Origin of the sequence: Aphanizomenon flos-aquae FACHB-1287 (assembly GCF_014698755.1) — a bacterium.
Lineage (GTDB): Bacteria > Cyanobacteriota > Cyanobacteriia > Cyanobacteriales > Nostocaceae > Dolichospermum > Dolichospermum flosaquae.
In genome coordinates, this window is the sequence record NZ_JACJTO010000022.1 from 1 (window position 1) to 57671 (window position 57671).

51 protein-coding genes, 2 tRNA genes and 3 pseudogenes (1 of these 56 running past the window's edge) are annotated in these 57671 nt (G+C 38.7%); 35 read left to right on the top strand and 21 right to left on the bottom strand.

Going from position 1 to position 57671, the window contains the following annotated elements:
* Positions 1–412: 412 nt before the first annotated feature.
* Positions 413–907: pseudogene (locus H6G44_RS11770) on the bottom strand (Uma2 family endonuclease); the annotation flags it as partial.
* 86 nt (positions 908–993) lie between these two features.
* On the opposite strand from H6G44_RS11770, the pseudogene H6G44_RS11775 reads away from it, so the two are divergent.
* The 3 genes and pseudogenes from H6G44_RS11775 to nblB all read left to right on the top strand — a co-directional run.
* Positions 994–1344, top strand: a pseudogene (locus H6G44_RS11775) (transposase); the annotation flags it as partial.
* Positions 1345–1556: 212 nt separating this feature from the next.
* Positions 1557–2015 carry a CBS domain-containing protein gene (locus H6G44_RS11780; RefSeq protein WP_190386853.1) on the top strand — a complete coding sequence of 153 codons (459 nt, stop codon included), beginning with the start codon at positions 1557–1559 and terminating at the stop codon, positions 2013–2015.
* Between the two features lie 74 nt (positions 2016–2089).
* The gene (nblB, locus tag H6G44_RS11785; protein ID WP_190386852.1) at positions 2090–2752 is read left to right on the top strand and encodes a phycobilisome degradation protein NblB; all 663 of its coding nucleotides are present in this window, start codon (positions 2090–2092) and stop codon (positions 2750–2752) included.
* A 192-nt stretch (positions 2753–2944) separates the two neighbouring features.
* On the opposite strand, the gene H6G44_RS11790 is transcribed toward nblB, so the two are convergent.
* The 3 genes from H6G44_RS11790 to rpaB form a co-directional block, all read right to left on the bottom strand.
* Positions 2945–3466: a DUF456 domain-containing protein gene (locus H6G44_RS11790; RefSeq protein WP_190386851.1), complete on the bottom strand. Its 522-nt coding sequence runs from the start codon at positions 3464–3466 to the stop codon at positions 2945–2947.
* A gap of 116 nt (positions 3467–3582) precedes the next feature.
* The gene (locus tag H6G44_RS11795) at positions 3583–4230 is read right to left on the bottom strand and encodes a cofactor assembly of complex C subunit B (protein ID WP_190386850.1); all 648 of its coding nucleotides are present in this window, start codon (positions 4228–4230) and stop codon (positions 3583–3585) included.
* An 87-nt stretch (positions 4231–4317) separates the two neighbouring features.
* Entirely contained in the window at positions 4318–5046 is a 729-nt protein-coding gene (gene rpaB, locus H6G44_RS11800) for a response regulator transcription factor RpaB (RefSeq protein WP_190386849.1), read from the bottom strand.
* A 170-nt stretch (positions 5047–5216) separates the two neighbouring features.
* Here rpaB and radA point away from each other — a divergent pair, with 170 nt between their 5' ends.
* From radA to H6G44_RS11815, 3 genes are all read left to right on the top strand, one after another.
* A complete protein-coding gene (gene radA, locus H6G44_RS11805; protein WP_190386848.1) occupies positions 5217–6737 on the top strand; it encodes a DNA repair protein RadA in 1521 nt (506 codons plus the stop codon).
* Positions 6738–7287: 550 nt separating this feature from the next.
* Positions 7288–8649 carry a tRNA (N6-isopentenyl adenosine(37)-C2)-methylthiotransferase MiaB gene (gene miaB / locus H6G44_RS11810; protein WP_190386847.1) on the top strand — a complete coding sequence of 454 codons (1362 nt, stop codon included), beginning with the start codon at positions 7288–7290 and terminating at the stop codon, positions 8647–8649.
* A gap of 197 nt (positions 8650–8846) precedes the next feature.
* Entirely contained in the window at positions 8847–11372 is a 2526-nt protein-coding gene (locus H6G44_RS11815) for a mannose-1-phosphate guanyltransferase (RefSeq protein ID WP_190386846.1), read from the top strand.
* A 67-nt stretch (positions 11373–11439) separates the two neighbouring features.
* Here H6G44_RS11815 and H6G44_RS11820 read toward each other — a convergent pair whose 3' ends face one another.
* Positions 11440–14958 carry a P-loop NTPase fold protein gene (locus H6G44_RS11820; protein ID WP_190386845.1) on the bottom strand — a complete coding sequence of 1173 codons (3519 nt, stop codon included), beginning with the start codon at positions 14956–14958 and terminating at the stop codon, positions 11440–11442.
* Positions 14959–15130: 172 nt separating this feature from the next.
* Here H6G44_RS11820 and H6G44_RS11825 point away from each other — a divergent pair.
* From H6G44_RS11825 to H6G44_RS11845, 5 genes are all read left to right on the top strand, one after another.
* A tRNA-Asp gene (locus tag H6G44_RS11825) sits at positions 15131–15204 on the top strand.
* Positions 15205–15303: 99 nt separating this feature from the next.
* Positions 15304–16749, top strand: coding sequence for a glutamate--tRNA ligase (gltX, locus tag H6G44_RS11830; RefSeq protein ID WP_190386844.1), 1446 nt, complete (start codon positions 15304–15306; stop codon positions 16747–16749).
* Positions 16750–16879: 130 nt separating this feature from the next.
* A complete protein-coding gene (locus H6G44_RS11835) occupies positions 16880–17362 on the top strand; it encodes a hypothetical protein (RefSeq protein ID WP_190386843.1) in 483 nt (160 codons plus the stop codon).
* 399 nt (positions 17363–17761) lie between these two features.
* Positions 17762–17917: a hypothetical protein gene (locus H6G44_RS11840; RefSeq protein WP_190386842.1), complete on the top strand. Its 156-nt coding sequence runs from the start codon at positions 17762–17764 to the stop codon at positions 17915–17917.
* A 5-nt stretch (positions 17918–17922) separates the two neighbouring features.
* Positions 17923–20532 carry a chloride channel protein gene (locus H6G44_RS11845; RefSeq protein ID WP_190386841.1) on the top strand — a complete coding sequence of 870 codons (2610 nt, stop codon included), beginning with the start codon at positions 17923–17925 and terminating at the stop codon, positions 20530–20532.
* Positions 20533–20576: 44 nt separating this feature from the next.
* Here H6G44_RS11845 and typA read toward each other — a convergent pair whose 3' ends face one another.
* Positions 20577–22367 carry a translational GTPase TypA gene (gene typA / locus H6G44_RS11850; RefSeq protein ID WP_190386840.1) on the bottom strand — a complete coding sequence of 597 codons (1791 nt, stop codon included), beginning with the start codon at positions 22365–22367 and terminating at the stop codon, positions 20577–20579.
* A 313-nt stretch (positions 22368–22680) separates the two neighbouring features.
* Between typA and H6G44_RS11855 the strand changes: the two genes are divergently transcribed.
* Positions 22681–23268, top strand: a complete 588-nt coding sequence (locus tag H6G44_RS11855) for a Panacea domain-containing protein (protein WP_190386839.1) — start codon at positions 22681–22683, stop codon at positions 23266–23268.
* Complete coding sequence (locus H6G44_RS11860; RefSeq protein ID WP_190386838.1) at positions 23240–23617, top strand: hypothetical protein; 378 nt, start codon at positions 23240–23242, stop codon at positions 23615–23617. Before H6G44_RS11855 ends, H6G44_RS11860 begins: the two co-directional genes overlap by 29 nt.
* Here the strand turns inward: H6G44_RS11860 and H6G44_RS11865 are convergent.
* The gene (locus H6G44_RS11865) at positions 23595–23738 is read right to left on the bottom strand and encodes a hypothetical protein (RefSeq protein WP_190386837.1); all 144 of its coding nucleotides are present in this window, start codon (positions 23736–23738) and stop codon (positions 23595–23597) included. The genes H6G44_RS11860 and H6G44_RS11865 overlap by 23 nt on opposite strands.
* On the bottom strand, positions 23739–24002 hold the full coding sequence (locus H6G44_RS11870) for a hypothetical protein (RefSeq protein WP_190386836.1): 264 nt from the start codon (positions 24000–24002) through the stop codon (positions 23739–23741).
* Positions 24003–24392: 390 nt separating this feature from the next.
* Between H6G44_RS11870 and H6G44_RS11880 the strand changes: the two genes are divergently transcribed.
* A complete protein-coding gene (locus H6G44_RS11880) occupies positions 24393–24965 on the top strand; it encodes an HD domain-containing protein (RefSeq protein ID WP_190386835.1) in 573 nt (190 codons plus the stop codon).
* A gap of 51 nt (positions 24966–25016) precedes the next feature.
* Here H6G44_RS11880 and H6G44_RS11885 read toward each other — a convergent pair whose 3' ends face one another.
* Complete coding sequence (locus tag H6G44_RS11885; RefSeq protein ID WP_190386834.1) at positions 25017–26030, bottom strand: ribose-phosphate pyrophosphokinase; 1014 nt, start codon at positions 26028–26030, stop codon at positions 25017–25019.
* A 453-nt stretch (positions 26031–26483) separates the two neighbouring features.
* Between H6G44_RS11885 and H6G44_RS11890 the strand changes: the two genes are divergently transcribed.
* From H6G44_RS11890 to H6G44_RS11900, 3 genes are read left to right on the top strand one after another with little or no spacing between them, the layout of a single operon-like run.
* The gene (locus tag H6G44_RS11890) at positions 26484–28160 is read left to right on the top strand and encodes a serine/threonine-protein kinase (RefSeq protein WP_190386833.1); all 1677 of its coding nucleotides are present in this window, start codon (positions 26484–26486) and stop codon (positions 28158–28160) included.
* Between the two features lie 60 nt (positions 28161–28220).
* Entirely contained in the window at positions 28221–28901 is a 681-nt protein-coding gene (gene bioD, locus H6G44_RS11895) for a dethiobiotin synthase (protein ID WP_190386832.1), read from the top strand.
* A 55-nt stretch (positions 28902–28956) separates the two neighbouring features.
* The gene (locus H6G44_RS11900; RefSeq protein WP_190386831.1) at positions 28957–30174 is read left to right on the top strand and encodes a M20 family metallopeptidase; all 1218 of its coding nucleotides are present in this window, start codon (positions 28957–28959) and stop codon (positions 30172–30174) included.
* A gap of 96 nt (positions 30175–30270) precedes the next feature.
* Here H6G44_RS11900 and recN read toward each other — a convergent pair whose 3' ends face one another.
* On the bottom strand, positions 30271–32001 hold the full coding sequence (gene recN, locus H6G44_RS11905; protein WP_190386830.1) for a DNA repair protein RecN: 1731 nt from the start codon (positions 31999–32001) through the stop codon (positions 30271–30273).
* A gap of 310 nt (positions 32002–32311) precedes the next feature.
* Between recN and H6G44_RS11910 the strand changes: the two genes are divergently transcribed.
* The gene (locus tag H6G44_RS11910; protein WP_190386829.1) at positions 32312–33031 is read left to right on the top strand and encodes a helix-turn-helix domain-containing protein; all 720 of its coding nucleotides are present in this window, start codon (positions 32312–32314) and stop codon (positions 33029–33031) included.
* Positions 32931–34199 (top strand): annotated as a pseudogene (locus tag H6G44_RS11915) (cysteine peptidase family C39 domain-containing protein); the annotation flags it as partial. The gene H6G44_RS11910 and the pseudogene H6G44_RS11915, both read left to right, overlap by 101 nt.
* Before the next feature lie 240 nt (positions 34200–34439).
* Here the strand turns inward: H6G44_RS11915 and H6G44_RS11920 are convergent.
* From H6G44_RS11920 to H6G44_RS11935, 4 genes are all read right to left on the bottom strand, one after another.
* Complete coding sequence (locus H6G44_RS11920; protein WP_155963756.1) at positions 34440–34613, bottom strand: hypothetical protein; 174 nt, start codon at positions 34611–34613, stop codon at positions 34440–34442.
* A gap of 66 nt (positions 34614–34679) precedes the next feature.
* Positions 34680–34856, bottom strand: a complete 177-nt coding sequence (locus H6G44_RS11925; RefSeq protein ID WP_190386828.1) for a class IIb bacteriocin, lactobin A/cerein 7B family — start codon at positions 34854–34856, stop codon at positions 34680–34682.
* A 79-nt stretch (positions 34857–34935) separates the two neighbouring features.
* Entirely contained in the window at positions 34936–35370 is a 435-nt protein-coding gene (locus H6G44_RS11930; RefSeq protein ID WP_190386827.1) for a nitrogen fixation protein, read from the bottom strand.
* Positions 35371–35397: 27 nt separating this feature from the next.
* Positions 35398–35637, bottom strand: coding sequence for a hypothetical protein (locus tag H6G44_RS11935; RefSeq protein ID WP_242031734.1), 240 nt, complete (start codon positions 35635–35637; stop codon positions 35398–35400).
* Positions 35638–36366: 729 nt separating this feature from the next.
* Here H6G44_RS11935 and rpiA point away from each other — a divergent pair.
* The 5 genes from rpiA to H6G44_RS11960 all read left to right on the top strand — a co-directional run bounded on the left by rpiA (position 36367) and on the right by H6G44_RS11960 (position 39744).
* Positions 36367–37077 (top strand): ribose-5-phosphate isomerase RpiA, encoded by a 711-nt coding sequence (gene rpiA, locus H6G44_RS11940; protein ID WP_190386826.1) that lies wholly within the window; start codon positions 36367–36369, stop codon positions 37075–37077.
* A gap of 411 nt (positions 37078–37488) precedes the next feature.
* Positions 37489–37806, top strand: a complete 318-nt coding sequence (locus H6G44_RS11945) for a 2Fe-2S iron-sulfur cluster-binding protein (RefSeq protein WP_190386825.1) — start codon at positions 37489–37491, stop codon at positions 37804–37806.
* Positions 37807–37877: 71 nt separating this feature from the next.
* Positions 37878–38048: a hypothetical protein gene (locus tag H6G44_RS11950; RefSeq protein WP_190386824.1), complete on the top strand. Its 171-nt coding sequence runs from the start codon at positions 37878–37880 to the stop codon at positions 38046–38048.
* Between the two features lie 45 nt (positions 38049–38093).
* Complete coding sequence (locus H6G44_RS11955; protein ID WP_190386858.1) at positions 38094–39134, top strand: DUF3326 domain-containing protein; 1041 nt, start codon at positions 38094–38096, stop codon at positions 39132–39134.
* A gap of 22 nt (positions 39135–39156) precedes the next feature.
* Positions 39157–39744 carry a CPBP family intramembrane glutamic endopeptidase gene (locus tag H6G44_RS11960; RefSeq protein WP_190386823.1) on the top strand — a complete coding sequence of 196 codons (588 nt, stop codon included), beginning with the start codon at positions 39157–39159 and terminating at the stop codon, positions 39742–39744.
* Positions 39745–40028: 284 nt separating this feature from the next.
* On the opposite strand, the gene H6G44_RS11965 is transcribed toward H6G44_RS11960, so the two are convergent.
* The 3 genes from H6G44_RS11965 to H6G44_RS11975 form a co-directional block, all read right to left on the bottom strand.
* Positions 40029–40508 carry a plasmid segregation centromere-binding protein ParR gene (locus H6G44_RS11965; protein WP_190386822.1) on the bottom strand — a complete coding sequence of 160 codons (480 nt, stop codon included), beginning with the start codon at positions 40506–40508 and terminating at the stop codon, positions 40029–40031.
* A gap of 5 nt (positions 40509–40513) precedes the next feature.
* Positions 40514–41677, bottom strand: coding sequence for a ParM/StbA family protein (locus H6G44_RS11970; RefSeq protein WP_190386821.1), 1164 nt, complete (start codon positions 41675–41677; stop codon positions 40514–40516).
* Positions 41678–42038: 361 nt separating this feature from the next.
* Complete coding sequence (locus tag H6G44_RS11975; RefSeq protein ID WP_190386820.1) at positions 42039–43121, bottom strand: Gfo/Idh/MocA family protein; 1083 nt, start codon at positions 43119–43121, stop codon at positions 42039–42041.
* Between the two features lie 571 nt (positions 43122–43692).
* Between H6G44_RS11975 and queC the strand changes: the two genes are divergently transcribed.
* Positions 43693–44367, top strand: a complete 675-nt coding sequence (queC, locus tag H6G44_RS11980; protein WP_190386819.1) for a 7-cyano-7-deazaguanine synthase QueC — start codon at positions 43693–43695, stop codon at positions 44365–44367.
* Here queC and H6G44_RS11985 read toward each other — a convergent pair.
* Positions 44364–45680 (bottom strand): hemolysin family protein, encoded by a 1317-nt coding sequence (locus H6G44_RS11985; RefSeq protein WP_190386857.1) that lies wholly within the window; start codon positions 45678–45680, stop codon positions 44364–44366. The two genes, queC and H6G44_RS11985, sit on opposite strands and share 4 nt — an antisense overlap.
* A 139-nt stretch (positions 45681–45819) precedes the next feature.
* On the bottom strand, positions 45820–46527 hold the full coding sequence (locus H6G44_RS11990; protein WP_190386818.1) for a hypothetical protein: 708 nt from the start codon (positions 46525–46527) through the stop codon (positions 45820–45822).
* 317 nt (positions 46528–46844) lie between these two features.
* On the opposite strand from H6G44_RS11990, the gene H6G44_RS11995 reads away from it, so the two are divergent.
* The 3 genes from H6G44_RS11995 (at position 46845) to H6G44_RS12005 (ending at position 48376) form a co-directional block, all read left to right on the top strand.
* Positions 46845–46917 (top strand) — tRNA-Ile (locus H6G44_RS11995).
* Between the two features lie 68 nt (positions 46918–46985).
* Positions 46986–47774, top strand: coding sequence for a TrmH family RNA methyltransferase (locus tag H6G44_RS12000; protein ID WP_190386817.1), 789 nt, complete (start codon positions 46986–46988; stop codon positions 47772–47774).
* A gap of 44 nt (positions 47775–47818) precedes the next feature.
* Entirely contained in the window at positions 47819–48376 is a 558-nt protein-coding gene (locus tag H6G44_RS12005) for a thermonuclease family protein (RefSeq protein WP_190386856.1), read from the top strand.
* Between the two features lie 86 nt (positions 48377–48462).
* Here the strand turns inward: H6G44_RS12005 and ftsH are convergent, their stop codons facing one another.
* Entirely contained in the window at positions 48463–50379 is a 1917-nt protein-coding gene (gene ftsH / locus H6G44_RS12010) for an ATP-dependent zinc metalloprotease FtsH (protein WP_190386816.1), read from the bottom strand.
* Between the two features lie 214 nt (positions 50380–50593).
* Here ftsH and aroC point away from each other — a divergent pair, with 214 nt between their 5' ends.
* From aroC to lepB, 3 genes are all read left to right on the top strand, one after another.
* Entirely contained in the window at positions 50594–51682 is a 1089-nt protein-coding gene (gene aroC, locus H6G44_RS12015) for a chorismate synthase (protein WP_190386815.1), read from the top strand.
* Between the two features lie 93 nt (positions 51683–51775).
* Positions 51776–52264, top strand: coding sequence for a nucleotide exchange factor GrpE (locus tag H6G44_RS12020; protein WP_190484339.1), 489 nt, complete (start codon positions 51776–51778; stop codon positions 52262–52264).
* Between the two features lie 70 nt (positions 52265–52334).
* The gene (gene lepB / locus H6G44_RS12025) at positions 52335–52913 is read left to right on the top strand and encodes a signal peptidase I (protein WP_190386813.1); all 579 of its coding nucleotides are present in this window, start codon (positions 52335–52337) and stop codon (positions 52911–52913) included.
* Positions 52914–52935: 22 nt separating this feature from the next.
* Here lepB and H6G44_RS12030 read toward each other — a convergent pair whose 3' ends face one another.
* On the bottom strand, positions 52936–53469 hold the full coding sequence (locus H6G44_RS12030; RefSeq protein WP_190386812.1) for a helix-hairpin-helix domain-containing protein: 534 nt from the start codon (positions 53467–53469) through the stop codon (positions 52936–52938).
* Between the two features lie 118 nt (positions 53470–53587).
* Here H6G44_RS12030 and H6G44_RS12035 point away from each other — a divergent pair, with 118 nt between their 5' ends.
* The 4 genes from H6G44_RS12035 to H6G44_RS12050 form a co-directional block, all read left to right on the top strand.
* Complete coding sequence (locus H6G44_RS12035; protein ID WP_190386811.1) at positions 53588–54670, top strand: amino acid ABC transporter substrate-binding protein; 1083 nt, start codon at positions 53588–53590, stop codon at positions 54668–54670.
* Between the two features lie 15 nt (positions 54671–54685).
* Entirely contained in the window at positions 54686–55612 is a 927-nt protein-coding gene (locus tag H6G44_RS12040; protein WP_190386810.1) for an amino acid ABC transporter permease, read from the top strand.
* Between the two features lie 139 nt (positions 55613–55751).
* Positions 55752–56897 (top strand): amino acid ABC transporter permease, encoded by a 1146-nt coding sequence (locus H6G44_RS12045; RefSeq protein ID WP_190386855.1) that lies wholly within the window; start codon positions 55752–55754, stop codon positions 56895–56897.
* A gap of 83 nt (positions 56898–56980) precedes the next feature.
* On the top strand, positions 56981–57671 hold the 5' portion of the coding sequence (locus H6G44_RS12050) for an amino acid ABC transporter ATP-binding protein (RefSeq protein WP_199291810.1). 50 nt of this gene lie beyond the right edge of the window; the window shows 691 of its 741 coding nt (coding positions 1–691); its start codon is at positions 56981–56983; the stop codon falls past the right edge of the window.

The window sequence follows — 57671 nt, forward strand, 5'->3', positions numbered from 1 at the left end:
GGTTAATGCTATTACTGATGAAAATGCTCTCAATTGGTTTAATCATTGTGGATTGTTTTTTGACCCTATTTAGATAGCTATTCTTGTACTGGACTTGATATCAAACTGCTGTATTTCAACCTCGATTTGATTGGATTTAAAATCTTGCTGGAAAAAACACGACTCTCGACTGAATGCGATCTCAATTATCACCTGTTAAGATTTGCTATGAAATAAAATCTCAATAGTAGATTTAGAGCTAACGCTCATGTACGACAATACAATTGCCGTACTACCATGCCAACATACTTATACTTTGGTGAAAACGAATTCTTCCTTAACATTGCTCAAGCATGAGAATTTGTTGAACGCTTAATTAACTGTAACGAACCGGCTTTAAAAATTACTGTCTATATAAATCGTGAGTCGGCTTTTAGAAATTAATGCGGCGATAAACTTCACCAAGAGGGACTTCTACGTTTAAACTATGTACTAATATAGACTGATCAGGATGATCATAAACTTGCCATTGCCAGCGAACTGCTTGCAGCAGCGCTAGTTCCCTCCGGGACGCTCCGCGAACGCTATCGCTACTATCATCAAGTTTGTGATAATGCTCAATATAGGGTTCAGTTTGGCTAACTAGTAGATATTCGCAAAAGCCAGGAAGTGAGCGATATTTTCTAAATTTATCACCTCTATCATAACCTTCAGTAGAGGGTGATAAAACTTCCACAATCACCAGAGGATTGAGAATTTCGTCAGTGCGCTCACCGTTCAATTGTGGTTGTCCATCTACTACCATTAAATCAGTGTAAGTCCCACAGTTGTATTCGGGAATCCATACGCGCAAATCGCTATTATATAAGCGAAAATTGCAGAAATGTTGAATGTCGTTACAAAAGTTTACATATTTAAGTATAGTAGTATTATCAAGGGTAAAAATGTCAACATTTCATAATAACATATTTTGGGCTATTTTTATCAGGCTTTTCTTAATATTCAACACTTCTGGCAATATGTCCAATTGATTCAACAATTATTACATTGACAAGTAAGTTGCTATGGGTGCTAGGTCATCATCAAGTTAAACTGTTTAGTTCCCTTAATCTGTCAACAGGCAGTCCGGAAGATAATTTGATAAATTTTGGTCATGACCATGATTATAAATTCGGTTCATCAATGATGTCTAATTTACCACTAGATGCAGTTGGGGTAATGGATAGAGGATTTGCGGGTCTAAATTTTATGCAAGAGTTAGTGCAAAAAGACAAATATTTTGTAGTGCGAATTAAAAATAATTGGAAACTAGAATTTGGATCAGAGGATGGAAGATATTATGAAATGTTGACATTTTTACCCTTGATAATACTACTATACTTAAATATGTAAAGTTTTGTAACGACATTCAACATTTCTGGCTTTTATGGTACAATATGATTACTGAAAGTGCTTTTTTAACAACAGCAATGTTTATTTTTAAAATGAGAAGTGACAATCTATTAACACTATTTATTTGTTACCAATAATTTTCTATAATAGTTAAAAAGACTTTTATAAAAGGTGCAAGTAAAAAAATGTCTAAAACCGTTGCTGACGTAATGAGTCATAATCCTATCCTCGTTAGTCCTCAAACTCTCTTAAAAGAAGCGATCCAAATTCTCGCAGAAAAACGAATTAGCGGATTACCTGTAATTGATGACACAGGTAAATTAGTAGGGATTATATCAGAAACAGACTTGATGTGGCAAGAAACTGGTGTAACTCCACCCGCTTATATTATGATTTTGGATAGTGTGATTTATTTACAAAATCCCGGTACTTATGAACGAGATTTACATAAGGCTTTAGGACAAACAGTAGGGGAAGTTATGAGTGAAAATCCCGTAACTATTTCTCCTGATAAACCATTAAGAGAAGCAGCAAAATTAATACAAGACCACAAAGTTCAACGTCTTCCAGTCCTTGACAATGTAGGGAAGGTTATTGGTATTCTAACTCGTGGTGACATTATTCGTGCGATGGCTGCTGAGTAGATGTCGGGAAATAAAACATTCTTTTACAACTGACCACTAACCACTGACAACTGACCACTGACAAGGGATATTAAATGAGTGTATCTGCTGATAGTATAAAAGAATTACTGCATTCTGACAATTTAGGCGATCGCTTGCGGGCAGTTAATCAAATTCGGGAACTAGAACCGCAAATTGGTCTAGAATTGGTACAGATTGCCATTGGTGATAGTAGTGCGCGAGTGCGTTATTCTGCGGTAAGTCAAATGGATACCCTGGGAACACAAGATTTACCACTATCCTTGACTATCTTACGGGGTTTACTTCATGATCCAGAACCAGATGTTCAAGCAGCCGCAGCAGACTGTCTAGGGGCGCTAAAATTACATGATGCTTTTGAGGATTTACAAAAACTTTACCAGGAAACACCAGAATGGTTAGTCCAGTTTAGCATCATTGCTACATTAGGAGAATTAGGAGATCCACGAGCCTGGGAATTACTTACGCAAGCACTTGCTGCCGATAATGGCTTAATTCAAACTGCGGCCATTAGTTCTTTCGGTGAGTTGGGAGATCCAAAAGCAGTTCCCCTCCTCGTTCCATACTGCACTAATCCAGATTGGCAAGTGCGTTATAGAGTTGTACAAGCTTTGATTCGCTTAGGTAGTGATGAAGCTAAATCTATCTTAAAAACTTTGGTAAATGACGAAGTAGAGGCTATATCCAAAGAAGCAAAAGCTGGTTTACAGTTAGTTTAGCCTAGTGGTTGCGTTTACTACAGCGTTTTCCGCACTAATGAGCTACAAAATTGAATTATGAAACTCTTGTGGTGCGGGCATCTTGCTCGCTAGATACGTACCTCATAACACCGGGAAATGCTGTATATAAAGCACAACTGTTCACCTGATTTTCCTCAATAGCTTGATTTTTGATTGATATAAAAACTTTGATTATGAACCACCATATACCTGCGGCCAGGTCGTCAGTAAAAATACTATAACCGCGCTGATAGCTAGGACACCTTGAATTAAATTTCCCACCACTGTTCCCACCGTAATTCCGATACCAGCTTTTACCGCAGGCCATAATCGTCTTTGGTAAAGGAACTCACCAACAATTGCACCTAATAATGGTCCAAATAGAATTCCTAATAATGGTCCACCAAAAGGTAAAGCGGGTAATAATCCAAAGAATCCCATTAATAAACCTACAAAAGCACCAATTTGTCCCCATTTACTAGCGCCAGCTTGTTTTGCTCCTATGTAACCAGCGAGGAAATCAACCCCCGTACTCAGAAGTAAAACAATGATTGTCACAATCAGGGGAATTTTAATAGCAGCAAAGGAATGACTGACCATTCCCCAGATGATAATAGATATTAAAATCAAACTGCTTCCAGGTATGGCCGGAACTACAGCGCCAATAATTCCCACAAACATTACAGCCAATAATAGCCAATAAATAATCTGCATAAGTCATAACTTTTATCATCTTGTTTATCTCGTTACCAGTCTCCGACTGGTAATGTTTGTGACGCGGCTCTAGTAAAGGTAGATAGAGCATCAATACTAGTATTCTTAGCGAGAGTCTAGGAATAGGAATTAACAAGGGTAACAGCTAATTTATCCGCAATTCCCGTAATCCAGGTTTCATCTTGTTTAGTATAACTGCGCGGAGCATTTGCTGCTAAAATTAAAACCCCTTCTTTACCGATTGGTTGACAAATTACACCTTGTGTGTTTTCTGGTAAATAATCAAATTCGATTTTACCAGGATAGACATATAAAGCCACTAAATAAATTGGCTTTTGTGTTTCTAAGACCTTTTTTAAAATTATTCCTGGTACTACTTCCGATTTAGCAGCCAGAATACCTCGACGCAATAAAACTTTACCTTGATAATAAACTATGAGCGATCGCGTTACTGTATTAGTTAATAATAACCGCGAGGCCCAGGCCAATTCTATTTTCGCGGCTTCTGGTAAATCTGCTGCTAGAAAGAATCCCTCTTCCCCAATCAATTCTACCGTCTCAGGTGTGCGCGGCTGTACCTGTTGCCAAATTAAACCAGTTAAAATTAACACCGCACTCAGAATTACCCCCAGCACATCTCCTCGTGCTTGGGAATTTGTCAGTTCCGGTGTTAACAACCGATTCATTAACAAAAGCACAGCACCTAAACCCCCAACAACCAAGGGTAAACGCCGTAAAACTCGATTAGGATCTGATTTGGTCATTAGGAATAGGAGTCAGGAGGACGAAGAAGAAGAAGAAGAAGAAGAAATATAATATTCCCCAATTACCAATCACCAATTACCGATACTTTAATCTTCCCCCGGTTCTAGAATGCGTTGGAAAAGATAACCAGTACCTCTTGCGGTGAGAATTAGTTCAGGATTGCTAGGATCATCTTCTAACTTTGCCCGTAAACGAGAGATATGTACATCCACAACACGAGTATCTACATGGCGTTCAGGAGTATATCCCCATACTTCTTGTAAAATTTCTGACCGAGAAAAAGCTTCACCAGAACGACTAACTAACAATTCCAATAAACTGAACTCCATACCAGTTAAGCGAATCCGCTCATCACCTTTATAAACTTGACGCTTATTTGTATCAATTTTGATGGTGCTAACATGAATTACTCCAGAACTGGGAATACCATTTGCACCTATTTTGTCTACTCGTCGCAGCACTGAACGAATCCGCGCTTCTAGTTCCTTGGGGGAGAATGGTTTAACGACATAATCATCAGCACCTAATTCTAACCCAGTAATGCGATCTGCCACATCTCCCAAGGCTGTGAGCATAATAATAGGTACATCGGATTCCTTGCGTAATTCTTGACAAACGCCATAACCATCAAGTTTTGGCATCATTACATCTAAAACTACTAGGTCTGGTTCAGCTTTGCGAAATATTTCTAAGGCTTCTTCCCCATCTCCTGCTGTCACTACATCGTAGCCAATCATGGAAAGGCGTGTTTCCAAAATCCGACGAATACTGGCTTCGTCGTCTACTACCAGGATTTTTTCTTTATGACTTTCCAAGTTTTGTCATGCTCCTTAACTAAAATTTTCCATGATTAACTTTGAATATTATTATATTAAGATATCATTAGCTGAATTGATTTGGAAAAAGCTCTAACTATTACTATTATTAAATTTCCGTTTTTTCCAATAATTAACAAAAAATTAAGATTATTAAATAAAATTTCAGTATGGGTAAGGCAAAAACCATTTATATTTGTAGTAATTGTGCCGCAGAATTTTCCCAATGGTTCGGAAAATGTTCAAATTGCGACACTTACGACTCTTTAGTTGAGCAGAATATTACTGCTTTTATCGGGGATATACCTAGTCGGGGTGGGGTGGGAAATTGGCACGCTACTCAGGGTCATGGTAAATCTAATACTAAACCAGCTAAAGCTAGATCATCTCTGACTTTTGACCAAATTAGCGATCGCCAAATTGCCCGTTGGGAGTCCGGTTATGGTGAATTAGATCGAGTTTTAGGAGGTGGGGTTGTTCCTGGCTCAATGGTACTAATTGGCGGTGATCCTGGTATTGGTAAATCTACGTTATTATTGCAGGTATCTAATCAACTGGCGCAAAAATATCGGATTCTCTATGTAACTGGAGAGGAGTCAGGACAACAGGTAAAATTGCGTGCTTCTCGTTTGGGAATGTCACAACCACCTACAGTAGTTACAGAAGATGATAATAACAAAGATCCTGAAAAACCCGTAGATCCTGATAGTATAGGCGCGAATTTATACATTTTACCAGAAACGGATCTGGAGGAAATTCTCCGGGAAATAGACTCCCTCAAACCAAATGTAGTGGTAATAGATAGTATCCAAACAGTGTTTTTTCCAGCTTTGACATCAGCGCCGGGTTCAGTCGCTCAAGTCAGAGAATGTACCGCAGGTTTGATGAAAGTGGCAAAACATGAAGATATTACAATGTTAATTGTGGGTCATGTCACCAAAGAAGGAGCGATCGCAGGTCCCAAAGTATTAGAACATTTAGTTGATACTGTATTATATTTTGAAGGCGATCGCTTTGCTTCCCACAGATTATTAAGAACTGTAAAAAACCGTTTCGGAGCGACACACGAAATTGGTATATTTGAAATGGTTTCCCAAGGATTAAAGGAAGTTGATAATCCTTCCGAGTTATTTTTAGGCAACCGTGATGATCCTGCTCCTGGTACGGCCATTGTTGTAGCTTGTGAGGGAACTCGTCCCATTGTTGTGGAATTACAAGCTTTAGTCAGTCCTACCAGTTATCCATCTCCTCGTCGAGCCGGTACAGGCATAGATTATAATCGATTGGTACAGATTCTTGCTGTATTAGAAAAACGGGTAGGGATACCCATGTCTAAGTTAGATTCCTACGTTGCTTCTGCGGGGGGATTAAATGTAGAAGAACCAGCGGTAGACTTAGGAATTGCAGTGGCCATAGTTGCCAGTTTTCGAGATCGGATTGTTGATCCTGGTACAGTCTTAATTGGGGAAGTAGGATTAGGGGGACAAGTGCGATCGGTTTCCCAAATGGAACTAAGATTAAAAGAAGCAGCGAAATTAGGATTTAAAAGAGCCATAGTTCCTAAAGGCACAAAATTTCCTGACATGGGTATAGACATATTACCAGTAGGTAAAGTCATAGATGCAATTATTGCCGCTGTACCTCATCAAGAACTGACAGAAGAGGATTTAGAACCGGATGAGGATGAGTAACTAAACCGCATAAACATTAGATTAACATAAAAAATTGTGCAGTAGCCCTACCTTTATGCACTAGTTGTCCTTTGCATTGCGGTTTTTCCTATACATCTAAATAAAAATCCGTATACCACAGGACTAGTTAATGATATACTATACTAACTAACACTAGAGAAAGTAAATTTAGAGTTAGTTGTTAATTTTACCGCTTGTTGTGCCGACAGTGGATTTGATAGAGCTTCGAGTTTTGAGAATGAAGTTTTGACTTCTCAGAATGAGGTTGCGGGTTCTCAGCATGGAGTTTTGAGTTCTGAGGACGGGGTTACAAGTCCTGACTAGAGGATTTTGAGTTCTAAGGACGGAGTTGTGTGTTCTGAGCATAAAGTAAAGTTCTAACTTTTAAGCTTGATAATTCCTATTTCCAAGGCAATTTGATCATATCAATCTTTTGTTCCCTATACTGGTAAAGGGGAAAATTTTGAGATTTTAAATTTTCATGTCCTTCTACTCCAATATAGAATAGTAAACAGACTTGATATACATTACTGATTAAGCGTAATTCCCAATGACCACTAAACGATATTACCACATTATTACCTTTGGTTGCCAAATGAATAAGGCCGATTCTGAACGAATGGCTGGTATTTTAGAAGACATGGGACTTAGTTGGTCAGATGACCCAAATCAAGCTGATGTCATCCTTTACAATACTTGCACTATTCGGGATAATGCGGAACAAAAGGTATATTCTTATTTAGGTAGGCAAGCTAAACGTAAGCATGAACAACCTGATTTAACTTTGATTGTTGCTGGTTGTGTTGCTCAACAAGAAGGAGAAGCCCTAATGCGACGAGTACCCGAATTAGATTTAGTTATGGGACCGCAACACGCCAACCGGCTTAAAGACTTGCTAGAATCAGTTTTTGCAGGTAATCAAATTGTCGCTACCGAAGAAGTTCACATTTTTGAGGATATCACCCAACCCCGTCGGGATAGTCAGGTGACAGCTTGGGTAAATATCATTTATGGTTGTAACGAACGTTGTACTTATTGCGTAGTTCCCAATGTGCGCGGTGTAGAACAATCCCGGAAACCGGAGGCAATTAGGTACGAAATCGAACATTTAGCCCAACAAGGTTATAGGGAAATTACCCTCCTGGGTCAAAATATTGACGCTTATGGGCGAGATTTACCCGGCTCTACTCCCGAAGGTCGTAATCTGCATACATTGACGGATTTGCTTTATTATGTACATGATGTACCAGGAATAGAACGCATTAGATTCGCTACTAGTCATCCTCGTTATTTTACAGAAAGATTAATTAAAGCTTGTGCTGAATTACCAAAAGTCTGTGAACATTTTCATATTCCCTTTCAATCTGGAGACAATGAGCTTTTAAAAGCCATGTCACGTGGCTATACTCATGAAAAATATCGCCGCATTATTGATACTATTAGAAAGTATATGCCGGATGCGTCAATAAGTGCTGATGCGATTGTAGGTTTTCCTGGTGAGACAGAAACACAGTTTGAAAATACTTTGAAGTTAGTAGAAGATATCGGGTTTGATTTATTAAATACTGCTGCTTATTCACCCCGTCCAGGTACACCTGCAGCTTTGTGGGATCATCAACTAAGTGAAGAGACAAAAAGCGATAGGTTGCAAAGATTAAATCATTTAGTTAATATTAAAGCAGCAGAGCGATCGCAACGTTACTTTGGACGCATTGAAGAAGTATTAGTAGAAGCTGAAAACACCAAAGACAAAACTCAAGTTATGGGAAGAACGGGGGGGAATCGTCTTACCTTCTTTGCTGGTGATATTAATCAACTTAAAGGACAAATGGTCAAGGTGAAAATTACCGAAGTTCGTGCTTTTAGTTTAACAGGAGTGGCCGTAGAAATTCCTCAACTAGTAACAGTCTAACAAAATACAGGAGTATGATTTGAAAATTATTAGTCAAAAACAAGATCCCCAACTTCTTAGAAAGGTTAGGGATTTGACTCCTTTAATATTTATAAATCAAAATAGATATTTCTTGCGGAAGTTCCTTAAATCTCAATATTTGTATCAAACTAAAGGAAGAAAAATATCTTGATTTTTAGTCAAGTTTAGGAGGATTTATGCGTGCAGTGTTAATGGCAGGTGGTTCAGGAACGCGGTTGCGTCCTTTAACTTGCGATTTACCCAAACCAATGGTTCCCATCTTAAATCGTCCAATTGCTGAACATATCATCAATCTTTTGAAAAGACACGGGATTTATGAAGTAATTGCTACATTACATTATTTACCAGATGTTCTCCGTGATTACTTCCAAGATGGTAGTGATTTTGGTGTACAGATGACCTATGCTATCGAAGAAGATCAGCCCTTAGGAACAGCAGGATGTGTAAAAAATATTACTGAACTTTTAGATGAAACTTTTTTAGTTATTAGTGGTGATAGTATCACAGATTTTGATTTGACAGCGGCTATTGAATTTCATAGACAAAAACAATCAAAAGCGACTTTAATCTTAACCCGTGTTCCTAATCCTATCGAATTTGGCGTGGTAATTACGGATGCTGAAGGGCGTATAAACCGATTTTTAGAAAAACCTTCTACCAGTGAAATTTTTTCTGATACCGTCAACACTGGTACATATATTTTAGAACCAGAGGTTTTAGACTATTTACCAGAACATACTGAGTGCGACTTTTCTAAAGATTTATTTCCCCTGTTATTAGGGAAAAATGAGCCAATTTACGGTTATATTGCGGATGGTTACTGGTGTGATGTAGGTCACTTAGATGCCTATAGAGAAGCCCAGTATGACGGATTAGAAAGGAAAGTGAAGTTAAAAGTGTCCTATCCAGAAATTTCCCCTGGTTTATGGATAGGACAAAATACTTATATTGATCCTACAGCTAAAATTGAAACCCCAGCAGTAATTGGTAATAATTGCCGTATTGGCGCGAGAGTACAAATTGAGGATGGAACTGTAATTGGTGATAATGTGACAATTGGTGCTGATGCTAATTTAAAAAGACCAATTATTTGGAATGGAGCAATCATTGGTGATGAAGCTCATTTATCAGCTTGTGTAATTGCTCGTGGTACTCGTGTTGATAGACGCGCTCACATATTAGAAGCGGTTGTGGTAGGTTCTTTGTCAACAGTAGGAGAAGAAGCGCAAATTAGTCCTGGGGTAAGGGTGTGGCCGAGTAAGAAAATTGAGTCCGGCGCTATTCTCAATATTAATCTGATTTGGGGAAATACCGCCCAACGGAACTTATTTGGACAGCGGGGAGTACAAGGATTAGCCAATATTGATATTACTCCAGAGTTTGCGGTAAAATTAGGCGCTGCTTATGGTTCAACCTTAAAACCAGGTTCAATAGTCACCGTTTCCCGTGACCAACGCAATGTTTCCCGCATGGTGACACGCTCGTTAATTGCTGGTTTAATGTCCGTAGGTGTGGATGTGCAAAACCTAGATACTACAGCTATTCCCATCGCCCGGACTGTGATCCCTACAATGTCAGTAGCGGGAGGTATTCATGTGCGGGTACACCCGGAACGCCGTGATTATATCTTAATTGAATTTATGGATTTTAAGGGTATTAATATCTCTAAAGCCCAAGAAAAGAAAATTGAGGGGGCTTATTTTAAAGAAGATATGCGTCGTTCCCAAAGTCATGAAATTGGTGATGTGATATATTCTAGCCAATTGATGGATCGCTACTGTAAGGCCTTTGAGAAATTACTGAATGTGGACACTTTGCGTAACAGTCGAGCAAAAGTAGTCATTGACTATGTTTACGCCGTTTCTGGGGCAATTTTACCGCAAATGCTGGATAAATTTGGGGCTGATGCAGTGGTATTAAATGCTAGTTTGAATAAAACGGCTATTTCTAACGCTGATAGGGAATTACTTTTAACTCAATTAGGCCACGTTGTCGAGGCCGTCAACGCAAACTTTGGGGTGCAAGTATCAGCTAATGGGGAACAACTAATTTTAGTTGATGAATCGGGTTTTCCCATTCGCGGTGAAATGTTAACCGCTTTGATGGTTGATATGATGTTAACTGCTAACCCTAGAAGTTCTGTGGTAGTTCCTGTTCATGCTTCCAGCGCGGTCGAGTTAGTCGCCCATCGTCATGATGGCCATGTGATTCGCACTAAAGCTAATCCGACGGCTTTAATGGAAGCTTGTCAAAAAAATCCTCATGTGGTTCTAGGTGGTAGTGGGGAAACTGGGTTTATTTTTCCCCAATTACATCCAGGGTTTGATTCTATGTTCTGTATAGCCAAGCTTATTGAAATGTTAACCATTCAAGAGCGATCGCTGGCAACCGTACGTTCTGAATTACCCCGTGTGATTAATAGAAATTACACCCTTCGCTGTCCCTGGACTGCTAAAGGGGCGTTAATGCGTTATTTGGTCGAAACCCACCCCGCTCAAAATTTGGAATTAATTGACGGTGTGAAAATTCGTCAACCCTATGATGACAATTGGCTTTTAATTTTACCAGATGCTAGTGAGCCTTTGGTTCATCTCTATGTTAACAGCAGTGACCGGGATTGGGTTGATGAAACTCTCAGAGATTACCGGAGTCGTATCCAGCATTTTGTGGAACGTGAACAAGAACATATTTTAGATATGTAGTTGTTAGAGCGGGGTTTCCTCGCTCTTAATTGTGTTCTTTGTCGCACAGAGGAGTGAAAATTTTGGTTTAAATTCTCTTGAAACCATATTGTTTTTGAGGGTCTTCAAATTTATATTCACGATTGTAGGTATCATCTGGATCATATCCAAGATCACCGACAAAGCAGAAGGAAACAGCTAAGTTAAATGTCCTTTTGTCAAAAACAAACTCTTGGGGAGGCATTTTATTAAGGTCGTTTTTAAACTTTTTCCATTCTCTTTGGTTATGTGTATCCATTAATGGATCTAAATTTTGTAAGCGATTTAACCACTTGTATTTGATTATTTTAACTGTATTTATATTGGTTTCTTCAAATTCTAAATAAATCTCTTCTAATAATTTCCGCATTTCTTGAGGATATCTACCAGCTAAAGCCAGAAATGCTATTAATGTTCGTTTATATTTTTCTTCTGGTTCTTCTTTCCATATTCTATCATTGGGACCTGGAGTCCAGATGTTTTTCAGGATTTTGCAAATATTAATCAGTCTCTTTGTAGTTCTGGGATTCAAGTCTACGCACTTACAACATTCTGATATCCACTGAACTTCCTCAGAAGTGAATTTTTGGGAGGTGACTTTTTGAAAATCCACTAACGAGGTTTGATTTTCAGAACTTGGGGTTTTTTCACTATCATTTTCTTTGTTATAATTTTCTTCATTTATGGGTTCAGAAATTTTATCAGAATAAGTAGACAATTCCATATTTCCTTTTTCAGAATTATCCTCCCATATAGTTATTTTTTCTTTTTGAGGTTGATCTTCTTGCGGTTTATCTTCAATATCTATCAAAGATCTTAAAAATTTTTCTGTCATATCTTTGTTAATGGGTCGCATTCTGTAGGGAATTTGGATGATTTTCTCTAAATAATCAATACCAGAAGGAGTAGCACCACGTTTTAAAACTCCTTCATAAACTTGTTCTAAAGCACGACCAATATAACGATCATCTATTGCTAAAACAATGATAAAAATCTCGGTATTTAATAATAATTGTACAGCTTCTAAAACTTCAACAACTTTGTCAGGAGGACAACGATCTAAATCATCTATATATAAAACAATTCTTGCTGGTCCTCTAGGGAAATGTACTTTCAGAACTTCGAGTTTGTCAGGATTATTTATTTTTTCTGGTTTATAGGTTAAATGGTCAGATAAATCCGCTAAATCATCTTGAATTTGGTGCATTAATCCCAGTAATTTTTGATAGGAATTATCATCTAATCGAGTATTAACAAAATCTAATAATGATTTATATTTACCAGTCAAACCAATACGCTGTTTTTGTCTTTGAATCTGATCTTTTAGTTTTTCTATTTTTCTCTGTTGTTCAGAATTTTGACGGTCAATTTCAGATTGAATTTTCTTATCTTTATCCGCAGCTAGTTTCTGTTTTTCCTTTTCTATGCTTTCCTTTGCTACTTGAAATAATCTACTAACTCTACGTTGAAAATTTCTTGATTTTCTTAAAATTTCAATTCCAAAACCTATCGCAGGAATTGTGGAAACTGTAGTTAACCATGGTAATACGGTTGGTAAAACGTTCACGATTAGAAAATAAGACATAAACGGTAAAGATATAACTAATAAAAATATATATAAGGTGCTTTTATCTTTTTGAATAATTTCAATTAATCCAACTATTTCACTAGGTTGTTCTTCTACAAAATTCTTGATTTTCTCGGATTGTTTAATAATATTCTCTATTGTATTCTCTATTTCACTATCTGGATTTTTAATCAAATCTTGAATTTTTTCAACTAAATCAGATTCCTGTAATTTATCTAAATCTTTAAAAATTGGAAATCTATTTTCTAAATCTTGTTGATTTTTAAACCCGTAGTCATTCAGAAAATCTTTAAGAATAGAATCACCAAAATCAGCTTTTCTCAATTCTTTAAATTGAGTCAAAAAGATAATAATTCTTGATTTATTTTCAAATTCTTGATTTACTTTTTTTTCTATTTCTTCATTTTTACTTCGCACCTCTTTTTCTAAAATGTCCAATTCTGATTCTGATTTTTTCAATTTCTCTTGTTCTTCTTTTCTAACTTTACTGAGAATATCCCAAAGTGCATTATTACCATCTTCTAATTTAGCAAATACTTCTGGAGCTAATTCTGATTCTAATATTGCATTTCTATCACTATCACTCATTTGATTGAGTGCTTTCCAAACTTCACCTCCATCTAGTAAATTAGAAACTTCTCCTAACTGCTGCTCTAAAGTTAATTGTCGGTCAAGTTGCTCAAAAATAGTCTGCATTAAACTTGCCCACAAATTAGATTTAGCATAACTCCAGGCATTAAATTTGATTTGATAAACATGACCAACAAAAACAGAAAGATCCTTTTCTTTTCCCGTTTTACCCCATGTTTTTTCCCCATTTAGTTTTTGACAACGAATCGCAGTAATTCGTTTTTCTATCAGGTGCATACCAAAGGATTTTCCACTACCCCAACTGCCTAAAATTGCCATTGCTAAAGGAGGTTCTAGACTCCGTAACATTAACACATCAGCTAACGATTCTAGTTCTTTCTTTATACCTAGAGTGTCTTTACCATTGGCTTTGTCATTACTAAAAGCTTGGGCAACAGGATGAACATTTAAACGCCAAACTTTGATACCATCTGTACTAGCACTGATAATAATGTCCTCTTCTTGGGGGTCAAAAGCAACAGAATAAACTGGGTTTTCATGTTCTCCGATAATTATTTGCTGTTGGTGCCCAGGGTCGGAAATATCCCACAACCGCACCTTATTATCACTACTGCCACTCACAAACATACTACCGTCCAGACTAAACGCTACTGATCTCACATCATCTGTATGATAGAATGGTTCACCAATAGCTTGTCCAGTTGCGACATTCCATAATTTTACTGTCTTGTCCCGACTACCACTCATGACCATACTACCGTCGGGACTAAAAGCTACTGATCTGATAAAATCGTCATGAACCCATAAAGGTCTATTTATAGCTTGTCCAGTCTTAACATCCCATAACCTCACCATGTTATCACGACCACCACTAACAAGCATACTGCCGTCGTAATTAAATGCTACTGACTTAACAAAATCCTTATGAAATAAAGATTGGAATGGACGTATTTCTAGTCTAGTGGCATCCCACAGCCGCACTGTCTTGTCATCACTGCCACTCACTACCTGTGTGCTGTTGTGATTGAATGCTACTGACTTGACAAAATCCTCATGAATCCATAAAGGGCTACTTACAGAAATTATGGTTGTTTTTGTAACATCCCACAGCCGCACTGTCTGATCAGAACCGCCACTCACTAGCTCTGTACCGTTGTGATTAAAAGCTACTGACCAGATAGCACCTCTATGACCTTCAAGACCTTCAGAACTTAAAAACCTTGTCTTAGTTAGCAAATTCCAAATCTCAATAGTGCCATTTTCTAAACCTACAGCAACGCATTCCCGTCCCTGGGGTGATATAGCTACTGAAAATACCCGACTTTTGAACTCAGTCAAGTAGCTTGCCAGTATTGGGGTTACTGCTTCTAGGTTTTGGGGTGTTGCCATACCAGTATTATCAACAGTAGTGTGTTGGTCTTACTGATTTATACTATGTTCCTGTTTTTTTGTAAAGAGTTTTATTTTGGTCTTGCTCACAGTTCATTCAAAAAAAATTTTCCAAACTACTTGACAACTAGAAAAAGAATAGGCATAATGGTGAAAGTTAAGTCAAACGCAAGGGACTGTAGTTCAATTGGTTAGAGCACCGCCCTGTCACGGCGGAAGTTGCGGGTTCGAGCCCCGTCAGTCCCGTTCCCAAGCGCTAAACAAGAAATAATGAGTTTAAGATAAAAGCTCATATTTTTCTGTATAAGTAGATATAATTGTGATTTATAAAAGAGAGAATCAACTGTGACCGTCAGAGTCCGCATAGCTCCAAGTCCTACCGGAAACCTACATATTGGTACAGCGAGAACGGCTGTATTTAATTATTTGTTTGCTCGTCACCATGATGGTAAGTTTATTTTAAGAATAGAAGATACAGATTTAGAGCGATCGCGTCCAGAATATACGGATAATATTGTAGCTGGGTTGCGCTGGTTAGGGTTGAATTGGGATGAGGGTCCATTTTTTCAATCTCAACGTCTCCATCTTTACAAAGAAGCGGTTCAAAAATTACTAGATCAAGGATTGGCTTATCGCTGCTATACTACATCTGAAGAGTTAGATGCTTTGAGGGAAGCGCAAAAAGCCAGAGGGGAAGCACCTCGTTATGATAACCGTCACCGTCACCTCACCCCAGAACAAAGGGCTGAATTTGAAGCTCAAGGACGTTCTTCGGTAATTCGTTTTCAAATAGATGACAGCCGGGAAATTGTCTGGAATGACTTAGTACGGGGTAAAATGAGTTGGCGTGGTAGCGATTTAGGTGGTGATATGGTCATTGCCCGTGCTGCTACTGATGGTACAGGTCAACCATTATATAATTTTGTAGTGGTTGTAGATGATATTGATATGCAAATTACCCATGTGATTCGGGGTGAAGACCATATCGCTAATACAGCTAAACAGATTTTACTATATGAAGCTTTGGGGGCAAAAATTCCCGAATTTGCCCATACACCCTTGATTTTAAACCAAGAAGGGCGAAAACTCTCGAAACGAGATGGGGTAACTTCCATTTGTGACTTTCAGGAAATGGGTTTTACTGCGGAAGCCTTAGTCAATTATATGACTTTACTGGGTTGGTCGCCCGTGGATTCTACTGAGGAAATATTCAATTTAGAATCAGCGGCTAAGGATTTTAGCTTTGACCGGGTAAATAAGGCTGGTGCTAAATTTGACTGGGATAAATTGGATTGGTTAAGTAGCCAATATCTCCATCATAAGCCAGTTGGGGAACTTACAGATTTACTTATTCCCTTCTGGGAAAAAGCTGGGTATCAATTTAACGGTGGGAGAGAACGTTCTTGGTTAGAATCACTGACGGGGCTGATTGCTGCTAGTTTAACTCGATTGGTAGATGCTGTGGATATGACCAAAGTATTTTTTACTGATGAGGTAGAATTGACTGAGGAAGGCGGTCAACAGCTACAGCAAGATGGTGTTAAGACTGTATTGCAAGCAGTTATTACGGCTTTAGAGAGTCATTCAAATTTATCAGCAGATATTGCCCAAGGTATAATTAAGCAAGTTGTGAAAACAGAGAATGTAAAAAAGGGCTTAGTGATGCGATCGCTCAGAGCGGGTTTAACTGGGGATGTACATGGACCTGATTTAATTGAATCTTGGTTATTACTAAATCAAATTGGTTTAGATAAAGCCCGTTTATGTCAAGCAATTAGCAGTAAGCCCTAAGTCATAGGTAATGGGTAAGAGTTTTCTGAAATTTTGAATTTCCTTCTACGGTACTCAAGTTTTGTTTCTAAAGGAACTTGAGTCCCGATATTGGTGTCTTTAAAGTCTTTAGGAATTTTCTCTAATTACAATGTCAAAAGCAGCTTTTTCTACAGGGATGATAGCTGTAATCTTTATTACAGCAAGATTTAATCCAGTGGTTAATGCTCAAATACCTCCAGAGATTTTTGGAGACGTGACTATTCAACATCCATTTTCCCCAGATCCATTGATACTGAGGGGGATGAGTGGTGGTTCAGTAGAGGGAAGCAAAATAGCTGGAAAAATACAAACACCAATAACTGGGGTTTGTCAAGGATTTATGGAACAAAAACCAAGCCATAAACTGAAACTCGTCGGTGAATTTAAATACCTAAAATTATTAGTCCAAGGTCCTGCGGACACCACCATGATTATTAAAGGACCTGGTGGAACTTGGTGTAATGATGATTTTGACGGTAAAAACCCTGGTATTGTTGGGGAATGGATATCAGGTGATTATCAAATTTGGATTGGTTCTTACAAGCAACATGAATCCCTACCTTATAGTTTGACAATTACGGAAGGTAAGTAAATGATTAGACATCTTGTGAGAATTATGTGTGTGATTTAAAACCTTTGTAGAGACGTGACCTAGATATGGATTCTCGGCTCTACAATATTTTTCGGAGATGTCTAAGTAGGTTGGCGTTAAAAATTGGTAATTTCTGTACCAGGTTTTCACAAACACATTTGTTGAAAAAATTCTCAGAGAATTTGGAGAAAACTATGTAATTAATTTTGTCTGATTACTTAGCTATTTTTGTACTGGATTTGATCGCAAACTGCTGTAATATTTTTTGTCTTGTATCAGTCGAATATGCTTCTGCCATATATATCTAAATTATTTTCTTTCTTTTCCATGTTTAAAGTTTACCATCTTTGTACCGCGTTTGATCTCAAACTGCTGTAACAGGATATTTTCCCCGCAACTTTGCTAGAAAATGATCCTGTACCTATTCTCCAACGTAATAGCAATATCCCCAAAAAATTAGCCCAAGTGATAGATTTAGCTTTAATTGAAAAGCCACAAATCTATTTTGATAGGGCTGAAAAATTCAAGGAAGCGTTAATTAAAATTAAAACTTAAAAATTATGATTTCCCTGCCATTGCTAACCCAGTATTTTCGGAAATTTTGGCAACCTAGAAAGGGTTTAGCTATTGCAGAAGCATCTATAATTGGGGTAGTGGCTGCTTTATCTGCGGTATTACTCAAACAGGGTTCAGGGTGGTTAGGAACATGGCGAGTGCATACTACCCATATTTTTCCAGCTTGGATATCTCTGCCACTTATTGGCGTAAGTTTGGGTTTTCTCTCTGGTTGGTTAGTGCAGCGGTTAGCTCCAGAAGCCGCTGGTAGTGGTATTCCCCAAGTTAAGGCAGCTTTAGCCAATGTACCAATTAAACTATCATGGAGAGTAGCCTTTGTCAAGTTAATCTCTGCAATCATCGCCTTGGGTTCAGGCTTAACCTTGGGTAGACAGGGTCCTACAGTCCAGGTAGGTGCAGGGTTAGCAGCGGGAATGAGTCGTTTAGTTCCTACCTCTCCAGAACACCGTCGACAGATGATTGCAGCGGGGGCTGGAGCGGGGTTAGCGGCGGCTTTTAATGCACCTTTGGCGGGGGTTTTATTTATTATTGAGGAGTTGTTACAAGACCTATCAGGCTTAACTTTAGGAACTGCAATTATCGCTTCTTTCATTGGTGGTGTAATTTCCCGCTGGTTGGGTGGCGGAAGTCTGCAATTAGACTTAAAACTAATTGATCATTCTAGCAGTTTTTCCCTATTAGAAATTCCTATTTTATTAATTTTGGGAATTTTGGCGGGCTTATTGGCGGCTTTATTTAATCAGGGATTAATTTTTACTATTCAAGCTTATCGCCGTTTACATATTAGTTTACCTTTACGAGTAGCTTTAGCTGGTTTGGCTTCTGGTTTGATTATGTCCTTACTACCCTCAACTTTTCGGGATAATACAGGTTTGCGGGAGTTTATGATTGCCAGTGAACCAAATATACCTTTAGCGGCCATTGCTTTCATTGCCCAATTTATTTTAACATTAATTGCCTTTGGTTCGGGCGCGCCTGGAGGATTATTTGCACCTAGTTTAATTTTAGGTTCTTGTTTGGGACATATTGTTGGTGTATGCGAATTGCAAATATTTGGAATTGGTTCACCGACTACCTACGCATTAGCGGGAATGGGGGGATTTTTTAGCGCGGTTTCCAAAGTTCCCATTACTGCAATTGTGATTGTTTTTGAAATGACTACAGATTTTAATTTAGTCTTACCTTTAATGGTGGTATCTGTAACATCTTATTTAGTTGCTGAGAAAGTTGTTCCGGGTTCACTGTATGAAAAACTGCTCACATTAAATGGTATCATTATTAAAAAAGATAGCCCCACAGAGGGAATATTAACTCAATTAACTGCTAAGGATGTAATGCAGCCCTCCGTGGAAACCCTAGAAGCAGAAATGACAGGAGATGAAGTTATTAAAGCCTTTTCCCGTTCCCATCATCGCGGCTTTCCTGTGGTAGAAAATAATAAATTAGTAGGATTAGTTTCCCAGACAGATTTACAGAAAATCCGTAATCATCTCTCACCCCATGAGACTCTTTTAAGAGAGATTATGACACCCAAACCGGTGACAGTCACACCAGCAGATAGATTAAGTCATGTTCTCTATTTATTAAATAGATATCAAATTAGTCGCTTACCTGTGGTAGATGGACAAAAATTAATTGGGATTATTACCCGTGCAGATATTATCCGTACGGAAGCAAATCATTTGAATGGTGAAACCGGGGTGACAGGTCCCCAAGCTGAACCTTCCTATCTAGTATACCAAACCCGATCACCTAGTATTGGCAGAGGAAGATTATTAGTCACCGTTGCTAACCCGGAAACCGCTCCCGCTTTATTAGAAATGGCTGCGGCAATTGCCCGCGATCGCCATTATGAAATAGAATGTTTACAAATTATCCTGGTATCTCGTCATGTTTCTCCATCGGAAACCCCAGTAAACACCGTCAAAAGTCGTCGCTTACTCCGACAAGCGGAAAGTTTAGCCAAAAAACTCAATATTCCCATTCACACCCAAATCCGGGTCGCCCATGATATCGCCCAGGCTATTCTAGAGACTACCAAGGAACGACATATAGATCTAATTTTCATGGGTTGGAAGGGAAATACATCTACGCCAGGGCGGATTTTTGGTAATGTTGTAGATACAATAATTCGTCAAGCCAACTGTGATGTTGTTTTAGTCAAATTAGGTTATAATTTTCATTCATACCAGGAATTTAAACGGTGGTTAGTACCCATGGCTGGGGGACCAAATGCACCTATAGCGATTAAATTATTACCTGCTTTGGTAACTTTAGAAAACACCTGTGAAATTCGTTTAACTCAGGTGGTGAAACCGGGAGAACTCGCACCAGATATGACAGTTCTAGAAGAATCTACTCGTCAATTAATGCGTAACCGTAATTTATACAGTAATGTTGTTGCTGCATCTTTGCAAGCTGAATCAGTGATAGCGGGAGTAATTGAATTGGTAAAAACTGAAGATTTCGATGTTGTGGTTTTAGGGGCTTCCCGTGAGGGATTGTTACAACAAGCAATTCAAGGAAATATTCCTGAATCTATTGCTTCTGGTGTTGGTAGTACCATAATTTTGGTCAGAAGCGCGATTTTGTAAATCTTGATTTTCATCAGGGTGGGAAGACCCCACCCCTATATATCTTAGCGTTTTACCAATTTCTTGGACATCTTACGAAGACGAATAGATTCGGGTGTAACTTCCACCAATTCATCTTGAGCAATGTATTCCAAAGCACGTTCTAAATTCATGTCTATGGGTGTTTGTAACTGAGTCAGTTCTTCACCACCAGATGAACGGTGATTGGTTAACTGCTTGGTTTTACAAACGTTCAATTCCAAATCTTGGGGACGATTATGTTCACCAATAATCATTCCTTTATACACCTTTGTGCCTTCACTGATAAAGAACGCGCCTCTATCTTCACAGTTTTTCATGGCGTAGGCTGTAGAAACACCTTCTTCAAAGGAGATGAGAACGCCTTTGTTACGGGCTTCAATATCACCGCAAAGGGGACGATAATCAAGGAAACTGTGGTTCATGATACCTTCACCGCGGGTCATTCGCATGAATTCACCCCGGAAACCGATCAAACCACGGGCGGCTACGATAAACTCTAGTTGGGTGCGATCGCCTCCACCGGGCTGCATATCTTGCATTTCTGCTTTCCGTTGTCCTAAGCGTTCAATACAGCTACCAACTGCATCGGCGGGAACGTCTAAAGCTAGAAGTTCAAAAGGTTCGCAGGGTTGACCGTTAACTGTGCGGTAAATTACTTGAGGTTGGGATACTTGGAACTCAAAACCTTCACGACGCATGGTTTCGATTAAAATGCCTAAGTGTAATTCACCCCGACCAGAAACTAGGAATTTATCGGGAGAGTCGGTGTCTTCAACACGCAAAGCCACGTTAGTTTCTAATTCGCGGTATAGGCGATCGCGGATTTGGCGAGATGTTACCAATTTACCTTCTTGACCAGCAAAAGGCGAATCATTTACCCAGAAGGTCATTTGTAAAGTTGGTTCATCCACCTTAATTAAAGGTAAAGCTTGAGGCTCATTAGGATCTGTAATAGTTTCGCCAATATAAGCATCAGCAAAACCAGCTACAGCCACAATATAACCTGCGGTAGCCTCTTCCATTTCTATCCGTTTTAAACCTTCAAATCCCATCAACTTGGTAATTTTACCCTTGACAATGCTGCCATCTTCTACTACTAAAGCAGCTTGTTGTCCAGCGCGGATAGTTCCATTATGAATTTTACCAATAACAATCCGGCCTAAATATTCAGAATAATCTAGGGTGGTAACTTGCAATTGCAGAGGTTTATTAGGATCTCCCACTGGTGCGGGGACGTGACGGAGAATGGCATTAAATAGGGGCTGCATATCTACCGATTCTGCTTCTAAGGTTTCTTTGGCGAAACCAGCCATACCGGAAGCAAATAGATATTTAAAGTCGCACTGATCTTCATCTGCACCTAATTCTAAGAATAGATCCAAGACCTTGTCAACAGCAATATGGGGGTCAGCTTGGCCACGGTCAATTTTGTTAATAACGACAATAGGACGGAGACCCTTTTCCAAAGCCTTTTTCAAGACAAAGCGGGTTTGAGGCATTGGTCCTTCATTGGCATCAACAATGAGTAAACAACCGTCCACCATACCAAGCACCCGTTCCACTTCTCCGCCGAAGTCAGCGTGTCCGGGGGTATCAACAATATTAATCAGGGTATCTTTATAGCGAACTGCTGTATTTTTAGAAAGAATAGTAATGCCTCGTTCCCTTTCCAAATCATTGGAGTCCATGACACAATCCGGAACGTCTTCGCCTTCGCGGAAAATGCCGGACTGTTTGAGGAGAGCATCAACTAGGGTGGTTTTACCATGGTCAACGTGGGCGATAATGGCGACGTTACGAATTGGGAGCGTCATAGAGGGTTTCGGTAAACTTTAAGGTTTTTAGATTAAGAAGCTAATTTTTGGTCGTTTTAACAGAAGTGGAGATGATTTGCCAATTCTGTAACGAACCTTTAATAATTCTAGCGTAATTGTCACAAATATTGTTATTTTGATAATAAATATCAAAAGCATGGTTTAGGTTGAAGAGTCTATCAATGGGATTTTTTAGTAAAAATGTACTAAAAAATCTAGTTTAAACTATAATTAAGACGTGTGTGGTGTTGTTAAAAATTATTTGGATAGCTAGTTTATTGTAGTCAGTTTATTTGGATTTGCGAGTTTGATTATGATTGATTGTCTAACTGTAGCTCGCTACTTTATTATGAAAGCTTATACAGATGGTATAGAAGCAGAAATGACAAACATGAAATCTCAAAAGCTTTTATACTATGCTCAAAGTTTGCATTTAGCAATGTATGATGAGCCACTATTTCCAGAAGAAATCCAGGCATGGCGGTATGGGCCTGTATGTCCACCTGCTTATAGATTTTATAGCGAATTTGAAGCCAAACAATTACCTATACCTAGTCAAAAATCATTATCAGAAATATCTGAAGATAACAAACAACTGCTCGAAGAAGTATGGGAATATTTTGGGGGCTATCATGCTTATCGTTTAAGTGATATGACTCATTTAGAATTTCCTTGGAAGAAAGCACGTAAAGGGTTACTTCCTGAAGCTGCTTCAACTACGGTAATTTTACTAGAAGATTTAAAAGTATTAGGATATGAGAAATTAGAACAGATAGAACGTGATCATCCAGGTTATCAAATTGTCATGCGACAAGTTTTAAAGGATGCTTGTAATTCAGAATCATCAACTCGTATTCAAAAAGGAGAAGTGCGTGACTGGCTTAACTCCCTTCTCGATTGAAAAATCTGATAATTTTCAGCGTTCTTTCAAAAAACTCGCAAAAGCTTATAGATCCGATTTTATAGAGTGTGTTGCCCAAATTTTAGAAGATTTAATTGAAGAACAGTATCCCATAAATTCCCGTAACGAACCTTTACCTGGAAAGATTGAATTACCTCAAGGATGGTCATTTCACAAAATTGAGTTTAAAGTATCCAAAGGTGGATCTGGACAAATTAGATTAATGTATTTAGTTAATACAAATGATTTTGTAATTAAGCTTGTGTGGATTTATAGTCACGAACAATTTGCAAAACGGCCTGCTGAATCAGATTTAAAGGGCATTCTTAAAGAAATTCTAGACTGTTAGTGGTAGCAATAAATACATCATTTTTTACCATAGGATTGCACAAGCCAATAACCCAACCTGAACCTATTTCCGCAACGTAGCGTTTAACTAAGGCACTGCTATCTAAAAAATAAACGGACATTTAGCGACGTTCCTCAATAATAGTTTGAGAAACAGGTTTTCCTTCTGCCTGAATAAGGTTTCTTTCATGTTGTTTACTGTCAGCAGGTTGTTTAATTTGTTTCACCAAACCAGCAGTTAACAGTGCTTGATGAAAGTTTGTGATTTGATTAACTTGTGCTTTATCAGCTAGACATATTTGGATAGCTTGATTAAGTTGCTGTAGTTCATCTTGTTCTAAACTATCAAGCTGACTGAGAATTTCCTTGAGAATTGTTTGTGGCATAGGTTTTTAGTTTGTAGTCAAGTGTTTTCTACTATTTTAGGCAGATAATAACCTGAAATTAGCACTTACAACTAAAATTGTGCCAAAATGAATTTATAAATCTATAAATTTACAGGTTATGGCTTGGGAATTAGGAGAGCAATTACAAGATGGTAAATATACAATAGAAAAAAAGTTAGGTGAAGGTGGTTTTGGTATAACTTATCTTGCTAAAGACAAAAAGGCTTAGGCGTTGAATTATCAGAACTTACCAAGAGATTGGAAAGAAGTAATCAATAATAATAAAATTTTAACTTTATAGTTAACTAAATACAGTGCTATTTCTTCTCTTCTTCTTCCTTCGTGTTCTTCGTCCATTCGTGGTTCATTTCCTATTAATATCATCTAAAAATGCTATCAGAAAGATTTACCCAAGCGCTTACCTACGCCCACGAACTCCACGCCACCCAAAAACGCAAAGCTGGGGATATTCCCTATATTACCCATTTACTAGGAGTAGCCAGCATAGCCTTAGAATATGGAGCTAATGAAGATGAAGCCATAGCAGCCTTATTACATGATGCCATAGAAGACCAAGGCGGAGCAGCCACCAGAGCAGAAATTCGCCGGCGGTTTGGGGATCATGTCACTGCTATAGTTGATGGTTGTACAGACGCAGACACCACACCTAAACCCCCTTGGAAACCCCGGAAAGAGGCTTATATTGCCCATATTGCCACCGCTTCCCCTGAAGTATTGCTAGTTTCTGCTGCTGACAAACTCCATAACGTCCGCTCAATTCTCAAAGATTATAGGATGATTGGTGATGCAGTTTGGGAACGATTTCAAGGTGGTAAAGAAGGCACACTTTGGTATTATCGCTCCCTTGTGGATGCTTTCTTAAAAAATCAACTTACTCCTTTAGTGGAAGAATTAGAAAGAGTAGTTTCCGAATTAGAAATATTAGCTGGATACAAAAAATGAAGAACGAAAAGTTTCATCCTTCATAAGTTGATATTTATATTTATTTGTTGATTAACGGAATAAACTACTGAGTGAGGTATCTTCGTGAATGCGCCAAATTGCTTCTCCTAGGAGATTAGCAACTGAAAGCGTCACCAATTGGGGAAAACGATTAGCCTCTGGGATAGGAATAGTATTAGTGACTATAACTTCCTCAAATACCCCACTGGACAACCTCTCAATTGCTGGTGGAGAAAATACAGCATGAGTAGCACAGGCATATACCTGACTTGCACCTTCTTGACGCAATAACTTAGCCCCCTCTGAAATCGTACCCCCAGTATCAATCATATCATCTACCAATATGGCAGTTTTGCCCCTGACATCACCAATTACATTTAAAACTTCCGCCACATTATGAGCTTGACGACGTTTGTCAATAATTGCTAGAGGTGCGTCATTGAGCTTTTTCGCAAATGCTCTGGCGCGTGCTACCCCACCGACATCAGGGGAAACAACTACAATGTCCTGTAATTCTTTGCTAATCAGATAATCTAGAATTACTGGTGAACCATAAACATGATCAAAGGGGATATCGAAATAACCTTGTATTTGCGCTGCGTGTAAATCCATGGCTAGAACTCGATTAGCACCTGCTTGAGTAATCAAATTAGCAACTAACTTAGCAGTGATAGATTCTCTTCCTGCTGTTTTTCTATCAGCACGAGCATAACCATAATAGGGAATTACTGCTGTAACCTGCCGTGCAGAAGCGCGACGACAGGCATCAATCATAATTAGTAATTCCATTAAATGATCATTAACGGGTTGACAACTAGGCTGGATTAAATAGACATCACAACCCCGAATTGATTCTTGGATTTGAACATACAGTTCTCCGTCCGCAAATCTTTTGCGAATCATTGGACCCAAGTCTATGCCTAGATAATGGGCGACTTCTTGCGATAGTGTGAGATTAGCAGAACCGGAAAACAGCCGTAAGCGATTATTGTCAGGTAGTACCGGTGGTATTGGCTGGACTGTTAAAGTGGTAGAACTTAGCACAGCAGATTGAAGTGCATTCATAGAAATATAATCAGAGGTTGAGCAAATTTAATCGAATTGGATTAAACAAATAATAGTGATCTTCAAGTTAGCTCTAGGGTGTGAGAACACCTATAATTGAATAGCGCCGAAAGTGCAAATAATTATTCTATGATATTTACTGCCAATTAACGAATTAGGGAATAGGGAATTATTAGATCATTTATGTTATGAATCACAGAACTGGCAAAATCATCCGTAGATCGAACATTCCTAGATTATATATGCTACCATCTTAGACATATCCTGACTAAAGCCCAAATCTCAGAATATAATAATTCAAGAATTATCTCTAGTATACACTTCCTTGTCGGCGGGGTAACTGAGAAAAATTGCAGAAACCACAATTGGAAGACTTTGGGTCATGTTGTGGGGTGGTGGGTGATGTTTTTACTAAGTTCTAGTTCAGTTGCTATTATATTCAATTCATAGATCATGGAATCACAGATTACGGTTGGTACTATTCTACAAAATCGTTACCACATAATTCACATTATTGGACAGGGAGGATTTGGTAGAACCTATCTAGCAGAAGATCAAAGACGCTTTAATGAGCTTTGTGTTCTTAAAGAATTAATTGCCCCAATCACGGGAACATCTGCTGGAGAAAAAGCACAGGAGTTATTTGAACGAGAGGCTGCTATCTTGTATCAAATTGAACATCCACAAATTCCTAAGTTTCGAGAAAAATTTGCCCAAAATGAAAAGTTATTTTTGGTGCAAGATTTTGTGGCTGGTAAAACTTACCGGAATTTACTCAAAGAACGCCAAGAGGTTGGTACAACTTTTACGGAAGCTGAAGTATTGCATTTGCTACAAAGTCTATTACCTGTACTTAGTTATATTCACGGACAAGGAATTATTCACCGAGATATTTCTCCAGAGAATATGATTTTACGGGAAAATGATTTTTTGCCTGTGTTAATTGACTTTGGGGTAGTTAAGGAATTAGCTACAAAGTTACAATCATCAAGTCCTACACCAGTAACTACTGTGGGTAAATTAGGTTACGCACCTAGTGAGCAGATGCAAACAGGTAGGGTATATCCTAGTAGTGATTTGTATGCGTTGGCTGTGACGGTAATAGTTTTGCTGACGGGGAAAGAACCCGCAGATTTATTTGACGAGCAGCAACTAACTTGGAATTGGCAAAAATGGGTAACTGTGAAACCAGAATTTGCTCAGGTTTTGGAGCGAATGTTGAGTTATATGCCGGCGATGCGGTATCAAACTGCTGCTGATGTTATTCAAGCTCTGCTAAACTTAGGACAGAATGGCCAATTTCCTACTAATTTATCTTCTTTACAAACTATTGCTGTTGGTCATCGTCCTGAACCTATCTCAACAACTCCTAAACCCCCAGAATCTTCTAATTCTAGCCAAAGTAGCTCTTTTTTGGATAATAGTTGGGTGTTGGGAGGAATTGGCTGTATTGTAATTATTTTAGCAGGGGTTGGTTCTTGGACTTGGGTAAGTTCACTTAAAAATCGCTCTCGTCCAGCAGCGGAAACAACCACAAGCCCACAATCATTTCCTTCCCCTGTTATTCCCAGTGTGATAACATTAACACCAACGCCTACACCCACGCCGACTAATAGTGAACTTGTGATTAATCGTCAACGTCTGAAGTTAGACAAGTATAATAAAGCGAAAGTTGAGGGAACACTACGAGAAAATGAATTAGTTGAATATAGTTTCCAAGGTAAGAGTGGGGAAAAATTAATTGTATCTGCGAATGAAAACAGTGGTATTGTACTGACGATTTTAACTGATAATAAAATTGTTAATACTCAAGATCAAGAATCTACATCCTATGAGGGAATATTAGCGCGTGATGGAAGATATATTATTCGGTTAGGTTTGTCTGGGGACATTTCGGAGGTTAATTATAGTTTGGATGTGGTTTTAGAAGTGCCTACACCAACGGAAACGCCAACTCCGACGGAAACACCAACTCCGACGGAAACACCAACTCCGACGGAAACGCCCACACCGACGGAAACGCCTACACCAACGGAAACGCCAACTCCGACGGAAACACCAACTCCGACGGAAACACCAACGGAAACACCAACGGAAACGCCTACACCAGGGTTTAATGGGACCAATTAACCTAATTAACGCTAAATTATGAAAAGAAGCAAATTAAGTTGTTATTGTTAGCGAAAAACTTTGTTAAATACTTTACTGATTACGGGAACTGATACGGAGGCTGGTAAAACTGTTGTGACAGCGGCCTTAGCGGCTTATTGGCAAAAATATTATCCTCAGCGCAGTTTGGGGATAATGAAGCCAATTCAATCGGGGGTAGGAGATAGAGAACTGTACCAAACTCTATTTAATCTGGAACAGTCGCCAGCAGAAATTACACCTTTGTATTTTCAAGCCCCTTTAGCTCCGCCTATAGCTGCTGCTAAGGAAAATCGCTATGTTGATTTAGCATTAGTTTGGCAGACTTTGTTAGCTTTGCAAAAACAACGTGATTTTATCCTGGTAGAGTCTTTAGGGGGTTTAGGTTCACCAATTACTGATGAATTGACGGTGGCTGATTTGGCGGGTGCATGGGGACTACAGACCATTTTGGTTGTGCCTGTAAGATTGGGAGCGATCGCTCAAGCTGTTGCTAATATAGCATTAGCTAGGCAAACTAAAATTAATCTCCGGGGGATTATTCTTAATTGTACCCAACCCCGCCAGGAAGCAGAAATTGCCGATTTAACTCCACCAGGGTTAATTCAATCATTAACAAATATACCCGTTTTAGGTTGTATACCCTATCTGGAAAATCCCAGAGATTTGCAAAAACTTGCGGAAGTTGCTGCTAATTTGGATTGGGAAATATATTGTAGCTAATGGGTGATTGGTGATTGGGAAGAGTTTTTTAATTGTTAATTTTTAATTGATAAATATGGTTTCTACATTTCCTCTCAATTCAACAGTAAATCTCCAAAATGTGCGGTTAGAAATTCGAGCTTTACAACCGCAATTAGTAGAATGGAGACGACAGATTCACCAAAAACCAGAATTAGGTTTTCAGGAAAAAATCACCGCTGAGTTTATTTCCCAAAAGTTGCAATCATGGGGAATTGCACATCAAATCGAAATTGCTCAAACGGGAATTGTAGCTATTATTAAAGGTGAAAAATCCGGGACGGGTAAAGTATTAGCAATTCGTGCTGATATGGATGCTTTACCTATTCAAGAACTCAACGAGGTTTCCTATTGTTCTCAACATGATGGTATCATGCACGCTTGTGGACATGATGGACATACAGCGATCGCTCTCGGCACAGCCTGTTACTTAAATAACCATCGTCAAGACTTTAGCGGGACTGTAAAAATTATTTTTCAACCTGCAGAAGAGGGACCAGGTGGCGCAAAACCGATGATAGCAGCGGGTGTACTTAATAACCCAGATGTTGATGCAATTATCGGTTTACACTTATGGAATAATCTGCCGTTGGGGACAGTAGGGGTGCGAGACGGGGCATTAATGGCCGCTGTTGAATTGTTCCATTGTACTATTTTCGGTAAAGGTGGACACGGAGCAATTCCTCATCAAACCGTAGATTCTCTAGTTGTAGCGGCACAAATAGTCAATGCTTTACAAACCATTGTTTCCCGTAATGTTAACCCCCTGGATGCAGCAGTTGTGACAGTGGGCGAATTTCATGCAGGAACAGCAGTTAATGTAATTGCTGATACCGCGAAAATGGGCGGAACTGTGAGGTATTTTAATCCTCATTTAGCAGGTTTTTTTAAAGAACGCATTCAACAAATTATCGAGGGGATTTGTCAAAGTCACGGTGCAAGTTATGAATTAGATTATAACCATCTTTATCCACCCGTAATCAATGATTCTGCCATAACTGCACTAGTGCGTTCAGTAGCGGAAGAAGTGGTAGAAACCCCCATTGGTGTACTCAGTGAATGTCAAACTATGGGTGGGGAAGATATGTCATTTTTCCTGCAAAAAGTTCCTGGTTGTTACTTTTTTCTTGGTTCTGCAAATCCCGATAAAAAATTAGATTATCCTCATCATCATCCTCGGTTTGATTTTGATGAAACTGCTTTATCAATGGGTATAGAAATATTTGTGCGTTGTTTGGAAAAGTTTTTTGATTGAAAACTAAAAACATGATAAAATCGTTTTTAATTATTCGCAGGTTATCATCCTACCCCAGCAGAAATTTATTTAAACCAATGGTTATCAACTAATAAATTATTTTCCTCTTTCCCGATGATTAGCAGCTTGTAATAATAAAGATTCGGCAAAAGAGATTGCTTCATTTGCGGATTTACCACCAGCTAATTGTGCCAATTCTTCCCGACGGGTAGTTAAATTATTTAAACTTGTCACTCTTACCACTGTCCGCTGTTCATCATCACTATTAATAACTTTATTAATTACTAATTTATCAACACGAAAATGATGATCTGCCATGGCGGCAATTAGAGGCTGATGGGTTACACATAATACTTGATGTTCTTGACTAAGTTGATGCAATTTTTCCGCTATGGCCTGGGCAACTCTACCAGAAACCCCCACATCAATTTCATCAAATATCATTGTTCCCACTTCATTACCTTGATGGAAACAGGCTTTTAAGGCTAGTAAAAATCGACTCATCTCTCCACCGGAGGCAATTTCTGTTAATGGTTGAATAGGTTCACCAGGATTAGGACTAAACATAAAAGTAATTTTATCTGCACCTGTAGAACTGGGGGAAATGGGGATAATTTCTATTTGGAATTTTACCTTATCCATGGCTAAAGGTTTGAGTTCAGCTAATAATTGAGATTCTAAATTAGCTGCAGTTTGTCGTCGTAATTGGGTGAGTTCTTGACTAATTTGATGGAGTGTTTGTAAAGATAATTGTTCTTGTTGTTCCAAAGTTTCGATAGATTGTTCACTAGTATTTAATTGATTTAATTCAGTTTGAATACGTTCATAATAAGCCATAGCTTCCGTCAAAGTTGGTCCATATTTACGACAAATTTGTTTTAATTCCCGTATCCGTTCTTCCACTTCCTCTAACCGCTGAGGGTCTGCTTCTAACCCTTCTCCATAAATATTAATTTGTCTACCTACTTGCATTACTGCTGCTACCGCGTCTCGCACCAATTCCAGAAGGGATTGTAGTTGAGAATCATATTCTACCATCTGAGTTAATATCATCTCTCCATCGGCTAATAAATCAGCAGCGGTGCGAGTTTCCTGATCATCTTGATACAAAGCCTGATAGACTTTATAACTCATTTGTTGTAAATCAACAACATGATTGAGGCGGTCCCGTTCTTGATTTAATTGTTCCATTTCCTGGGTATCATTAAGATTAGCAGCACCCAGTTCTTGTACTTGATAGGTGAGTAAATCCAATTGTTGCAGCCTTTCCCGTTCTGATGTCCGGCGTTTTTCTAGTGCTTGACGGGCTTGTTGATAGATAATAAAAGCAGCAGCGACATTTTGTCGTTTTTGCAACAAAGCATCACCACCATATAAATCTAACCAATCTCGAACCTGAGCAGATTGTCCTACCTGTACGGTTTGCCCTTGTGCTGTAATTTCTACTAAATGATCCCGTAATCCTCCCATTAAGGGGCGATTTACCAGGACTCCATTTACCCGTGATCTACTGCGTATATTACTGATGGTGGTGGCAATTTCTCGACTAATTATTACAACATGATCATCTGTTAAATCAATTTCCTGTTCGTTTAACCAAGCAGTTAGAGGAGGAGTAACGCTAAAAGTTGCTTCTACTATAGCTCTATTTGTGCCAGTCCGAATTACTCGACTGGAGACTTTACCACCTAAAACTGCATCAATTGCATCTAATATAATTGATTTTCCTGCTCCGGTTTCTCCTGTTAATACATTCAAACCGGCACCAAAATCTAATTCTAGATGATCAATTAAGGCAAAATTTTCAATTCTTAAATATAGTAGCATTTACATTATCCTCAGATTGCAGACTTCCTTATTTACCCTGATTATTAGCAACTTAAGCTCAGGGAAACAGAGTCACGGTTGTATCTCTATTCCCAGCAGCTAATATTTTACCATCTAGACTGAAGGCAATTGAGTCAATCACTGAATCAGTACATTGTAGATTATTACACTGGTCGGGAGCAAGCGGAAGATAAATTGTATGAAGACAGTATTGGTATTGTAATATGCCTGTGATATGAATAGATAAGAGCAATTTCTCATTAAGAAATAATTAGGATGCTTGGGTAGTTCAATTTTTACAGAACCGTTTATGTATACATATCCATGGACAAGTAGTAATAGAGCGGGAAGCAATTCTTTAGGTAACTTTTTAACAGATTCTGAGCGGGAAATGCTGTTAGAATCATTACAAGAAGATTGTCCTGAATCTCAGCGTCAACGGATTCAAATCATGTTGTTAGCGGACGAGGGGATAACTCAAGCAGAAATTTGTCAAATTTTGGGGTGTTGTCCCGCAACTGCTAGACATTGGATACACATAGCTCGTCAGGGAATGGTGCATCAATGGCAAGATTGTCCGATTGGTCGCCCTAAATTAGTTAGTAATGAATACTTACAACGATTAAAAGAATTATTTTACAGTAATCCTCGTGGTTATGGTTATGGTTCTCAACACTGGACATTGAATTGGTTACAGAAACATCTATGCGAAGAATTTGGCTTTAAAGTGAGCGATCGCCATTTTAAGCGACTTCTCAAACAAATGGGTTTATCCACTCGACGAAAATCGAGCCATAACGGACAAAACAGCCCAAAATCAGCCGCAGAACCCAAAATAGCCATTGCTGACCTTAAAAAAACAAATACCGCCGATTCCTCCGAAATTATACTTATTAATTCTCACAAAGCAGTAAAGGATTTAGACATTTATGGTGCACAATATCTCCGCTCAATTAGTATCTCTGCAACAAATCAACAATATATTAGGGTATTCACTGACCACAGAAGAATTTTATCACTATCTTCCTGAACTTCAACCTATTAACCCTAAAGTCGGCAAATTCTGGACAGGAAAGAATGTTGAACCGGGCATTTACATTATCATTACGGGCAAAGTCAGACTATTAGATGATAGAGATGAATTAATTACTACTCTAGAGCCTGGAGAATCTTTCGGTGAATTTACCTTGTTTCCCGAATCTAAATTTCAGACTTATGGAGCCAGAGCTTCAGCAAATTTACAGTTATGTTTCTTGCCAGAAAAGTTACTGTTGCCATTAATAGCCAAGTATCCCCAAATTCGAGAACATTTATGGCAGAAAGCATACTCCCCAGAAACGCAGATTATACAAGCAGATTATGCACCGATAAAACTAAACCCACCAGAAAACGACAATTCAAATTCAGATTCAACCCCCTATTTAACCTCAGAATCAAAAATTAATAAAGCCTATTTTCCCAGTCCCAGACAACGGGTGGGGCATTTATGGCAAAAGGTAATGGGGCGCTATCCATTCTTTGCTCAACAAAGTGGTTCTGACTGCGGAGCAGCTTGTTTAGTGATGGTGTCCAGGTATTGGGGGAAACGTTTTAGTGTAAATCGTCTCCGTGATATTGCCAATGTAGACCGCAATGGTGCATCTTTGCGAGGGTTATTAACAGCAGCAGAAAGTCTAGGTTTTGCTACTAGACCTGTCAAAGCTAGTTTAAAGCAGTTAGCAAAGCAAAAATTACCTGCTATTGTTCATTGGGAAGGCAAACATTACATAGTGGTCTACGAAATTACCCCTAAATATGTAATTGTGGCAGACCCTGCTATTGGTCAACGCACCCTCACCCATGAGGAATTTAACAGCGACTGGACTGGTTATACATTGTTGTTACAACCGACAGCAATGCTCAAAGAAACGAAAGAGACATCTACACCTTTTTGGCAGTTTTTCGAGTTAATAAAACCCCATTCTGTAGTCATGTTGGAAGTATTTATCGCTTCCATATTTATCCAGATATTTGGCTTAATTACCCCCTTATTTACCCAATTAATTTTAGATCGGGTAGTGGTACAACGGTCAGAACTGACCCTGACAGCAGTAGGAATAGGATTGTTGATTTTTAGCCTTTTTCGGGTGGCCATGACTGGTTTAAGGCAATATCTTTTAGATCATACGGCTAATCGAATAGATTTAGCATTAGTTGTCGTTCCCATACTCTGTATGGGAATGAATTACAGAAGGCTCTGCCTTCATTGATACTAAGTCACGGAGGCAGAGCCTCTAGGTAGCATTCCCAGTCGGAGACTGGGAACGAGAAAAAAACCCTACCGCTTCTCCCCAGCTATAATTATAGCTGAACCACTTGTAATCAGGGCTGTACCTATCCCAATTGGAGTTGTGAAAATTGGTTTTATGCTCTGAGATTACACTACTCAAATTCTGAGATTAAAACAGACCCACTACCCATTTAACGGCTTTAGTAACTGCCCAAGCTACGTCATAAGCAAAGCTAGTTTCTGGTGTTGGTTTACCGCCAAAAATCGAATTAATAAAACTATCCTCTGTTAATTCTTGCAAGTAGTCTGAATTGATATCTAGAATGCTGATTCTACCTTTCATGATGTTAATTTTCTCCACACTAATAACAATTGATTTCTGCAAAACAAAAAGGCAACTTTTAATTAGTTAATTTCCATTGCAAGCATCAGAAACACCTTTTTTAATATCGGACCAATGGTTTATAACATAAACAGCAGCAGCAACAACCCAAGGCCAAATACCACCTTGAATTAAAGATTGTTCTTCAGCAGTCAGTTCAACAAAGTTTTCACTATGCAAGTCAGCAATTTGAATCTTAGCCATCTTCGTATTCTCCTTGGTTTTAAAAAGTCAAAAAATCTAGAAAAAATCGGAAATTCAGATTATGGTGCAAAATATTCAGTTAACAAGCCGTTGGTGTGGCCACGTGAATTGACAATTCAGAAGCATTGTAATTATCCGTAATTACTTGCGGACAACGCATACAAGCTGCTTTCCCTTCCTGTTGCCACCAACGACAATCACGACGTATAGAACAGGGAGGTAATTCCTCTCCTACTGTCGGTAAGTTTTCGACAATTCGTGTAGCTAAACCACAATTTTTCCCATCAAAATGTTGACAACCATTTGTGGCACAAGTTGAAGCTGTACGAAATACTTCCGCTGGTGTCACAGGACTAACTTTAGCTATTAATTCATCTGTGATAGGTTGAGGCTGTTTCAGATAAGCTACACGAGGTTCTGCTACTGTTCCACCAATGATACCGAAAACAAAACTTTCCCCTGGTTCTGGTCTAGCACTGGGGCAAAGTGTAGTTTTTTCAGCAATTTCTTTCATCCTTTTAGCCTCCAAATAAGAGGATTTTTATGCCAAACGAACATCAGTTGGACGTGCGATTTTTCCTATTGTGATAGGCTCACGGATGATTATTCCACATATTATGGGTTTGATGAGTCTCGCACCGCTTGTGGTAAGAGCTATACCACCAGAAACGTTTTTAGCTTCTTCGTCAGATACAGATGCTAGAGCCTCATTACGACGCGCTACTGCATTATTAACAGCACTATCAATTAGGTCATTGATTTCAAGACGATGATTATTCATGTTAATTTTCCTCAGAAGTCTGTAGGTGAATTAATTTGTTAGGGTTGTTATTCTTTATTTCCCGACTACATCTTATTAAAAATAAAAACCTCTGTCTAGAGACTTAGACAAAATAAAAGTGACATAATTGTTTCAGTTTTGTCACTTTCAATAGCTTGATGATAACAGCATTTTCCGCACAAATATCCGTAAACTTGCCCTTTTAAGTTGAAAATATCACTAAAAAATAGACAATTACGGATTAAAAATAGCCAAAAAAAAGGGACATAATTGCTGCAATTTTGTCACTTTTGCCTATTAATTTAAATAGAAGCGTTTATTAACATGAAACGTACTATACTAGTCTTCCAAGAGTGCAAGAAGAATCAGTATAACCGCGAGGACAATCAGAAGAAACGGGGTAACAAGATAAATTAGGTAATTTCTCTTTTCATGCCTTGACTTTAGCTCATTATCTTCCATAACTTATTAGTATTATTTAACCTAAATATTTTCAGCACTTATATTTTATACAAAAATATCTAAATAAACCAATAAAAATCCCCTAAAAGTCAGATTTTAACGCATTGACAAAATTACAAAATAGTGCACCCATAAATATACGGAAAATTTAGAGGAATCATTAAACCGTTCACAAAAGTGCAAAAGCGTAACATTCTATTACTGATTCTGTAGTATAGTCATCAGTGATAGTATATTTGATTGCGTAAACTTTTCAGGAGTTAAAGAATGTCCATACCAGCAGACCCCGTTAAATTGATGAAGCAAGAAGTTGGCAAAGCCGCCGCCAATTTGGTAAAATCTGGTTCAATAGTTGGTTTGGGTACAGGCTCAACTACAGCTTACACCATTCAATATTTGGGAGAACGCCTTAAATCAGGGGAACTCAAGGATATTGTCGGTATCCCCACCTCATTTCAATCAGAAGTATTAGCAAAAGAGTATGGTGTTCCCCTCACAACTTTAGACGCTGTAGACCATATTGATATTGCTATAGATGGTGCAGACGAAGTAGACCCCCACAAAAATTTGATTAAGGGTGGTGGTGCTGCACATACCCGCGAAAAAGTTGTAGATTACCTGGCCGCACAGTTTATCGTTGTCGTTGATAGTGGTAAATTGGTAGATAAACTCGGTTCTGTATTTGCTGTCCCCGTGGAAGTTATTCCTATGGCACTTACCCCTGTTACTAATGCTATTAAAGCACTTGGTGGTAAACCAGAATTGCGTATGGGTGTGAGAAAAGCAGGACCTGTAATTACTGACCAAGGTAACATGATTTTAGATGTCACATTTGATCATATTGACGACCCTGTAAACCTGGAAAAAACACTGAATAATATTCCCGGTGTTTTAGAAAATGGCATTTTTGTCAATTGTGCAGATATTGTTCTTGTTGGTGAAGTTATTGACGGTAAACCTGTAGTTCGAGAACTTTAATAGTTTTCTTTGACACTCCCCATTCTCAGTCTCAGAGAATGTTTTAAAAGTGCTATCCCGTAATTCTGATCACATTTTTACCCCCTTTAGTCCCCCCTTATGAAGGGGGGAAACAAGAAAATCCAGTTCCCTCCCCTATGCTTTGGAGAGGGTTAGGGTGGGGTCAAAAATATTTGATACATCAATCATGGCTTTTCAAATCTCAGCAGCTTGGGGATGTCAATAAGTCAAAACGGCTATGTTATTAAAATGTTTTTTACGGATTTGATAGCTATTTTTTCTGCTTTGTTGGGAATACATGAGTTATGTCCTTTCTAAGAAACTCAGAAAATTTTCTCAAGTTAGACAATATTGTTATATATTATCAGGTAGAATAAGATATTTGTCTGTTCTCAACAACTGCTGCTTTATATGTCCAATATTTACACCGTAGAAATTAACCACCAAGGTACAACATATACTTTACAAGTTCCTGAAGATCAAACTATCCTCGCGGCCGCTTCCTCTACTGGTTTAGACTTACCAACTTCTTGCGGTGCTGGTGTTTGTACAACTTGTGCAGCTTTGATTACACAAGGAACTGTAGATCAAGCGGATGGTATGGGTGTAAGTCCAGATTTGCAGAAACAGGGCTATGCACTACTTTGTGTTGCTAAACCTCTTTCTAATTTAAAAATTGAAACCGAAAAAGAAGACATTGTTTATCAAGCACAATTTGGGAAGGGGTAGATAATTATTAATTAGCAATTACTAAAAAGTTACTGTATTCTAGAAAGCACAAACACAAAGGATTGAGAATAATGACAACTCACTTTATTACCGCTGAAATCGAATTACAAGAAACCACAATTGAGCTAGAAAAAGCTATTACAGCAGAACTACAAAAACAAGGTGAACCTCTGCGTTGGTCTATCACTGCTGTTAATGAAGAAGAACAAACCGCAACAGTAGAAGCTGTAGTTACCGCTTAGATTTATCCTTTGCGTCTTGACGCGAAATAAAAACCTGTGATATCTATTCAGAAACCATACACCGTAATTTTAATCATACCTACCGGCATTGGGGCAGCGATTGGCGGTTATGCTGGTGATGGGTTACCAGTAGCTAAAGTTATATCACAGGTTTGCGATCGCTTGATTACTCACCCCAATGTCCTAAATGGTGCGAGCTTATACTGGAATCTTCCCAATACCTTATATGTCGAAGGTTATGCTTTAGACAAATTTGCGGCTGGAGAATGGGGTTTACGTCCCGTTCGGAGTAATAGGGTAGGTTTACTTTTAGACCAGGGGATTGAACCGGAATTAATGCTGCGACACTTGCAAGTAGCCGACGCAGCCAGAGCAACCCTAGGATTAAATATTACAAATCATGTTATTACCGATAGTCCTTTAAACGTAGAATTACGGACTTCTTCATCAGGTGCTAGTTGGGGAACAATAGGAAATCCTGATAGTTTATTACGGGCTGCCGATAAATTAATTATAGAAGAAAAAGCCGAAGCGATCGCAGTTATTGCCCGATTTCCCGACGATATGGACGAAAACGCAGTTCAAAACTATCGCCAAGGTCAAGGAGTAGACCCTCTAGCTGGTGCAGAAGCCGTCATTAGCCATTTATTAGTTCGCACCTTTAAAATTCCCTGCGCCCATGCTCCTGCCCTTTCTAGCACCCCTGGATCCCCTAATTTATCACCTAGGGCAGCGGCTGAAGAAATAGGCTACACATTCTTACCTTGCGTTTTAGTTGGTTTAAGTAACGCCCCGCAATTTATCGTTAATACAGAAAATCATAATTCTTTATCCACTGATATCTGGGCAGATCAAGTTGATGCTGTAATTATTCCCGCCACTGCCTGTGGAGGTAGTGCTTTATTGAGCCTAAGCCAGAAACGATGTCAAATAATTACAGTCGCAGAAAATAAAACTTTGATACAAGTTTCTGCTCCCATGTTAGGAATTCCCACCTTGCAGGTAAACTCATATTTAGAGGCTGTAGGGGTATTAGTTGCTCATAAAGTCGGTATCAATCCTTGGTCATTAACAATTAACAATTAACCAATTATTTTTTTAAAATCCTGTGATTGAACAAAAAAATCAACAACCAGAAATCCCCTACCTAACACGCACCCAGGTTTTAGTAGCAATGGGTGTAACGGCAATTACTCTCTGGATAGTTGCTAAATTATGGTTGGGCTCGGGTAATATTCTCCTTTTTAAGTGGTACTGGCACGAACAGCATTTATTATTAGGAATTGGTTTAGGTATAATCATAACCATATTAAGTGGTTTAGCTTATCGCTTTTCCTCTCCCTATCGTCAAAGTGCTGATTATTATCTAAAAATGGTTCTTCAACCTTTAGCTTTACCAGATTTAATTTGGTTAGGATTACTCCCTGGGTTAAGTGAGGAATTATTATTTCGGGGTGTAATGATACCCGCTTTAGGTGGAAATCATCTGGCTGTAATAGTATCAAGTCTTTGTTTTGGAGTTTTGCACCTTAGCGGTCTCCAACAATGGCCTTATGTAATTTGGGCAACCATTATTGGGGTGATTCTCGGTTATAGTGCCCTATTAAGTGGCAACTTGTTATTACCAATTGTTGCTCATATTGTCACAAATTTACTATCTAGCTATTTCTGGAAAATTCAACGATTTTCAACATGAGCAGTCAAAGGTTGATAGCAGTTCCCATGCTCATGAGATACAAAGTTTTTTAGTTTTAGGGAACAGGAAATAAATTAATGTATACTTCATTAGACCAGGAAACGATACAATGGCAATGTAAATTAGAAGACGCTTATTCTAATTTTGTTGTTACGATAATGCTTTTGATATTTACACAAAATATCCCACCTATAAGCCATTTTAGCATTATTTGGTGGGATATATGGTAGTTTAATTAAGAGTTTTTTCTCTAAAGTAAACACAAGCAAAAACCAGGTTTTTTCTTAGAAATCATCAAGAAACTGACCAATACGATTAATTACAGGGTCTACCTCTTGAGGTTCAGGTTCAGGTACGGACTGCACCACACCTACGCTATCAACCATAGGAGGAACATAATTAAGCGCTTGCTGGTTGAGGATGATTGCCAATTTTGCCACTTGTTGAGTAAGTTGCAACATTTGACCTTCTATCGCCTCCAAACGATGAGACTCCCGCGCAGAAAAACGTTTCTCAAAACCAGCCATTTGATTTTGTATCTCACCGATTTGCTGTTCAACCGTAGTTCCATTTGCTTTTTTAGAAGCTAGTTGTGCACTTTCTGGGACACACAAAAACTTCCATAGTGCCTCCTTACACAGGTCACTGAAAGTTTTATTTGGCTGTACCTCTAAGTAGCTTTCCACCTGCGCCAACAAGCTCTCATCAGCAATTTCTGGATTGAATGTAACGGACTTAACTACCTTTTTTGACCATTGAAACATTAGTTTTATGACCTAACAGAGCGACTAGCTGCAGATAATTGCGCTTCTCCGTAAATATACTGACCCAAGGCATTAGCTTGCCGAGAAGGTGCAGCTAAGTAAGCATTGATTTTAGCTTCTTTGAGCAGACGTTGGACATCTTCCCAGAAAAACTCTCCACCGCCACCAGTAATAATCACATCTGTCACCCGCTCTGGCAACCACGCTAACACACGAGAACAAATTTCCCGTGAAAACATTTCTATCAGATTAGGCAGAAAATCATCTAAATTAGCGGGAGTGCTAGAGCCTTTGGGACGGTAGAAACGTTCCCCTTTAGGTTTATTAACCGCAGAAATCAATGCTAAAGACTGACTATCAGCACCGGGTATTTCCTTAGCCACCATTTCATAAAACTTGCTCATACCAAAGTCTTCACTTGTAGAAGCACCTCTAGCAAAACGGAAATTGTCCACCATGAGCATATCAATAGTTTGGTGACCAATATCAACAATACCTACAGATATCTTAGTAAAATCGGGAGATGTTACGGCTTTATTAGGTTGAGTTTCTGACCATAGCAAACTACCATATCCTTCAGGCATAATCCAGACTTTGGAAATATGCAATGATATTGATTCCCCCCGGAAATTTAACACATGGGTTCCAGTTAGCAAACCAATTAACTGTGCCTTTTCCTTTTCAAATTGTTCCAAAGATAGGAAAGGTAGACCCAGGACAACAGCAATTTCATCCTTGAGTTTAAAGTAGCCCGCAGAGGACAACACCTTCACCAGAGCATCTTCTACCTTAGATTGGCCAACGCCAAGATTTGCCCCAAAATCGGCAGCTAACTGCCCCACAGCATAGCCACTACCTTGATACTCCAACCACAAATCCATGAGCGGGTCAGTTGCCTTAGCCTCAAATACGCCACCACGAATTTGCTCAATTGATGTTTGTTTCACATTAGCAGGAATGAAAGCCACATGATTAGGTTCACGGCTCACACAAGTCTTTGTAGAGGTTCTACCTAAATCCACACTGAGAATAGTTTTGCCAGTAATATTGCTGCTGGGCTTTCCAGAATTTACAGCACTAGCAGTATTGATTGCTGTGGCTGCTGGTTGACGGTTCATGGGAACGGCAGCGGCATTCATGGGATTAGCTACGGGCGGTTGGTCTGTCATGAAAGCTCCTCTTTAAAAAGTTATCATGCTCATCTTACAAAAAGGTGAGCTACAAAAAAAAATTTAGACTGGGTTAAGTGTAACCAGAAATACGTCAAAATTGATAATCGGCAATGGTCAATTTTCTATGATTTAGCATTTTTGATGGCAGTTTTGGGTAAATGATCAGATTTTCTTCCTGATTTGGTATTTTTACCCTTGTAATTGACTGTCCAAAAAATCAAGACTATAGCAGTCCTACTTTCTTTAATTGAATTGCCGAAATAAGTCCTAGAAAATCCCCCTTAATCACCTATCATTTCAGTAGTGAGAGAAAAAATGATTAATTTCCCCCACTGCCAGTTTTAGCTAAATATACTAGCTAAATAGTTGATGTCAAAGATTGAACCCTCGACTCTGAAGACCATTCTAATGGATTCCAGACTCTTTCTTCTAAAGCCATCTGATCAATTAAACTAGCCAGACGTAAAGCTTTAAGAGCTTGTTCACCACCAACAGAGGGCTGATTGCCTCCACGGACACAGTTAACAAAATGCTCTAACTCGGCACTCAGAGGCTGAATATTACTGGTATAAACCTTTTCGATTAAACCATCTTGTCTATAAAGGACTTTTTGATGATCAACTAGAGGATTGATCGGGGTTTGCCGATGTACTAAAATTTCATTATTGAGAAAATCTGCTTCTGTAAATGAATTTTTACAATGGGCAACTAAGCGGCGAATTTTCCGGTGAGTAACTTTGCTGGCTGTAAGAGTAGCAACAATACCATTAGCAAAACCTAAGGTCGCAGTTACATAATCTAAATAACCTGAGTCTAAAGAACGAGTCCCACTAGCAGTCAATTTCACCACCGGTGAGCCGGCTAATTCTAGCAACAAATCAATATCATGGATCATTAAATCCAGCACTACGGAAACATCATTTGCCCGCGCTGAATAAGGACTCATGCGGTGAGCTTCTAAAGCCAAAACTTCCTCTGTTTTCAGAACTTGGCTCAGTTCCCTAAACGCGGGATTGAATCGCTCAATGTGACCCACTTGCAAAATACACTGTGATTCTGCCGCAGCATTTACTAAAGATTCGGCCTCAGAAATACTAGCCGCTATCGGTTTTTCAATTAAAACATGGATTCCTGCTAACAAACAATTGATGCCCACAGCATAATGTAGTCGTGTAGGTACGGCTACACAAATTGCATCTACATGGGGCAGTAAGTCACAGTAATCTTCAAAAAACCGGACTTTGTATTTGCTGGCAGTTTCTAACCCACGTTCCACGTTAATATCGGAAACGCCTACTAGTTCCACATCCTTCATGAAACTCAGGATGCGGGTGTGATGCTGTCCCATGTTACCAACACCAATCACTCCTATACGGATGTGCTGGGGCTGGCTGCGCTGTGAATATAGATTTGGTTCTGACATTGATATGCTATCTTGCACTATTGTTCTCTCCTCAACCACCAAATTTAGAGACTCTACGGTTGTTGGCCTTTATACCTAAACGCCAAGTTTGATTTGTCTTAAACCATCCAGATGGTAACATAGTGATTATGTTTATGAAGAATTTTAAAGTTTGGGTTCAGTTCCCACCATCTGGTTATCTTTTCGGTCAACAATTGTTAATTGACCTGTTTTATTTATCCACTAGCGAATTACGCGCTCTTTTGTTGAATTTGTAAATCACATGACTCTCAGTATAAATTCCCTGGTATATAGTTCAAGAATGAACTAGACAAATAAAAACGCATTTTTTTTATTGATAGATTAATCACTCTCTCTACAAGTAAAATTACAGTTCACTAAATGGTTAACACTCAGATTATAATGTTTTAGGTGATTTACACAACTAAATATTCTCACACCTGACAGTATTTTTGTACACATTTAATTTTTGTTGGGGGCATTCCGTTAATTTTCCCATCTTTTAGCTGCAATTTGTGAAAAAATGGGCAACTGCGCCCACTTCTCTCTGTTGTCTCTATTTCTTGATCTCCTATTCCGTAATCTGACCATGAAAGCTGTAATTTTATTATCTGGTGGTTTAGACTCTTCAACTGTTCTTTATCAAGCAAAGGCTGATGGCTGTGAATGTTATACTATTTCTTGTGATTATCAACAGCGACATAGAAAAGAATTAGATGCCGCTTTAAAGGTTGGAAAAGCGGCTGGTACTATTCAGCATCAAGTAGTTAGTTTTGATTTACGCCAATGGGGTGGTTCAGCACTCACAGATGATAAAATTAGTTTACCAGAACAAAGATCCCTGGATGAAATGGCGGAAAATATTCCTGTCACCTATGTTCCAGCACGGAATACAATCTTTTTAAGTTTTGCCTTGAGCTATGCAGAGGCGATCGCCGCAGAAAGGGTATATATTGGTGTTAATGCCCTAGACTACTCCGGTTATCCAGATTGTCGTCCTGACTATATTCAAGCTATGCAGGAAGTTTTCCGCTTGGGGACAAAACAAGGACGCGAAGGACAAGCTATTCAAGTTATTACCCCCTTAATTAATTTAAAGAAAACAGAAATTATCCAACTTGGTAATCAATTAGGAGTTCCTTGGCATCTGACTTGGTCCTGTTATGCAGGTAGTGATTTAGCTTGCGGTGTCTGTGATTCTTGTCGGTTGCGGTTAGCAGCTTTTGCTGAATTGGGGTTGACAGATCCGATTGATTATGTTTAGGATGAAATTCTCATTTGAATTTGATGCAAACGCGGACCAATAACTGAAATTACAGTCAGTTCCAGATGTTCATAATAGAATATCTCGCCCTTATTCGGGATTTTTTGGCATTGATAAAGCAAAAAACCTCCCAAGGTCTGATACTCTCTCCTTATAGGCAAATTCAGATGCAGTACCTGATTAACTTCTTCTAAATTAATTTGTGCTTGCACTAAAAATGTTTGTTGGTCCACCATTTGAATAAGTAAATCATTGCTACTGTCAAGTTCACCCCCAGAGCCAATAATTTCGGCAATAACATCCTGAATAGTTACCAGTCCCACAGTTCCCCCAAATTCATTCACAACCATGACCATAGCTGGTTTATCCTTTTGCATCATTGGCAAAAGCTCGCTTAATAGCGTTTGCTCTGGTACAAATTGAGGTAAACGCATCCAAGGTTGAATTTCTGTCTCTGAGGTGATTTTTCCTAAAGCCAAGGGTTCTGCTAAATCTTGAAAGCAGACTATACCACAAATATCGTCCAAAGACTCCCCAATAATAGGATAGCGAGAATGACCAGTAGAAGTAATTTCCTCAAGTAACCTGTGAAAGCTGGCATTTATGGGTAGAGAAGTAATGCTAGTTCGAGGAATCATGATATCTTCAGCCGTAATATCCCCAAACTCAAAGACATTATTTAAAAGTTCCCGTTCGGCATTTTCCAGACCTGTAGATTCTCGTTCCGTAGAAATAATTAATTGCAGTTCCTCTGGTGTCACTGGAGGTCGCCAACTTTGACCTGTATATTCAATTCCAAATAATCGTAATAACCAGTAAGTTGATTGATTAAGAACCCAGATAAAGGGACTGAAAAAACGAACTATGGATTTTACCGATGGACCCAACAGCCTAGCTAAATGTTCTGAATACAACATGGCCACTGATTTTGGACACAATTCACCTACAACGATTTGTAAGTAAGCAATGGCAAAAAAGGCAATGGGAACTGATAAAGAATGAACTAATAAGTGATTAATTCTCAACGGTAACGGCCAAGAATTAAGCCATTTTTCCACTAATACAGCAATTGTCCCTTCTCCAATCCAACCGAGCGCCAAACTAGAAAGGGTAATACCTAATTGGGCTGTAGATAATAGTCTATCAATACTTCGTTGCAATGTTTCCACCGCGATGGCTCGGATATCACCAGCTTGTACTAACTGTTGAATACGAGTTCGGCGCACTGTCACCATTGAGAACTCCGCTGTTACAAAAAAGGCATTGATAGCAATTAACACTAGCACGCTACACAACCGCAGTCCCGTATCCATCCAACTTAAAGGAGAAAAAGCACTCACTGTCTAAGATACTATATAGATTACCGACAAGGGAAAGAAGATTTTTGATCTTTGGTTTTTTAGGCTGAAGTATAAAAAATACAATTCAAAATCCAAAATCCAAAATTGAATGTTAATTAGCTTTCTCTACAGGAATATCAGACAATTTTAACTTGAGTTTTTGAGCAGGATAATCAGTCAAAGATAAAGATATCTGTTTAACATCATCCAGTAAAGCGGTGGGAACACTAATTGTACCCTTAAATTCCCCACTTTTAGCGGGCAGTTCTACGGGTAAACCTTCTGAAATTGCATTCAAGGTTCGTCCCTTATCGTCTGTAATATCTAAAAAACTATAGAGAAACCGCACAGAATCACTACTGTTATTTTGCATATTCACTCTTAGCAATAAATCACCACCAGAATAGTGAACAGATTTTACAGACATACTTACACCCTCACTTTCAGCAGTAACAGGAAATCCTGGTTGAGAAACTTTTTCAACTATGGGTTCTTCCTTTGGCTTCGGCTTACTAATTTTAATCTCTTCTGCTGCTGATTTGTTGGATTTATTGTCCTTGCTCTTATCGTTAATTCGTGATTTCACGACTTGAAGAATATCCTCCTCTTTCAAAAAAGCCAGCGCGGGTTTCCTACTTCCCTCCTGGGTATTATTCCCCTTGTTGCTGTTAAATTTACTCAAAGGCCGACCATCTGGCGTAGTCACACCTTTAAGTGCCAGACTACCCAAGGTAAAGCCCAAAAAACCACTCGCAGAACCGACTCCCAACATTAGAGTTAACAAAATTAAGGTTAGTAGTACAGTAGTATTTATTTTCATCTTAAACGCAGTAATTTAACACTTAGACTGGTCAACTAGGCTCTTTCAACTCCCCACTATTATTAGTGGTGGGTGGTTGACTAGGGAATAGGAATTCAAATGTTACTATATATGCTACTAGGGATTTTTCAATTTGGCCTTTTCAATCTTAGCAAAGTTCACTACCCTATAAACTTGACTGGAAATAAAAATCTGGAAATGTTCTTGATAATTGTTTATAGGTTGCCAAATTATGGTAGAATGGTGTAATGTGGTTAAAGTGAAGTCATAAATCAATGGCTAAACTGAAATCATAAGGTTGAAATCCAAGTATATAAGCGCCTTTGGCCGATTGGGGAGGCAACGAACTCATAATTCGTCTTCAGGCTGGTTCGATTCCAGCAGGGCGCACTTTCTCAGTTAAAATCTCTATATCAATTTTAGATTGACCTCAAGTTCATAATTTCACATTTAAGATTGTGCTAACAAGTTTACAAAATTCCTTAGTTAAACAAATTCGCAAGTTACATTCCGCTAAGGAGAGAAATAAGCAACAGCTATTTTTATTAGAAGGCACTCATTTGCTGGAAGAAGCTTGTGCGGTTAGCTATCCTTTAGAGGCTATATGTTGTACTCCTCAATGGCAAACAACACATCCTCACTTGTGGGCAGTTATTTGTAGTCAGTGCGATCGCGTTGAAGTTGTTAGTTCAGAAATTTTGGCAGCAATGGCCACAACTGTCAATCCTGATGGTATAGTAGCAATAGCGAAGCGCTGCGGCCAGCAGTTCGCTCAACAAAATCCTTTTACCGGTTTAGTTCTCGCTTTAGAAACAGTTCAAGATCCTGGTAATCTGGGAACGATGATTCGCACAGCAGCTGCTGCAGGTGCGTCAGGTCTGTGGTTAAGTGAAGATAGTGTAGATTTAGATAATCCCAAGGTTTTACGCGCTTCTGCTGGGCAATGGTTTCGCTTAAATATGTCCGTAAGTGAAGATTTAAAAGCCACAGTGCAAACAAGTCAGCAAGCAGGAATGCAGGTAGTAGCCACCTTACCTAATGCTGATTTAACTTATTGGCAGGTAGACTGGCATCAACCTAGTATGATATTATTGGGTAATGAGGGGGCAGGATTGTCAACGGATTTGGCTGCTTTAGCTGATATTCAAGTGAAAATTCCTCTTAGTCCTGGGGTAGAATCCTTAAATGTAGGGATTACTGCTGCTTTAATGTTGTATGAAGCTCAAAGACAGAAAATTTTTGGGTGATTATGTGGTCTTTAGACCGGGCTAAATTGCCAAATTGGTGGAATATGAATAAATTTGTGAAACAAGGGTTAATTTGGCTAAATGCAGCCACGATTGCCGTTAGTTTGATGGCTTGCAATGGTTTGTTTTCTCCTCCTGGTGATCTAGTTGAACGGGTAAGTGATGGTGATACATTAGTATTAAAAAATGCTGATGGTAAAAAGTCCACGGTGCGGTTTGCTTGTATTGATGCACCAGAAATACCCCATTCTCGGTCAGAAAAGCAGAGTAAAATTAATCGGGATGTCAATCAGTTTGCTTGGGGTATGAAAGCAAAAACACGGATAGAGGAACTGATTAAACGAACAGATAATCGTGTTAATTTAAATGTTACAGATAGCGATCGCTATGGTAGAAAAATTGCTGAAGTCCGTTTAAAAGATGGTACATTTTTACAGCAAGTGTTGTTAGAGGATGGGTTAGCTAAAGTCTATCGTTCCTATTTAAATAAATGCCCTAGTAAGGACATTGTACAACAAGCCGAAGCGAAGGCGCAACAGCAAAAATTGGGTATTTGGAGTGATCGGAAATTTATTGATCCTTGGGATTATAGAAAAAAATAAGTAAAGGTATATTACAAATAGCCTTCATAATTCTTAACTAACCACTGACCACTAACCACCGACCACTGACCACTGACCACTGACCACTAACCACCGACAACTACTGAATCATTGATTACTTTCGGTATTGTAATTGCAGTATTATCAGCCACAATTGTACGAAAAACATCACCTTCAATAGTCTCTTGTTCTATCAACAAATCAACTACCCTTTCCAAAATTAAACGGTTTTCTTGCAAGATTTCCTTAGCCTGAATATAGCACTTACCAACAATTTCTCTAACAGCGATATCAATTTTAGCGGCAATGTCTTCAGAATATTCTGATTTATTCATCCAGTCACGTCCTAAAAATACATCATTATTTTGATTTTCCAGAGAAACTAGACCCAAATCAGACATTCCAAACTTTGTTACCATTTGTCTTGCCATATTGGTAACTTGTTGTAAATCATTTCCAGCGCCCGTGGTAACTTCTGCTTTCCCAAATACGATTTCCTCAGCCGCTCGACCGCCTAAAGTTGCGGCAATGCGGGCTAAAATTTGGGAACGGGAAATTAAACCCTGTTCTTCATTGGGAGTAAACCAAGTTAAACCTAGTGCTTGTCCGCGGGGAATGAGAGTAACTTTTTGTACAGGATCATGACCTTTAACTAAAGTCCCTACCAAAGCGTGTCCAACTTCATGATAAGCAATCAGACGTTTATTTTTGCTATCTACTAAAGCAGTTCCTTCCATACCCGCAACTACCCTATCTATAGCATTATCAATTTCTAAATCGGTAATAGCTTCTTTGCGTCTTCTAGCGGTGAGAATGGCGGCTTCATTGAGTAAATTGGCCAAATCTGCACCGGTAAAACCAGGAGTGCGACGAGCGATCGCTTCTAAAGATACACTAGGATCAATTTTCTTATTCTGAGCGTGGACTGCGAGAATTTCCTGTCTTCCCTTCAAATCAGGGACATCCACAATCACCTGTCTATCAAAGCGTCCTGGACGCAATAGAGCCGAATCGAGGACATCTGGACGGTTAGTAGCCGCAATAATAATAATCCCCGTATTCCCTTCAAAACCATCCATTTCCGTTAATAGCTGATTGAGGGTTTGTTCCCGCTCATCATTTCCTCCACCAATACCCGCACCTCGTTGTCTACCTACCGCGTCAATTTCATCAATAAATATCAAACAAGGGGCATTATCTTTTGCTTTTTTGAATAAATCCCGCACTCGGGAAGCGCCGACACCGACGAACATTTCCACAAATTCCGAACCAGACATACTGAAAAACGGTACACTGGCTTCTCCAGCAATGGCTTTTGCGAGTAGAGTTTTACCTGTTCCGGGCGGTCCAACCAACAGTACACCCTTAGGAATTTTTGCCCCTACCGCCGTAAATTTTTCTGGCTGTTTTAAGAAGGTGACAACTTCTTCTAGTTCTTCTTTTGCTTCTGTGACTCCTGCCACATCAGCAAATTTTACCCCGGTTTTCGCTTCCATTTGAAAGCGGGCGCGAGACTTACCAAAACTCATGGCTTGGTTAGAAGCATTTGCAGAACGACGGAGGAATAATAATATCAGAGCTACCAGGGGTAAAATCCACATTAAATTGATTAATAACCCCACAGCGGCTCTATTACCAGCAGAGGAAACTTCACCAAAATCAACGTTTTTTTCCTTGAGTTTATTAATTAACTCAGTATTTTGTTCTAGAAGGCGCACCTGTAAAGGTAGAGTATTCGGCTTTTGTCCAACTAAATAAACTCTAGCTATTTGTTCAGCTTGATCCAACTCTACTTTTTTAATTTCTCCTTTGTCAGCCTTCTCAATTAATTTCCCATAGGTTAAAGAATTTCGCTCGGTTTTTTGTTGCGCTAAAACGGGACTACCACCAACCAGCCCCGGTAACATCATCAATCCGGCAGCTATGACTCCGGTTAAAATATGATGGTGAGATGAACCGGATAAACGCTGTTTCATTGAAGCCTTTGTCTGCAAATTTTTCATAATAGTTATGCTTTATGGATGTTTTTCTGAAGAAATTGTCAAATCTAGAAGTTATAGTTTTCTGCTAATAGTTTAACTGCCAGACTCGATTATTAACAGGTGACAGGGGACAAAGTGACAGTCTTTAAGATAACTGATTGTGATGGGAAATTTTGGGGCGATATTGCCCAACTCCGTGTAAAATTAAGATTCCAGTCTGTATTTTCTCAATATTATGGGCAGCACTTTTGGTCATCTTTTTCGGATCACTACTTTTGGCGAATCTCACGGCGGCGGTGTGGGTGTTATCATTGATGGATGTCCCCCACGATTGGAAATTTCTGCCCAGGAAATTCAATTTGAGTTAGATAGAAGACGGCCAGGACAAAGTAAAATTACCACCCCTCGCAAAGAAGCAGACACCTGTGAGATATTATCTGGGGTGTTTGAGGGGAAAACTTTGGGAACACCAATTGCGATTTTGGTCAGAAATAACAATATTCGTCCCGAAGATTATGATGAGATGGCCCGAAAATATCGCCCTTCTCATGCTGATGCTACCTATGATGCTAAATATGGCTTGAGAAATTGGCAAGGTGGTGGTAGATCCTCGGCCCGTGAGACTATAGGCAGAGTAGCCGCAGGAGCGATCGCTAAAAAGATTTTGCATCAAGTTGCAGGTGTAGAAGTCATTGCTTATGTTAAACGAATTAAGGATCTAGAAGCTGTTGTTGATTCTGATACTGTCACTGTAGCAGATGTGGAAGCCAATATTGTCCGCTGTCCAGATGATGAAATTGCCCACACTATGATTTCACTAATTGAACAAACCGGTCGAGATGGTAATTCTATCGGTGGTGTGGTTGAATGTGTGGTGCGGAATGTTCCCAAGGGTTTAGGTGAACCTGTTTTTGATAAATTAGAAGCAGATTTAGCCAAGGCAGTTATGTCATTACCCGCAAGCAAAGGTTTTGAAATCGGTTCTGGTTTTGACGGAACTTTGTTAACAGGTTTTGAACATAATGACGAATTTTATATTGATGAAAATGGAGACATTAGAACGGTAACTAATCGTTCTGGGGGAATTCAAGGAGGAATTTCTAACGGTGAAAATATTATTATTCGAGTGGCATTTAAACCAACTGCAACAATTAGAAAAGAACAAAAAACTGTAACTAAGGAAGGTGAAGAAACGGTTTTAGCTGGGAAGGGAAGACATGATCCTTGTGTTTTACCCCGCGCTGTGCCTATGGTTGATGCTATGGTGGCTTTGGTTTTATGCGATCATTTATTAAGGCATTATGGCCAGTGTCAAGTTTTGTAATTACTTTTGATTTGGTAACTGACAAAAACGAACAACTGACAACTGACCACGAACAACTGACAACTGACAACTGCTATTTTTAAGAGATTTCCAGTGTTTGATTTATCGCCTAACTATCTAATTAGCTCAGAATTACGAGAATTACTCGTACAAAAACTCGGCGTTCTCCAAAAAGATAATGTGATCTTACAACAATCTTTAAGAGAACAGCACAACCAAACCACAGCCCAAACAAAAGATTTATTCTTAGACCTTTTAGAAGTTGCTGATGCCTTAGAAGCTTTATTGGACTATTTAGAAAATAATCCTAATCCCAGTCCAGAATTTATAGAACGTCTACCCAAATCTATCGGTGCAGTTAATCGCAAGTTTCTTAGTATATTAGGAAAGCGCCAACTTTTACCTATAGAATTACGCGAAGGTACAGAACCAGATTTTAACCTGTGCCGCGTCATTGATCGAGAGGAAAGAATAGATCTCCCAGATCAAACAATTACTAAAATTGTCCGTCGTGGATTTCATTGGGGTGAAAAAGTCCTCCGGCCCACAGAAGTTATTACCGCTAAATCAGATCATGGGTAATTGGTAATTGGTAATTGGTAAATATAATCTCCCCTGCCCTCTATCCCCCTTACACTGTTAACTATTAACTATGACCCCTGACACAAGTGATACGAAAGAAACTCCTCCACAAACAAAAACATGGAGTAGTTGGCAAGAAAATGTAGTTTTAATAACTATTGCCCTGTGTTTAGCTCTCTTAATTCGAACATTTATTGCTGAACCGCGTTTAATTCCATCCGCATCAATGTATCCTACCTTACATACAGGCGATCGCTTAGTTATAGAAAAAGTATCCTACCGTTTTCACCCTCCTAAAATCGGCGATATCATCGTTTTTAGCTCACCACCAGAATTACAACGCCGGGGATATCCTCAAAACCAAGCCTTTATTAAACGGGTAATTGGTGAACCAGGATCAGTAATTAGCATTGCTCAAGGTAAAGTTTACCGCAACGGTAAAGCCTTAACAGAAGACTACATTGCTGAACCAACAAATGACCCATTTCCAGAAATAAAAGTCCCAGAAGGCGCATTTTTTGTCATGGGAGACAATCGCAATGATAGTAATGACTCTCGCTACTGGGGTTTTGTCCCTCGTCAAAAGGTCATTGGTCGCGCCACGTTTCGTTTTTGGCCTCTTAACCGCATTGGCTTAATTGATAAATAAACCGGGTGCAGGTTTTACATCTTTAGGAAAAGCGCAAATAATACATTAACTGAGTGATTGTATCCCCAGGTAATTCTAGCCGTCTTTGGAAATCTACTAAACTTAGGTAAGGACCAGCAGCCAGACGGTTTTCTACAACTGTCTGCGCTAGGGATAAATCTATAAAGGGAATTTGCGACAAACTCTCCACCGAAGCCGTATTTGGGTTAATTTGCTGGGGTTTATCTAGGGAATTGTGATCATAATAATTAAATTTTATCAGTAGTTTTATAGCTTCTAATCGCTGCACTGGCAAACCCAAAGCCGTGGCTACATCTTCAATACAATAAAATAATACACCAGCGCGGGAAAGCTCCACCAATAATCGCCCTTGATGAATTGATAATCCGGGTAAACGCAGCCAATCATCCACAGTTGCTTGATTAGCATCAATACCAATACCCAATTCAGCCGCCAATCGCACTTCTTCCCCCGATTGTAAGCGATAATAGGGATCATTAAGTAGTTTGGCACGGAGTTTTTGCAATTTCAGATTTAAAGGTAGCCATTTATTCATACTCACTAAATATTAATCCATAGTCTTCTAAATTGTTAAATTTCGGTTATCTTATTGACTTTTTCGAGGGTTTTATGGAAAAATGAAACTAAGTGCAAATATCGCCTATTAATTACCTATGAATTTTAGAAAATTATCTGCAATTCTATCTAGTATTGTAGCTCTGGATTTAATATTTTTTCTGAGTGGTTGTAGTGATGAACCACAAAATACACAGAATTCCCAAAGTAAGACCCCAGAACAGGTTACTCGCATTCTCTGGGACCGCATTAAAAGCCGTGGCCAGCTTGTTTGTGGGACTAATGGTGAATTACCAGGATTTAGTTTTGTAGAGACTAACGGTAAATATAGAGGTATTGATGTTGATATTTGTCGGGCTATAGCAGCAGCAGTATTTGATAATCCTGATGCTGTAGAATACCGGAATGTCAATGCTAAAGAACGATTTACAGCTTTACAAACTGGAGAAGTAGATATTCTCAGTCGGAATACTAGCTGGACTTTTAGCCGCGCAACTTCTCAGGGTTTAGATTTTGCACCTGTGGTATTTTACGATGGTCAGGCTGTGATGGTTCGCAAAAATAGCAATATTAAATCTGTCCAAGACCTGAAAAACAAAGCCATTTGTGTACAAACAGGGACAACAACTGAACAGAATTTAGCAGACCAAATGCGAAAACGGGGTATTACTTATAAATCTGTTGTTTTTGAGGACGTAAATGTTACCTTTGCTACTTATGCAGAAGGACGTTGTGATGCTGTAACCACAGACCGTTCTGGTTTAGTTTCTCGACGCACAACCCTACCAAAACCAGAAGATAATGTGATTTTAGATGATGTTCTTTCTTCTGAACCCCTTGCGCCGGCAGTTGCGAAGGGGGATACTAAGTGGAGTGATATAGTCAAGTGGACTGTTTATGCTTTGATAAAAGGGGAAGAATTGGGAATTAATTCTCAAAATTTAGCAGAGTTTGCAAATAGTAAAGATCCCGATATTAAGCGTTTTCTAGGAACAGAAGGAAACTTAGGAGAAGGAATTGGTTTAACAAATGATTTCGCAGCCAGAATTATTAAACACGTTGGTAATTATGGCGAAATTTATGAACGTAATTTGGGAACAAAGACAAAATTAAATCTTCCTCGTGGTCAAAATCAACTGGGGATAAAAGGAGGATTGCTCTATTCTCCACCTTTCCGGTAATACTAATTTAAGATAATGACTAATTATAAACCTCCTTTATGGCGTGATTATCGGTTTTGGCAAAATGCTATTCAGTTAATTGTTGTATTTTTAGCAATAGTTATAGTTGTGATCTTGTGGGGTAATGTCAGACGGAATTTACAGCAATTAGGAATTGAATTTGGATTCAATTTTCTCAAGCAACAAGCATCTTTTGATATTGGGGAAACCCTAATTAATTATCAACCAACGGACGCTTATAATTATGCTTTGTTCGTGGGTTTAATTAATTCTTTGCGAATAGCAATAATGGGGATTTTCTTAACCACAATTGTGGGAATTACTGCGGGAATTGCTAGACTATCAGATAATTGGTTAGTCAGGAAGATTAGTTTTGTTTATGTGGAGGTTTTTCGGAATACACCATTATTATTACAATTGCTATTTTGGTACTTTGCGGTTTTCTTGAGTTTCCCCAAGGCCGAAAATAAAATTTCTTTTTTGGGTTTCGCTAATTTTAGTCAAAATGGCCTGGAATTTCCTTGGTTTACCTTGTCTCCAGAGTTTTCTAGTTTATTATTGGGGTTGACTTTTTACACGGGAGCTTTTATTGCGGAAATTGTGCGGGGAGGGATTCAATCAGTATCAAAAGGACAATGGGAAGCGGCTAAATCTCTGGGGTTAAAACCAGGTTTAGCAATGCAATTGGTAATTTTTCCCCAAGCTTTAAGGGTGATTATTCCCCCATTAACTAGTCAATATCTAAATTTAACAAAAAATTCCAGTTTAGCGATCGCTATCGGTTATCCTGATATTTATTTCGTTGCTTCTACTACTTTTAACCAAACTGGAAAAGCTGTGGAGGTAATGTTGTTAATTATGATTACCTATCTGACTTTGAGTTTGATTATTTCTCTGACTATGAATTTATTTAATCGTTCTGTTCAAATTCAGGAAAGATGAAAAATAGCAATTTTATTTGATTTGTGAGCAGGATTTATTTTTTATCGAACCACGGAGGCACAGAGGTCACGGAGGAAGAGAGGAAGAGATTTATGTTTATGGTACGCTATGGAACAATATTTTATTTAGGGTTTCTATGATGATTAGGTTGATTTGGCTCAGAAAAAATCTTTTTAATAATTGGTACAATTCTTTATTAACTGTTGTTTGTTTTATATTTCTATTTTGGCTGTTTCAAGGCTTGGCAATTTGGTTAGTTACTAAGGCACAATGGCAAGTAATTAGTGTTAATTTACCTTTGTTTTTAGTGGGAAGATTTCCCCAGAATTTATATTGGCGAATTTGGCTTGTTTTGGGAATATCTACGATTTTAACCGCAATTACTGGGGGTGCATTTACTAAAAAGGCAATATTCACAAAACGCAATTCTCTGATTTTTGGTTTTGTTATTGGGGTTTTATTATTAATAATACCCCTCCCGTTAATTAGTCGTTTATCTTTATTATTAATTACAGGTTTACTAATTTTAGGTTTGATAATTGGTCAAAAATTTGCCCAAATTATTACTCCTTGGCTTTCCTGGATTTGGTTATTATCCTTTCCGATAATTATCTGGTTAATTGGTGGTGGTTTAGGGTTACAATCTGTATCTACAAATTTATGGAATGGTTTATTACTCACCCTATTAATAGCAATAATTAGTATTGTACTTTCCTTCCCCCTGGGGGTTTTACTCGCATTAGGAAGAACAAGTAATTTACCTGTACTGCGGTGGTTTTCTATTCTGTATATTGAAATTATCAGAGGATTACCCTTAATTGGGATTCTATTTTTAGCTCAAGTTATGTTACCATTGTTTTTACCAGCAGACTTACGTTTAGATAGATTACTCAGAGGGATTGTGGGACTAATATTATTTAGTTCAGCATACATGGCTGAAAACGTGCGCGGAGGACTACAATCAATTCCCAGAGGACAAATAGAAGCAGGAAAAGCCCTAGGATTAAATACCCCGTTATTACTAACATTAGTAATATTACCCCAAGCATTACGCGCAGTTATTCCCGCAATTGTGGGTCAATTTATTGGCTTATTTAAAGATACCTCACTTTTATCATTAGTGGGATTAGTAGAATTAACAGGAATGGCACGTTCTATATTAGCACAACCGCGATTTTTAGGAAGATATGCAGAAGTATATTTATTTATTGGTTTGATTTATTGGCTATTTTGTTATTCAATGTCCTTAGCTGCTAAAAAATTAGAAAACCAATTAAATAATTAATATTAATAAAACATCTCTTCCTCCCTTATCCTCCGTGCCTCTGTGGTTAGTTAAAAAAAATCAACTTAAAAAAAGAGTAAAATATGACAGAACCAAAACCGATAATAATTGCTGAAGATGTCCATAAATGGTATGGTAAATTTCATGTTCTCCAAGGTGTAAGTTTAAGTGTAGAAAGAGGAGAAGTAGTTGTTTTAATGGGTCCTTCAGGTTCAGGAAAATCAACTTTTATTCGCACATTTAATGCTTTAGAAGAATATCAACAAGGAGTTATTACTATTGACGGAATTATTCTGGGTCATGATTTAAGAAACATTGAAACAATTCGTCGAGAAGTGGGAATGGTATTTCAGCAATTTAACTTATTCCCCCATTTAACAGTTTTAGAAAATATCACCTTAGCACCAATATATGTCCGCAAAATCTCCAAAGTTAAAGCGGAAGAATTAGCAATGCAATTATTAGAAAGAGTGGGAATTTTAGCCCAAGCACAAAAATATCCAGGACAATTATCTGGTGGACAACAACAACGAGTAGCTATAGCGCGTGCATTAGCAATGCAACCTAAGATCATGTTATTTGATGAACCGACATCAGCATTAGATCCAGAAATGGTGAGAGAAGTTTTAGATGTTATGCAAAATCTCGCTAGTGAGGGAATGACAATGGTAGTTGTTACCCATGAAGTCGGATTTGCGCGAGAAGTTGCTGATAGAGTTGTGTTAATGGATAGCGGTTTATTAGTTGAATCTTCTACCCCCGACACATTTTTTA

Bases quoted from the DNA above. Each gene is read 5' to 3' on its own strand.
- H6G44_RS11900 (WP_190386831.1), top strand. From the start codon at position 28,957: ATGGTTTCTACATTTCCTCTCAATTCAACAGTAAATCTCCAAAATGTG.
- H6G44_RS11790 (WP_190386851.1), bottom strand. From the start codon at position 3,466: ATGCAGATTATTTATTGGCTATTATTGGCTGTAATGTTTGTGGGAATT.
- H6G44_RS11865 (WP_190386837.1), bottom strand. From the start codon at position 23,738: ATGTCCGTTTATTTTTTAGATAGCAGTGCCTTAGTTAAACGCTACGTT.
- H6G44_RS11930 (WP_190386827.1), bottom strand. From the start codon at position 35,370: ATGAAAGAAATTGCTGAAAAAACTACACTTTGCCCCAGTGCTAGACCA.
- H6G44_RS11835 (WP_190386843.1), top strand. From the start codon at position 16,880: ATGTCAAAAGCAGCTTTTTCTACAGGGATGATAGCTGTAATCTTTATT.
- H6G44_RS12035 (WP_190386811.1), top strand. From the start codon at position 53,588: ATGAATTTTAGAAAATTATCTGCAATTCTATCTAGTATTGTAGCTCTG.
- H6G44_RS11950 (WP_190386824.1), top strand. From the start codon at position 37,878: ATGACAACTCACTTTATTACCGCTGAAATCGAATTACAAGAAACCACA.
- queC (WP_190386819.1), top strand. From the start codon at position 43,693: ATGAAAGCTGTAATTTTATTATCTGGTGGTTTAGACTCTTCAACTGTT.
- H6G44_RS12030 (WP_190386812.1), bottom strand. From the start codon at position 53,469: ATGAATAAATGGCTACCTTTAAATCTGAAATTGCAAAAACTCCGTGCC.
- lepB (WP_190386813.1), top strand. From the start codon at position 52,335: ATGACCCCTGACACAAGTGATACGAAAGAAACTCCTCCACAAACAAAA.
- H6G44_RS11890 (WP_190386833.1), top strand. From the start codon at position 26,484: ATGGAATCACAGATTACGGTTGGTACTATTCTACAAAATCGTTACCAC.
- H6G44_RS12045 (WP_190386855.1), top strand. From the start codon at position 55,752: ATGATTAGGTTGATTTGGCTCAGAAAAAATCTTTTTAATAATTGGTAC.
- H6G44_RS11885 (WP_190386834.1), bottom strand. From the start codon at position 26,030: ATGAATGCACTTCAATCTGCTGTGCTAAGTTCTACCACTTTAACAGTC.
- H6G44_RS11845 (WP_190386841.1), top strand. From the start codon at position 17,923: ATGATTTCCCTGCCATTGCTAACCCAGTATTTTCGGAAATTTTGGCAA.
- recN (WP_190386830.1), bottom strand. From the start codon at position 32,001: ATGCTACTATATTTAAGAATTGAAAATTTTGCCTTAATTGATCATCTA.
- H6G44_RS12005 (WP_190386856.1), top strand. From the start codon at position 47,819: ATGAATAAATTTGTGAAACAAGGGTTAATTTGGCTAAATGCAGCCACG.
- H6G44_RS11780 (WP_190386853.1), top strand. From the start codon at position 1,557: ATGTCTAAAACCGTTGCTGACGTAATGAGTCATAATCCTATCCTCGTT.
- H6G44_RS11820 (WP_190386845.1), bottom strand. From the start codon at position 14,958: ATGGCAACACCCCAAAACCTAGAAGCAGTAACCCCAATACTGGCAAGC.
- H6G44_RS11990 (WP_190386818.1), bottom strand. From the start codon at position 46,527: ATGAAAATAAATACTACTGTACTACTAACCTTAATTTTGTTAACTCTA.
- aroC (WP_190386815.1), top strand. From the start codon at position 50,594: ATGGGCAGCACTTTTGGTCATCTTTTTCGGATCACTACTTTTGGCGAA.
- H6G44_RS11935 (WP_242031734.1), bottom strand. From the start codon at position 35,637: ATGAATAATCATCGTCTTGAAATCAATGACCTAATTGATAGTGCTGTT.
- typA (WP_190386840.1), bottom strand. From the start codon at position 22,367: ATGACGCTCCCAATTCGTAACGTCGCCATTATCGCCCACGTTGACCAT.
- H6G44_RS11985 (WP_190386857.1), bottom strand. From the start codon at position 45,680: ATGGATACGGGACTGCGGTTGTGTAGCGTGCTAGTGTTAATTGCTATC.
- H6G44_RS11920 (WP_155963756.1), bottom strand. From the start codon at position 34,613: ATGAAAGGTAGAATCAGCATTCTAGATATCAATTCAGACTACTTGCAA.
- ftsH (WP_190386816.1), bottom strand. From the start codon at position 50,379: ATGAAAAATTTGCAGACAAAGGCTTCAATGAAACAGCGTTTATCCGGT.
- H6G44_RS11925 (WP_190386828.1), bottom strand. From the start codon at position 34,856: ATGGCTAAGATTCAAATTGCTGACTTGCATAGTGAAAACTTTGTTGAA.
- H6G44_RS12040 (WP_190386810.1), top strand. From the start codon at position 54,686: ATGACTAATTATAAACCTCCTTTATGGCGTGATTATCGGTTTTGGCAA.
- nblB (WP_190386852.1), top strand. From the start codon at position 2,090: ATGAGTGTATCTGCTGATAGTATAAAAGAATTACTGCATTCTGACAAT.
- H6G44_RS11870 (WP_190386836.1), bottom strand. From the start codon at position 24,002: ATGCCACAAACAATTCTCAAGGAAATTCTCAGTCAGCTTGATAGTTTA.
- H6G44_RS11795 (WP_190386850.1), bottom strand. From the start codon at position 4,230: ATGACCAAATCAGATCCTAATCGAGTTTTACGGCGTTTACCCTTGGTT.
- H6G44_RS11945 (WP_190386825.1), top strand. From the start codon at position 37,489: ATGTCCAATATTTACACCGTAGAAATTAACCACCAAGGTACAACATAT.
- miaB (WP_190386847.1), top strand. From the start codon at position 7,288: ATGACCACTAAACGATATTACCACATTATTACCTTTGGTTGCCAAATG.
- H6G44_RS11815 (WP_190386846.1), top strand. From the start codon at position 8,847: ATGCGTGCAGTGTTAATGGCAGGTGGTTCAGGAACGCGGTTGCGTCCT.
- H6G44_RS11965 (WP_190386822.1), bottom strand. From the start codon at position 40,508: ATGTTTCAATGGTCAAAAAAGGTAGTTAAGTCCGTTACATTCAATCCA.
- H6G44_RS11910 (WP_190386829.1), top strand. From the start codon at position 32,312: ATGTATACATATCCATGGACAAGTAGTAATAGAGCGGGAAGCAATTCT.
- radA (WP_190386848.1), top strand. From the start codon at position 5,217: ATGGGTAAGGCAAAAACCATTTATATTTGTAGTAATTGTGCCGCAGAA.
- H6G44_RS11855 (WP_190386839.1), top strand. From the start codon at position 22,681: ATGATTGATTGTCTAACTGTAGCTCGCTACTTTATTATGAAAGCTTAT.
- rpiA (WP_190386826.1), top strand. From the start codon at position 36,367: ATGTCCATACCAGCAGACCCCGTTAAATTGATGAAGCAAGAAGTTGGC.
- H6G44_RS11970 (WP_190386821.1), bottom strand. From the start codon at position 41,677: ATGACAGACCAACCGCCCGTAGCTAATCCCATGAATGCCGCTGCCGTT.
- H6G44_RS11880 (WP_190386835.1), top strand. From the start codon at position 24,393: ATGCTATCAGAAAGATTTACCCAAGCGCTTACCTACGCCCACGAACTC.